Genomic DNA, 55,558 nt, shown 5'->3' with positions numbered 1-55,558 from the left:
AGCCCAAGCAGGGCAGCGAGGATGAGCAGCGGCAGGGTGTGGCCCGGGCCGAGCAGCGGGATCCAGATCAGCACCGCGGCGGCGAGGACCAGGGCGGCGCACCAGATGGCGTGCTTGCTGTAACGCAGGGCCAGCGCCGCACCCAGAGGCAGGCCGATGAGTGCCGCCAGGAGGTAGGCCGCCAAGGCGGTCGGGGCGGCGCTGGCGTCGCCGACGATGCCGGCGGCGATGGGCAGCAGCAGGGCGGCGGCGAGGGTATTGGCGGCGACGTTGGCCGTGTGGGCGCCGAGCAGCCGGCGCCACGCCCGCAGCCCGCCCAGGCGTCGGGCGATTACGCCGAACCCGCCGGGCGGGGCCGCCGGCTGCCGGTCCGGCAGGGCGAGGATGGCCAGGGCCGCCAGGGCGGTGACGCCGACGAGCAGTAGGTAGAGGGCCGCGAGCGCGTCGAGGCGCGCCGCGCCCACCTCCACGGCGAGCAGCGGGGCGCCCAGCCCGAGCCCGATGCCGAGCAGGGTGGCCAGCTGCGCCGCGGTGAACAGCCGAGTGCGGTCGTGGTAGCCGGCGGCCAGCTCGGCGCCCCAGGCCAGGTGGCTGACCCGCATGAGCACCCAGCCCAGGGTGGTCATGGTGCCGCCGAGGAGCAGCGGCAGCAGACTGGTGCCGGGCTCGAGCAGCAGCAGCGGCGCCAGTCCTGCCAGGGTGAGTCCGGCACCGGCCCACCAGCCGCCCCGGCGCCGCGCCGCCAGGGGCACGGTGTCGCTCCAGGCGCCGGCGACCAGCACCGCGACAGCGTCGAGCAGGCGCAGCGCGATGAGCACCGCGATCACCGCCACGGCGGCCACCTCCGGTGCCTCCAGTCGTTGCGGAGCGATCTGCAGGAAGAACGGCGGCACGCTCGCTGCCAGCGGCAGGGCAGCCAGGGCGTAGACGAGCGTCGTCAGGGGCGAGGGGGTGGCGCTGCTGCGGGGTGTGGGATCGCTCATGGCGATACGCTACGATGCGTGCCGCCGGCGTGCCAGCGCCTGCGCCGGAACGTCGCGACAGGCCCGCAATCGAGGATCGCACCACCGTGGAAAACCCGACCCGGGACGATCGCAGCCTCGCCGTGCTCTACCGGGACGAGCGGCTGATCGCCGTCTACAAGCCCGCCGGGCTGCTGGTCCACCGCAGCAACATCGACCGCGACCGCGATGTGCTCCTGCAGCGCGTCCGCGATCAGCTCGGCGGTCACTGGGTCTACCCGGTTCACCGGCTCGATCGGGCCACCGCCGGGGTGCTGGTCCTCGGCCTCGATCCCGACGCCGCGTCCGTGCTCGCCGCCGCCTTCCGCGAGCAGCGCATCGGCAAGCGCTACCAGGCGGTGGTGCGCGGCTGGGTCGAGACGCCCGGACGCATCGACCGCCCGCTGGGCGCCGGGCGCCGCGGCGAGGGGGGCGCACCGCAGCCGGCGGTCACCGACTACATCCCGCTGGCCTGGACGGAGCTGCCGATCCCGGTCTCGCGCTACGACACGGCGCGCTACACACGCCTGGAACTGCAGCCGCAGACCGGGCGGCAGCATCAGCTGCGCCGGCACATGAAGGCGTTCAGCCACCCGATCATCGGCGACACCACCCACGGCGACGGCGCCAACAACCGGCTCTTCCGCGAGCACTTCGGCGCCCGGCGGCTGATGCTCGTCGCCACCGAACTCACCGTCCCCCATCCCGGGGATGGCCGTACGGTGCGTCTGACCACCGAACCCGACGCCGAGCTGCAGGCGATCATCCGGCAGGCCGGGTTGGCGGCGGACCCGGACCCGGCCCCGGCTGGCGAGCGCGACTAGTCGGTCCCGAGCCGCTCGTGCAGGTAGCGCCGGCAACCCGCCGGGGTGGACAGGCGGTAGCTGTGCGCACCGGGGATCGGCACCCCGGCCGTGCGCTCCAGTGCTGCCTGGAAGCGCAGGAAGTCCACCGAGTCGATCCCCAGCTGGGCGTGCAGGCTGCGCTCGGCGTCCAGCCGACGCACGTCCGCCTCCGGCGCGATCTCCGCCAACGCCTCCTGCAGGGCCCGCTCGATGCGCGCCTCGGTCTCCTCCGCCACTGCCGATTCCTCCGCCGTCCGATACGGGCGCTGCACCCGGCGATGGCCTGCCGGCTGGCTTCCCTGTTGCCGGGACCGATAGACTGGCCCCGTGGTGCACTGCAGCGCCCGCAAAGATCCCGAGCCCGATGACCGTACGCAATCTCGAAAGCCTCTTCCAGCCCCGCTCCATCGCCCTGATCGGCGAGGCCAGCGACACCGATCGCCGCATCCTGCGCAACCTGCTCAGCGAGCCCTACCAGGGGCCGGTGATGCCGGTCATGGCGGGGATCGACTCCATGGGCGGTGTCCCGGTCTTCCCCGCGCTTGAACGCCTGCCGGCGGTGCCGGATCTGGCCGTCATCACCCGCCCGCTGGAGGTGGTGCCGGGGCTGATCACCGCCCTGGGCGAGCTGGGCACCCGTGCCGTGATCGTCACGCGCGCGGTCCCCCGGGACTACACCCAGGAGCAGCGCGAGGAACTCGAGCGCACCATTCTCGAGGCGGCGCGCCCCCATCTGGTCCGGGTGGCCGGGCCGGGGAGCAGCTGCATCAGCGTCCCCCACCGGGGCCTGCACGCCTCGTCGCTGCCCATCACACTGGCCAGCGGCAAGGCGGCGCTGGTCACCAAATCCTCGGCCATGGCCGGGGCCGCCCTGCGCTGGTGCCGCGAGAACGACTCGGGGCTGTCGCACATCATCCACATCGGCGCCGCCACCGACGTGGACCTGGGCGACAGCTTCGACTACCTGGCCACCGACCACCGCGCCCGCGCGGTGATCGTCTATATCGAGCGGGTGCGCCGGGCGCGCAAGTTCATGTCGGCCCTGCGGCGGCTGGCCCGCATGAAGCCGGTGATCATCCTCAAGCCGCCGCAGGTGGGCGAGGCGGAGATCGACGACTTCGTCTACGACGCGGCCTTCCGCCGTGCCGGCGTGGTGCGGGTGGACGATCTGGAGGAGCTGTTCAGCGCTGTCGAGATCCTCGACAGCAGCCGGGTGCCGGGCCGCGACGGGCCGCTGGCGATCCTCGGCAACAGCCGCAGCATGGGGCTGCTGGCCAGCAACGCCCTGCGCCGCTACGACAGCAGTCCGCAGCAGCTCTCCGCGGAGAGCAATGAGGCCCTGCAGGAGCTGGCCCGGCGCAACGCCAGCAGCCACAATCCCCTGGACATGGGCGTCGACGCCGACGCCGACGCCTACGATCGGGCCCTGGAGATCCTCGGCAAGGACCGGCGCATCAGCGGTATCCTGGCACTCAAGGCGCCGGGCGCCAGCGACGACGGCGAGGGCGTGGCCGAGGTGGTGGTCCGCCACGCCAAGCGGCTGCGCAAGCCGGTACTCGCCGCCTGGGACCCCTCCGCCGGAGAGGCCGGGTTGCGGCGGCTCGCGGCGGCGGTGCCGGCCTTCGCCTACCCCGAGGAGGCGGTGCGCGCCTACAGCCGGTTGCTTCAGTACCGGCGCAGCCAGACCCTGCTGATGCAGACGCCGCCCTCGTTGCCCGAGGATTTCACCCCGGACTACGAGCAGGCGCGGCTGATCCTGTCGGCGGCGCTGACCGCCGGGCGCGATCAGCTCAATGAGTACCAGACGGCGCGGCTGCTCAGCGCCTACTGCATCCCCTGCGTGGAAACCCGCCGCGCCAACGACCCGGAGGACGCCGCCGCGGTGGCCGCCGAGCTGGATCAGCCGGTGGCGCTGAAACTGATGTCGCCGGAAGTGCAGCTCAAGTCCCAGGCCGGCGGCGTCGTCCTGGATCTGGGCGGCCCCGAGGCGGTGCGCGCCGAGGCCGAGGCGATGCTGGCGCGCCTGCACGAGCTTCGCGGCGACGACGTAGCCGTGGACGGCTTTGCCGTGCAGCCGATGACCCGTCGCGACGGGGCCTTCGAGCTGACCCTCGGCGTGCGCCCCGGCGGGCCCTTCGGGCCGGTGCTCTACTTTGGCCACGGCGGTACCGAGACCGAGGCCATCGCCGACTGGGCCTGCGGGCTGCCGCCGCTGAACATGCACCTGGCCCGGGAGATCATGCAGCGCACCCGGATCTACGGGCTGCTGGTGGACAGCGGGCTGCGCAAGCCGGATTTGGATGCGGTGGCGCTGAGCCTGGTCAAGCTCTCGCAGCTGGTCATCGATTTCGGCGCCGTGCAGTCGCTGGACATCAACCCGCTCTGGGCCACCGGCCGCGGGGTGCTGGCCCTGGACGCCGGGGTGGGCATCCAGCCCCAGCGCGGGGATCCGGCCGACTCGCTGTCCATCCGCCCCTACCCCCAGGAGCTCAGCGAGCGCATCGAACTGCCCGACGGCCAGTGCCTGAACCTGCGCCCGGTGCTGCCCGAGGACGCCCCGCAGCTCAACGCCATGGTCGAGCGAACGCCGCCGGAGCAGGTGCGCATGCGCTTCTTCCAGGCGCTGAAGAGCCTGCCCCAGGAGATGGCCGCGCGGCTGACGCAGATCGATTTCGACCGCGAGATGGCGCTGGTCATCACCCGCGACGGCATCGCCGGCCGGGCGCCGCTGCTGGGGATGGTCCACATCAGCGCCGATCCCGACCTGGAGCAGGCGGAGTACGACATCATGCTCGACCCCTCGGTGGCCGGCATGGGGCTGGGCCCGATGCTCATGCACCGGATCGTCGACTACGCCCGGCGCCGTGGCATCCGCGAGATCTACGGCGAGGTGCTGCGCGAGAACGAGCCGATGCTCAAGATCAATCAGGCCATGGGCTTTCGCATCGAGCCGAGCAGCGACGACCCGGGGCTGATGCACGTGACCCTGCGCCTGGACGGCGACGGCGCGTGACAAGCATATGCCCGATCCGTAATGTATGCCGGCATGCGGTGACCACCCTGAGCTGAAGGAGCCTCGCATGAGTCAGGAAGAGAACGCCCGGGTCAGCCTGGCCCACCTGCCGCTGCCGCTGTTTGCCGCCACCATGGGCCTGGCCGGCCTGGCCATGGTCTGGAACGAGAGCCATAGCCTCTGGGGCTGGCCCGCCTGGGTAGCCGAGGCCGTGGTGGTGCTGGCGGTGATCAGCTTCCTCGCCATGGCCGCAGGCTATGCCCTCAAGGCGGCGCTACACCCATCGGCGGCGTGGGGCGAGGTCACCCACCCGGTGCGCCTCAACTTCCTGCCGGCGGTTTCCATCTCACTGATCCTGCTGGGCATCGTGACCGAGTCGGAACCGCTGTCCACCGCCCTGTGGGGCAGCGGGGCGTTGCTGCACCTGATCCTGATGCTGGCCATCGTCACCAGCTGGATGCAGCGTCAGCTGGAGCTCGGCACCCTGAATCCGGTCTGGTTCATCCCGGCGGTGGGCAACGTCCTGGTGCCCATCCCGGCGGCGCAGGCCGGCTACATGGAGGTGGCCTGGTTCTTCTTCAGCATCGGGCTGTTCTTCTGGCTGATCCTGATGACCCTGGTGTACTACCGGCTGATCTTCGCGCCCAACCTGCCGGCGTTCCTGCTGCCCACACTCTTCGTGCTCCTGGCCCCGCCGGCGGCCGGCTACCTGGCCTGGGTGTCGCTGCTTGACGGCGGCGATCCCGGGGTGGTCGGTCGGCTGCTCTACTACAAGGCGTTGTTCACCTTTCTGCTGCTGCTCATCCAGGTGCCACGGCTCGTCCGCCTGCCGTACTACCCCTCCTGGTGGGCGTACACCTTCCCCCTGGCCGCCTTCTGCCTGGCCAGCCAGCACTTCGTGCAGGCTTACCAGACCGGCGGCGGCCGCGGCGTGATGCTGCTGGTGGCGCTGACCACGCTGGTCATCGCCGTGGTCTTCGTCGCCACCGTGATCAAGCTGCTCAGCGGCAGGCTGCTGCGCCCGGAATAGGGCGGGCCGAGCCAGGGCCCGGGTGGGATACCCCGGCGGCGAGTGGCTTCATTGCGCCGCCGGCCGGGCGTACCCTGAACCCCGGAGCAGCCCGCGCAGGGGACGACCGCCTTGGTCAAGCCGCTTTCCCACCATGAGATCCTCACCCGGGTGGCGCCGTTCAGCGACGCCGGGTGGGCCGTGGATCTGGCCGCCAGCGACCGGGTCCACCGCGAGATCGCCTTTGAGCCGCGCAGCCACGAGGGGCTGGACGCCGCCGAGGGGCCGGTCACCGAGCAGCTGGTGCTCGCCGAGCGGGAGCCCGGGCTCTATCGGCTGAGCGCCACCTACACCGCCGCCGATGGCACCTGGGCCGGTCTCGCCCTTGATGGTGGGCGTCCCGCCGACCTGCTCGCCGGCCTGCAGGCCACGGAGCTGCGCCCCCGGCTGTTCGTCCGCATCGCCGGTGTCTGTATCGGCCGCAGCTACTGGGCGAAAGCCTCCGAGGCCGACCCCGGTGACCCGCGGTGGCGGGCTGTGGGCGCCGAGGCGCGGTTGGCCGGGCGGCGCGTGGTGCTCGACGCCACCCCGGGTGCCGGCCTGCCGGCGCAGATCGAGATCACGCCCCACCCCGAGGGCGAGCCTGCGCTGCCCGAGGATCTGATCGCGGTCCTCGGCTGGGGCTGGCGGCCGCTGGTCTGGCGGCAGAAGGCGTGGCGCAGCACCCGGGCGCTGCCGCGGGAGGAGCCGCGCCGGCGGGCGGCCGTCGAGGTTCGGATCGAGCAGCTCGTCGCCCACCTGGCGGCGGTCTTCGCCGAGCCGCCGAGCGCCTTCCACCGGCGCTTCCGGCGCCAGCGCTGGGCGGTGGTGGGCCGCCGGCTGCTGCCGATGACCGTCTTCTTCCTGATCCTCGCCGCGGTGCCGCTGTTCGGCGTGGTGCTGCCCGAGGGCGAGATGCCGCCGTGGCTCCACGGTGTCCCGCCGCTGCTGGCCATCGGCGCGCTGCTCTTCTCCGGGACCGAGGTGCCGCTGGTGGACCGGCCGCCGTTGCCGCGGCCGCTGACGGCGAGCACCTGGCACGGAGGGAGCGATGGCGGCTGATCCGATGAACATCCCGGCGGTCTCCGTGGCCGCCGCCCGGCAGGCGCTGATCGAGCAGTACGCCGACCCGATCCTACGCCGGCGGGCCACCATGCTGTGGGGCACCCGCGGCGTGGGCAAGTCCTCGGTGGTGGCGCAGGTGGCCGAGCACTTCGGGGTGCCTCTGGTCGACCTGCGCCTGACCACCATCGAGCCGGTGGACATCCGCGGGGCGATCTACGCCGATGAGCAGCAGCAGCGCACGGTGTGGTTCCCGCCGGAGTTCCTCCCCGGTGCCGACCAGCCGGAGGGAATCCTCTTCCTCGACGAGCTCACCGCCGCCGATCAGCGTCTGCAGATCTCTGCCTACTCGCTGATCCTCGATCGCAAGGTGGGGGCGTACCGGCTGCCCGACGGCTGGCAGGTGGTGGCGGCGGGCAATGCCCGCTTCCAGGGGGCGGTGAGCCACGACATGGGCACGGCGCTGGCCGATCGCATGTTCCACTTCAACGTGCAGACGGCCCTGGAGGCGTTCCTCGACTACGCCGCCGAGCGCGAGCTGGCCCCGGAGGTGATGGCCTTCCTGCGGGTGCGCGCCGACCGGCTCGACGACACCGCCACGCAGCTGGCCAACGACCACCTGGTCGGCGCCAGCCCGCGGGGCTGGGAGGATGTCTCTTCGGTGCTCCGGGCCGATCTGGGCGATGCCGTGCGGCGGCTGTTCGTGCAGGGGCGCATCGGGGCCGCCAACGCCGCTGAATTCTTCGGGGTGCTCGATGAGCTGCAGGCGGCTGCCGACGTCACCCGGCTGCTGGCCGCGCAGCCCGGGCCGGAGACCGCGGCGCTGCTGCCCGAGAGCCTGGATGGCCTCTACGGCATGGTCTACGGCCTGGTGGCGGCGGTCACCGACGAGCCGACCCTTACCCGCGCCCTGGAGATCATCGAGCAGTTCCCGGAGATGCGCGGGCGCACGCCGCTGCCCGCGCGCGAGGCGCAGACCCTGGCCATGGAGCTGCTCTTCCAGCGCGGCCTGGTCTGGGGCCTGGAGGGGGCGATCCTGCGCAGCGAGGCGTACCAGCGCTACATGGCCGAGCGCCAGGCCGATGGCGACTGAGCCCTACACCCACCGCGGCACGGCGGCGATCCGGGTGATGGTCGAGCAGGCCCCCGGCACCGGCGGGCTGGCCCTCTGGGCCCATCACCAGGACGTGGCGGCCGACGACCTGGGCGCGCCGGTGGTCAACGACGGCCGCACCCTCTACTACGCGCCGGCCTTCGCCGGACTGCCGCGGGCGCAGCAGGTCGGCTGGGTGGCCCACGAGGTGCTCCACGTCGCCCTGCGCCATGCGCAGCGCCGGGAGACCCTGGCCGGGGTCCTCGGCGATGTCGATCCGGCGCTGTTCAACCACTGCGCAGACGCCCTGGTGAACACCACCCTTGGCCACCTGGACTGGCTGGAACTGCCCGCCGGGGCGGTGACCCTGGAGCGGGTGCTCCGCGAGGTCCTGCCGGATGACGCCGCCACCCCCGAGCGCGCGCTGCTCGAGTGGGACGTGGAGCGCCTCTACCGCGCCGTGGACGATCGGCGCGGGGGCAGCAGCGAGGACCGGGGCCGGGCCGGGCAGCAGGGCGGGGCGGCGAGCTCGGGCCGGCGCGATGGCGCCACCGGGCGCAGCGATGGGCCGCGGGCAGCGCGGCTGCGCCAGCTGGCCGCCGGCGCCGAGGCCGATCTGTTGCCCGCCGAGGGCGAAGCGCCGGAGGTGGCCGCGGAGCGGGCCCGCGCCTGGTCCGAGCGGCTGCTGCGGGCGCACGCCGATGACGGCGCCTTCTCCATGCTGCGCGGGCTGCTGGCCGATCGGCCGACGCCGCGCACGCCCTGGGAGCACATCCTGCGCACCCGCCTGGCCCGGGGGCTGGCGCGGTTGCCGGAGCGCTCCTGGTCGCGCCCGGCGCGCTCCTGGCTGGCCAACCGCGGCCGCACCGCCGGTGGCCGGCGCATGCCCTGGGAGCCGGGGGTGGTCACGGCACGGCGCGTGCCGCGGCTGGCGCTGGTGGTGGACGCCTCCGGGTCCATCGACGACGCCCTGCTGGAGCGCTTCGCCAGCGAGCTGACGGCCATCACCCGGCGCAGCGAGGCGCAGCTGGTGGTGATCGTCGGCGACGACCGGGTGCGCCGGGTGGTGCACCTGGCCCCGGGCGACTCGCCACGGGCCGAGCTGACCTTCCACGGCGGGGGTGGGACGGATTTCACCCCGCTGCTCGAGGAGGCGGACCGCCACGCCCCGGATCAGGCGGTGGTGCTCACCGACCTCCAGGGGCCGGTGCGGTTCCGCCCGCCGTGGCCGCTGCTGTGGGTGGTGCCGCCGGCCTGGGCCGATGCCGAGCCGCCGTGGGGCGAGCGGCTGGTGCTGGCCGATGTGCCCGCGGGCAGCCCTAGCGCGGCAGCAGCCGCTCCATGAAATCGGCGTTGCGGAACCACATCAGGGTGGGGGCCTCCGCGTCCGGCACCTCCTCCTGGGTGAGGATCAGGTGCTCGTCGCGGTCCCAGACGAGCCAGGTGAAGGCGTCCTCGATCCGCCGGTCCGGCTCGCCGAGAGCTTCGCGCAGGCGCTCGTGGTTGGCGTCGTGCTCGGCCGGGTCGAGGACGACGTTCACTGCGGCCAGGGCGTTGTCGCTGTCGAAAAACAGCGCCAGGTAGTCGGCGGCGTAATCGTCGGCGCGACTGACCGGGGCGAAGCAGACCCGCTCGCCGGTCTCCAGGCCGGTCTCGTCATCGGTGCACTCGAATTCCACCTTCTCCAGCCGGTCCTCCAGCTCCTCGCGCGGCGTCTCGGCGGTGAGTTCGGTCAGGCGCAGATCCGCCTCCTGGGCCGGGCGCAGATGCTCGCGGGCGAAGGCCAGTACGACCATGATGATGACGAACATCACCAGGGCGGAGATCAGCATGCGCATGGGTCGATGATCCTCCTCGCGGGTGTGGCGACGGCCGACAGCGGAGGCGCGGCCGAGAGAGCGCGCCAGCGCTGGCGGCTCAGGGTACCTGCCCCGTCATTGGCGGCGCCAGCTTTTGAGGTTACGTTACGCGGGTGTCTCGCCGTGACCCCGGGGAGGGGGCCGATGCTCGTCAGTGCCGTGACCGGTCTGGGCGCCGTGCTGCTGCTGATGACCGCCGTGTGGGCGTATAGCCTGCGAACCGGCGACGCCAGTCTGGTGGACCGTTTCTGGGGCGCCGGTTTCGTGCTCCTGGCGCTGCTCTACCAGGCGCTGGCCGGGTTCCCGGCCCACGGCTGGTGGATCGTCGCCCTGGTGGCGCTGTGGGGCGGGCGGCTCAGCCTTTATCTGACCTGGCGTAGCTGGGGAGCGGGCGAGGACGCCCGTTACGCCGCGCTGCGCCGATCCGGCGGGCCCGGCTGGGCCCGGCGCAGCCTGGTGACGGTGTTCGGCCTCCAGGCAGTGGTGCTGTGGCTGGCGGCGGCGCCGCTGCTCCACGCCATCGCCCGGGGCGATGCCGAGGCGTGGACGGCACCGCTGGGGCTGGTCGCCGCGGCGGTCTTCCTCGTCGGCTGGCTCTACGAGACGGTGGCCGACGCCCAGCTGGCCCGCTTCCGGGCCGATCCGCGCAACGCCCGCGCCGTCTGCGACCGCGGCCTGTGGCGCTACAGCCGCCACCCCAACTACTTCGGCGAGATCCTGGTGGCCTGGGGGCTGTGGGGGCTGGCCGCCGCCGCCGGCGGCTGGTGGACGGTCTTCGCCCCGCTGCTGATGACCGGGCTGCTGCTGCGGGTCTCCGGGGTGCCGCTGCTCGAGGCGCACCTGCGCGATACCCGGCGCGACTACGCCGACTACGCCGCCGCGCGCAATGCCATCGTCCCCGGCCCGCCGCGGCCGGCCGACCGGGGGTCCGGCCATGACTGAACGGCAGCGGATCGGCTGGCGCGAGTGGGTGGCGCTGCCGGAGCTGGATATCCACCGGCTCAAGGCCAAGGTGGACACCGGGGCGCGGACCTCGGCGCTGCACACCTTCGCCATCGAGCCTTTCGAGCGCGACGGGCGGACCTGGGTGCGCTTCGGTATCCACCCCCGGCAGCGCTCCTCCGAGCCGGAGCTCTGGTGCCAGGCCCCGGTGGCGGATCGCCGGGTGGTGGCCGACTCCGGCGGCCACCGGGAGTCGCGCTGGGTAATCGCGACCCTGCTCGAACTCGGTGGAATCCGTTGGCGGGCGGAACTCACCCTGACCGATCGGGACACCATGCGCTTTCGCATGCTGCTCGGCCGAACGGCCATGGCCGGCCGTTTCGTGGTCGACCCCGAAGCCTCCTACCTGACTGGGCGGGCCGCGCTCCGCCCCCGTGTCACCGCGACCCGATGAGGAGACGCTGAAACCGTATGAAGATCGCCGTGCTCTCGCGCAACTCGCGGCTCTACTCCACGCGCCGGCTGGTGGAGGCGGCGCAGAGCCGCGGGCATCAGATCCGCGTGATCGATCCCCTGCGCTGCTACATGAACATCGCCACCAGCAACCCGGAGATCCACTACAAGGGGCAGAAGCTCGAGCCCTACGATGCGGTGATCCCGCGCATCGGGGCCTCGGTCACCTTCTACGGCACGGCGGTCCTGCGGCAGTTCGAGATGCTCGGCACCTATCCGCTCAACGAGTCCCAGGGCATCAGCCGCTCGCGGGACAAGCTGCGCTCCATGCAGCTGCTCTCCCGCGAGGGGGTGGGGATGCCGGCGACCGGGTTCGCCCACTCCCCGGACGATACCGACGACCTGATGCAGCTCGTCGGCGGCTCGCCGGTGGTGATCAAGCTCCTCGAGGGGACCCAGGGCATCGGTGTGGTGCTGGCCGAGACGCGCAAGGCCGCCTCCAGCGTCATACAGGCTCTGCGCGGGCTCAAGGCGCACTTCCTGGTCCAGGAGTTCATCGAGGAGGCCGGCGGCGCCGATATCCGCTGCCTGGTGGTTGGCGGCAAGGTGGTGGCCGCCATGAAGCGCCAGGGCAAGGAGGGCGAGTTCCGCTCCAACCTCCACCGCGGCGGCAGTGCCAGCCTGGTGCGCATCTCGCCCAAGGAGCGGGCCACGGCGGTGAAGGCCGCCAAGGTGCTGGGCCTGAACGTCTGCGGTGTGGATATACTGCGGGCCAACAGCGGTCCGGTGATCATGGAGGTCAACTCCTCGCCGGGTCTGGAGGGCATCGAGACCGCCACGGGCAAGGATGTCGCCGGAATGATCATCGAGTTTATCGAGCGCAACCGCAAGCCGGGCAAGACCGGGACCAAGGGCCGGAGGGGCTGATGGCCCGGCGGCGCTCCCCGTTCGTCATCAGCGAGCAGGCCGTGCCTCCGGGGGAGCGGCGCACGGTGCAGCTGGACGTGGCGCAGCTCTACACCCACACCCCGGTGGGCATGCCGGTGCACGTGGTCCACGGCCGCCGCGATGGCCCCACACTGTGCCTGAGTGCGGCCATCCACGGTGATGAGATCAACGGCATCGAGATCATCCGCCGGGTGCTGGCCCTGCCGCAGCTGCGCCGGATGCGCGGTACGCTGCTGGCGGTGCCCATCGTCAACGTCTTCGGCGTGCTGGCGCAGACCCGCTACCTGCCCGACCGGCGCGATCTCAACCGCTCCTTCCCCGGCAGCGCCGGCGGCTCGCTGGCCGCGCGGCTGGCCCATCTGTTCATGAGCCAGGTCCTCGAGCGGGCCTCCCACGCCATCGATCTGCACACCGGTACCGCGCACCGCACCAACCTGCCGCAGATCCGCGCCAACCTCGATGACCCGGGTACCCTCGATCTGGCCCGGGCCTTCTCGGCGCCGGTGATCATCAACTCGGACCTGCGCGACGGCTCGCTGCGCCACGCCGCCGACGAGCGCGGCATCCCGGTGCTCCTCTACGAGGCCGGCGAGGCGCTGCGCTTCGACGAGGACTGCATCCGCCTGGGCGTGCGCGGGATCACCGGGGCGATGCGCGAGCTGGGCATGCTCCCCCGAGTCAAGCGCAAGTATCCGCCGCGCCGTCCGGTGCAGGTGGAGAACACCCGCTGGGTGCGGGCCGAGAGCAGCGGTATCCTGCGCACCACGGTGCAGTTGGGCCAGCGGGTGCGCCGCGGCGAGCAGCTGGGGCTGATCTCCGACCCTTTCGGCGATGGCGAGACGCAGGCGCTGGCGGCCTTCGACGGCATCGTCATCGGCCGCACCAACCTGCCGCTGGTCCACGAAGGCGACGCGCTGTTCCACGTCGCGCGGGTGCGCCACCCGGATCGTGCCTCCGAGGTGGTCGAGGAACTGGCAGAGCTGGACGCCGAGGAGGATGAACCGTCGTGAGGCGTGCAGGCATCAGGAGGGAGACCGGATTCGATGAGTGAAGCGAAGGGGACGGCGGCCGGGGGGCACCACGCTGGCGGCTTGCCCCTGTCCGAGGCGCGGCGGCGCATCCTCGACGAGGTCGCCCCGCTGATCGGGCAGGAGCGGGTCGCCCTGGGTAATGCCCTGGGGCGCGTGCTGGCGGAGAACATCCACGCCCCGCTGGATGTGCCCGGGGCCGACAATGCCGCCATGGACGGCTATGCGGTGCGCAGCGTCGATGTGCCCGGCGAGGGGGCGGTGCCCCTGCGCGAGGTGGGCTGCGTGCTGGCCGGGCAGGCGCGCCAGCAGCCGCTGGCCGCCGGTGAGTGCGTGCGCATCATGACCGGCGCGCCGGTGCCACCCGGCGCCGACGCCGTGGTCATGCAGGAGCAGGTCGAGCGCATGGAGGGGGCGGAGGTTGTCGTGCCCGGACCGGTCGCCGCCGGCACCAACATCCGCCGTGCCGGCGAGGACCTGGCCGCCGGCAGCGTGGCGCTCGGCGCCGGACGGCGCCTGCGACCGCAGGAGGTGGGGGTGCTCGGCTCCCTGGGCTGTGTCGAGGTGGCGGTCCACCGGCGTCCGGTGGTTGCCTTCCTCTCCACCGGCGATGAGCTTTGCGCCCCGGGCCGGACCCCGGGGCCGGGGCAGATCCACGACAGCAACCGCCACCTGATCGGCGCCGCGCTGCGCCGGCTCGGTGTCGAGGCCCTGGACGCCGGCGTCATCGGCGACGACGTGGGGGCGCTCAAGGCGGCCCTGAGCGAACTCGGCTGCTACGCCGATGCGGTGATCACCACCGGCGGGGTCTCGGTGGGCGAGGCGGATACGGTCAAGGATGCCGTCGACTGCGCCGGCGACGTGGCCTTCTGGCGGGTGGCCGTGCGGCCGGGGCGGCCCCTGGCCTTCGGCCGCGTCGGCCAGTCGGTCTTCTTCGGCCTGCCGGGCAATCCGGTCTCGGCGGCGGCCACGTTCTACCAGCTGGTCCAGCCGGCCCTGCGCCGGCTGATGGGCGAGGCCGGCACCCTGCAGCCGGTCCAGCTGCCGGTGATCGCCGCCGAGCGCCTGCGCAAGCGCCCCGGGCGCACCGAATTCCAGCGCGGCATCCTCGAGCCCGGCGCCGACGGTGCCGTGCAGGTGCGCTCCACCGGGGCCCAGGGTTCGGGGATGCTGACCTCGCTGGTCCACGCCGATTGCCTGATCGTCCTCGAGGCGGAGCGGGGCGACGTGGCGGCGGGGGAGACCGTGCAGGTACAGCCCCTTGAGGGGCTGCAGCGCTAGCCGGCCTTGTTGGCGATGGCGCCGCCCGCTGCCGATGCCCGGATCACCGGCGTCGTCCTGGCCGGGGGCAGCGGCCGGCGCATGGGCGGCCGCGACAAGGGGCTGGTGCGGCTGGCCGGCCGGCCGCTGGCCGCTCATGTGCTGACCCGACTGGCCCCGCAGGTGGCGGCCATGCGCATCAACGCCAACCGCCACGCGGCGCGCTACCGGGCCCTGGGGGTACCGGTGGACGGCGACCGCCCCCCGGGCGGGCTGGGGCCGCTGGCGGGTATGGCCAGCGCCCTGGCCTGCGCGCGGACGGAGCGCGTGCTGGTGGCCCCCTGCGATGCACCGTTGTTGCCCCATGATCTGGCGGCGCGGCTCACCGATGCCCTGGAGGCCGCCGACGCCGAGCTGGCGGTGGCCCGGCTGGAGGGTCGGTTGCAGCCAGTCTTCGCGCTGCTCAAGCGCCGCCTGTGCGCCGATCTCGACGCCGCCCTGGCCGCCGGCGAGCGCCGCGTCCACGGCTGGCTGGCGCGCCACCGGGTGGCCGCGGCGGACTTCGACGATCAGGCGGCGGCACTGGTCAACATCAACACCCCGGAGGCGCTGGCGCGGGTGGCGCAGCGCCTGGACGCGGCGGCGGAGTGACCGGGCCGGCGGGCTGCGGCGCGGCGCCGCAGCGTGTACCATCGTCGGCTTCCAGCGATGCGGGATGGCTCTATGGTGAACGAATCCGACGCCTCCGGGCCGGCGCTCCGGGCCGAGGGGCTGCTCAAGCGCTACGGCGGGACGACGGTGGTCGATGGCATCGATCTGCATGTCCCCCGCGGCGAGTGCTTCGGGCTGCTCGGACCTAACGGCGCCGGCAAGACCACCACGCTGCGCATGATCCTCGGCGTCACGCCTCCGGATGGCGGCACGCTGGAGGTCCTCGGCGAGCCGGTGCCGGCTCGGGCCCGGGCGATGCGCGCGCGCATGGGGGTGGTGCCGCAGATCGACAACCTCGATCCGGACTTCACCGTCCGCGAGAACCTCTTCACCTACGCCAGCTACCACGGCCTCGGCCGCGAGGCCGCGCGGCCCCGGGTGGACGAGCTGCTCGCCTTCGCCGCCCTGGAGGGCAAGGCCGATTCGCCCATCGCCTCACTCAGCGGCGGCATGAAGCGCCGCCTGACCCTGGCCCGGGCGCTGGTCAACGACCCGGATCTGGTGGTCCTCGATGAGCCCTCCACCGGACTCGACCCCCAGGCGCGGCAGAACATCTGGCAGAAGCTGCGGGCGCTGCAGAAGCAGGGACGGACCCTGGTGATCACCACCCACTACATGGAGGAGGCCGAGCGCCTCTGTGACCGGCTGGCGATCATGGACCACGGCCGGATCATCGACTGCGACAGCCCGGCGGCGCTGGCGCGCAGCCACCTGGAGCGCTACGTGGTGGAGCTGCGCGGCGACGAGGCGCGGGCCTGGCTCGGTCGGGCGGGGCTTTCCGGTGCGGCGCGGGTGCGTGAGGTGGGCGAGACGGTGCTGCTCTACGCCGACGACCCGGCACCGGTGGCCGGCGCCCTGCACGAGCAGGGGCTGACCTACCTGCAGCGCCCGACCAACCTCGAGGACGTCTTCCTGCATCTGACCGGCCACGAGCTGAGGGAGTGACCATGAGCGAACGCGTGGAGATCGCCTCGGCGGAGGCGGATCCGCCCTCCGAGCGCGACCGCTGGCTGCCGCGCCCGAGCCTGCGCTTCATCCCGGTCTGGCGCCGCAATTTCCGCGTCTGGCGCCGGCTGATCTGGCCGTCGCTGCTGGGCCACTTCGGCGAGCCGGTGCTCTACCTGCTGGCCTTCGGCTACGGGCTCGGGGCGCTGATCGGCGATCTCGACTCCGGGATGCCGTACATCGTCTTCATCGCCTCGGGCATCGTCTGCTCCAGCGCCATGTTCACCTCCAGCTTCGAGGCGCTGTACTCCGCCTACACGCGCATGGAGACCCAGCAGACCTGGGCGGCGATGCTCGGTGCGCCGCTGTCGGTGGACGACATCGTCCTCGGCGAGGCGGTGTGGGCGGCGAGCAAGTCGCTGCTCAGCGCCGGGGCCATCGGCATCGTCGCCGTGGCCCTGGGCATCCTCAGTCTGCCCGGCATGCTGTTGGCGCTGCCGGTGGTTTTCCTCGCCGCCCTGGCCTTCGCCAGCATGGCGCTGATCATCACCGCGCTGTCGCCGAGCTACGACTTCTTCCTCTACTACTTCACGCTGGTCCTGACGCCGATGCTGCTCCTCTCCGGGGTCTTCTTCCCCATCGAGCAGCTGCCGGCGCTGATCGCCGGGCTGGCCTACCTGCTGCCGCTGGCGCACATGGTCGAATTAGTCCGGCCGCTGGCGGTGGGCGAGGGCCTGGCCCCGGGCGTGCTGCTCCACCTGCTGGTGCCGCTGGGCTACATCGCGGCCGCCTTCACGGTGGCCTCGTACCTCTTCCGCCGCCGCCTGATCCGCTGAGCCGGCCGGGCCGCCGCCGGCTCAGCCCGGCGGCGGCTCGCCGCCGGGCGGTGGCCCCACCAGCCGCTGCGCCTCGGCCAGGGCCTGGCGGACCCGCCGCAGGTCCCCGCCGGCGATGGCCTCCTCGGCCTCGGCCAGGCTGCGGGCCACGGCGGCCAGGTCGCACTGGTCGCCGGCCCGACGGGGCGGGCGCACCGCGCCGCCCGCCGGGCGGCGTGGGCGGAGCTGGGGGATCCGCCGGCCCAGGCGCTGCAGGAGGATGCGGGCGCGGGCCTCGTCGGGGTGGTCGCCGGCGAGCTCGGCGACACTGCGGCTGAGCGCCTCCAGGCGCTGCCCGGCGGCGCGGGCCGGATCCTCCTGACCCTCGATTTCGGTGAGCAGCTGCTCCAGCTGCAGGCGGGTGCGGGTGGCGTCGCCGCCGTGGTTGCGCGGCTGCTGCATCAGGGCGGCCTGGGTGGCCTGGCGGAAGCGTTCGCTGAGTGCCGGCGGCCGTGGCTCGTCCAGTTCCCGCCAGCGGGCCATCAGCGCCCGGCGGCGGGTGTGGTAGCCGGGCCACCAGCCGCCCTCGGCGAGGCCGGTCATGGCGTTGGCCAGCGAGGCGGCGGCGCCCGTGGCCGGTGCCGGATCGTCCTGGTCGGCGGCGGGGGCCGCGTCGGTCTCTGTGGTGGCGGTGTGCCCCTCGGTGGTGGGCGGTGCCGGCGGGTTCAGGCGCCGCTCCGCGGCCTCGGCCACCTCCGGCGCCAGGCTGCGGGCCCGCTCGGCCAGCGCGCGTAGGCTCTTCGGGTCGTCCAGCTGCTCGACAGCGTGCAGCCGGGTGTCGGGGTCGTCGTCGTGGAGGGCCACCTCGGCGATCACCTGCGCCTGCTCCAGCTGGGCGAGGGCGGCGCGGCGCACCGCCGGGGTGCGGCCCTGCTGGGCGATGTGTGCGGCCACCGTGGGGTCGTCGCAGTGGCGCAGCTCGGCGGTTACCGCTTCCGGGGCGGCGTCGCCTACCAGCCGCTGGCGGTAGCGGACCGTGGCGGCCGTGCGCACGCTGGCGTCGGGGTCGTCGCGGCGCAGCCGGCGCAGGGTGGCCAGGTCGCTGCAGCGCTTGGCGGCGGCCTCGCGCACCGGCGGGGCCGGGTCGTCGATCAGGGCGGCCAGGGCCTCGGCGGTCTCCGGCTGGTTGGGATCGAGGTCCATAGCGGCGCGACGACGGGTGGCCGGGTCCGGGTGACGCCAGCGCGGGCCGAAGAGTCCGGGGAGCGTTCGCCAGTGGGCCATGGGGCGGTTGCCGGGGCGTGGGTGAGACTCAGATTTTAGCACCCGGGGCGGGTGGGGTCGGAGCCACAAAAAAACCCCGATACCCGCAGGCGGGTACCGGGGGCGGTTGCGGGCGCCCGCAGGCGCCGGTTCTAGACCTGCTGGCTGAGCTTGATCAGGCGGCGCTCGTGGCGCAGCCCGATGAGCAGGCTCAGGCAGATGAGCAGCAGGATCACGGTGAACGGCAGTCCGGCCGAAACGGCCCCTGCCTGCAGGGCGCTGAGGGCGGCGTCACCGCCGACGAACAGCAGCACACCGGCGATCAGGCCCTCGAGCACCACCCAGTAGACGCGCTGCGCGTCCGGGGCGTCGGTCTTGCCGCCGGCGGTGATGCTGTCGATGACCAGCGAACCGGAGTCCGACGAGGTCACGAAGAAGACCAGCACCAGGAAGACCGCCACCGAGGCGGTGAGCAGGGTCCAGGGCAGCTGCTCGAGCATGTGGAACAGCGCCATGGACTCGTCGGCGCCGATGCCGTCGGCCAGCGCGCCGATGCCCTCGATGGCCTGCTGCAGGCCCACACCGCCGAAGGCGCTCATCCAGAAGACGGTCACCACCGTGGGCACGATCAGCACCGCGGTCATGAACTCGCGCACGGTGCGCCCGCGGGAGACCCGGGCGATAAACATGCCGACGAACGGCGACCAGCTGATCCACCACGCCCAGTAGAACGCCGTCCAGCCCTGGAGGAAGGTCTCGTCCTCGCGGCCGACCGGGTTGGAGAGGGCGAAGAAGTCGCCGGCGTAGGCGGCGGTGGTGTGCCAGAGCTGGGTGACGAAGGCGATGGCGCCACCGGCGATGATCACGAAGAGCATCAGCAGCCCGGCCAGGCTGATGTTCAGGTTGCTGAGCAGCTTGATGCCGCCGTCGATGCCGCGCAGCACCGAGATCAGCGCCGCCACCGTAACGCCGATGATGATGGCGACCTGGGTGGCCAGGGTATCGGGGACGGCCTCGAAGACGTAGCTCAGGCCGCTGGCCGCCTGCTGGGCGCCGAAGCCCAGGGAGGTGGCCAGGCCGAAGATGGTGGCCAGCACCGCCACGGTGTCGATGATGTGGCCCAGCGGACCCCACACCCGCTCACCCAGCAGGGGGTAGAAGACCGAGCGCACGGTCAGCGGCAGCCCCTTGTTGTAGGTGAAGAACGCCAGGGCCAGCGCCATGACACCGTAGATGGCCCACGGGTGCAGGCCCCAGTGGTACATGGTGGCACCCATGGCCGCCTTCGCCGCGTCATCGGTACCGCCCTCGATGTTGAACGGCGAGCCGAACCACTCGGTGTAGTAGCCCACCGGCTCGGCCACCGCCCAGAACATCAGGCCGATGCCCATGCCGGCGGCGAAGAGCATGGCGAACCAGGACAATCGGGAGAAGTCCGGCTTGGCGTCCTGTCCGCCGATGCGGATGCTGCCCAGCGGCAGGATGATCAGCAGCAGGCAGAAGAGGACGAAGATGTTGCCGGCGGTGAGGAAGAACCAGTCGAAGTTGCTGGTGGCCCAGCCGCGGACGCCCTCCAGGGCCTCCTGGGCGGGGGCGGTGAAGATCAGGGTGCCGATGAGGAAGACGAAGATGAGCGCGGAGCTGACGATGAAGACCGGGTTGTGCAGATCCAGAGCCAGCCCGATGGGCCGGATCTCTGGGGTGATGTTCTGCTCGCCGATCTCGTGCTCGGTGTCGTACGCCTGTTCGAGCTCCTCGATCTCCTTCTTCACCTCTTTGGGGTTGGTGTTCTCGGGATCGGTCACGGGTGAAGCTCCCTGTGGCTGACGAGGACCCGCACGCAGGACTGTCGCAGTGCGGGTTACGGCAAAAGCTTCCCAAAGGGTTGCGGGAGAGTCAATTCAGACCGCGGGGGATCTTTGGGCAGCCAAAGCAGTAGCCCACAAACAGCAAGGGCGCGACCGAGGCCGCGCCCTTGCAGGTGGCTACATGCTTCTCAGACCCGGATGGGTTTAGAAGTAGTAGTCCATGGTCAGATTCACCGTCTGGGTGAACTCATACTCATCGTCGTCGTACTCGTGACCGCTAACGCCTTCCTCTTGATCGGTGATGTTCTCCAGCTGGAGCTCGGCGTAGATGAAACCGGGGCCGTAGTTGTAGCGGCTGCCCAGGACCAAGTCGTAAGTGGTGTCATCACGCTCACGGTCGCTGTCCGGGGCGCGGCCGGTGAGGTCGCCGTAGTGGTACCAGTCACCCGCGTTGAACCCGGCGCTGAGCATCCCGACCTGGCCGGAGCCTTGCGTTGTGATATCTAGATCATCATCGAACTCATCGGTATCGCCCTGGTCATAGTGGACCAGCTGGCCGGCCAGATCCCAAGCGCCGACGGTGCCCTCGGTGTAGAGGCCAGCCGCCCAGTGCGTCTCGGTTTCCTCACCCGCAGTGAAATCATCATGCTCCTGGTTCGCCAGCTGACCGGCCTGGAGGGAGGCGCCGTAGCGGAAATCGCCTTGGGTGAAGCCAAGATCAGCAACCAGGGTGTTGATCTTGTGATAGGTGTCGTTGCTGCCCCAATGGCCCAGGGTGCCGTCGTCCAGCGAGGTGGTGTCGGTGCCCCAGTTCTGGCTCTTGATGTACATGAAGCTCATGTCCATCGGGTTGTTCACCGGGTCGAAGTCGAAGCGGATGCCCGGGTTGTACTGGTCACCGAAGCCGGAGGCCAGGCGCTCGCCGGGCCAGAAGTTGAAGCGGCTGTAGGTGAACGGGACCTCGGTCTTGCCGACGGTCATCGTCCACTCCTCGCCGTAATGGCGGCCGATGGCCAGCTCCTTGATGCCGATCACGCTGCGGTTCGCTGCAGCATCAGACTCGTCTTCACTAATGCCGGTCCCCTGGAAGCTGCCCCAGCCGAGGCGGACCTCACCGTCGAAGAACCAGTCACCGTGCTGATGATTGGCGTAGATGTTGAACGACTCGAAGTCGAGATCGCCGTAGCGATCCTCGCTGGCGTCATCGTCAACGTCGTACTGGTAGTTGATCCACGCCCCGAAACCGAGGACGTCGTCCAGCGCCAGGGCCGAGGACATCGGCGTGGCCAGGGCCACGGCCGCACCGGAGAGGACCAGGCTCTTGGTCTTGTTGTTCATGGGTGCTCCCTCTTTTTGGCTCTCTATTGAATCGTGGTGCCCGAATACTTTCGCCGAAACGGCGGGGGCCCGGCAAGGGCCGGGCCCCGCGTCAGGCCGAGCGGATCAGTCGCGGGCGCAACGGATCCATTCGTCGACCAGATCGGCCTCCTCGTCGAGGAACTGCTCGACGGCCGCCTCGGTGCCTTCCTCGCGGCCGAGGAACATGTACTCGTTGAGCAGATCGATGTCGATGTTGATGCAGCTGGCGAACTCCGCCACCTCGGGGTGGTCCTCGGGGAAGCCCTCACGCGACATGGCGTTGATGTGCTCCGCGCCGCCGAGGCTGCCCTCCGGATCCTCCAGGTAGGCGAGGTTCCAGGCGCCGAACTTCCAGTGCGGGCTCCAGCCGGTGACCACGATGGCCTCGTCACGGCGGGCCGAACGGGCCAGCGAGGCGGTCATGGCGGAGTCGGAGGCCTCGACCAGGTTGTAGTCCAGGTCGTAGTCCTCGATCACGTCATGGGAGAGGCGGGTGAGACCGGCGCCCGGGTCGATGCCCTGGATCTGCCCGTCGAGGCGATCCTGCCACTCCGGATCCTTGAGGTCCTCGATGGAGGTCAGGCCCTCGTCGTAGAGGTACTGCGGGACGATCCAGCCCAGGGCGGCGTCGTCGTAGAGAACGCCCAGGTCGACGATGTCGTCGCCGAACTCCTCGATGTAGTCCTCGTGGGTGATCGGCTGCCAGGACATGAGCATCAGGTCGATGTCGCCCTGGGCGAGGCCGGTGTACTGCGGCGCGATGTCGGTCTGCACCAGCTCAACGTCGGTGTTGAACTCGCTGGTGATGACATCCTCGGCCATCCGCGTGATGAACTCGGCGTCGGCCCAGGCCGTCCAGCCGATGCGGATCTCGTCGGCGTTGGCCGCGGAGGCCATGCCGGCGGTGATGGCGGCGGTGGCCGCCGCGGTGGTCAGCTTGCGTCGCATGGTACCACTCCTCTGCTGCTTTCCCTCAGTCCGCCCCGCGCCGGCCCCGGAGGGCCGGCCACGGGGCCGGGTTCGTGTTCAGCCCTGGGCGGCCGGGCCCTGCTGGCGGTTGCCGAAGAACCAGCGCAGCAGCGCCCCGTAATCGCGCCCCTGGCCGTGCCGGCGCTCGCCGAAGCTCTGCGAGATGCGATCCAGCAGGATGGCCAGGAAGACCACGGCGAGGCCGCCCTCGAAGCCGAGCCCTACCTGCAGGCGCTGGATGCCGGTGAGCACCGTGCCACCCAAGCCACCGGCGCCGATCATGGAGGCGATGACCACCATGGACAAGGCCAGCATGATCGTCTGGTTGATGCCCTGCATGATCGACGGCATGGCCAGCGGCAGCTGGATCTTGACCAGCAGCTGTCGCGGTGTGCAGCCGAAGGCCTGGCCGGCTTCCACGTGCTCCTGGCTGACCTGGCGGATGCCGAGGTTGGTCAGGCGCACCGCCGGCGGCATGGCGAAGATCAGCGTGGCGATGGCCCCCGGCACCGTGCCCAGACCGAAGAAGATCGCCGCCGGGATCAGGTAGACGAAGGGCGGCATGGTCTGCATCAGGTCCAGGATGGGGCGGACCACCATCTCCACCCGGTCGCTGCGCGACATGGCCACACCGATGGGCAGGCCGATGATCAGCGCGGCAATGGAGGAGGCCACCACCAGCGACAGGGTGCGGATGGTCTCGGGCCAGAGCTCCATGCTGAAGATCAGCGCCAGGGCGATGACGGCAAAGATGCCGAAGCGCCAGCCCACGCGCCAGAAGCTGACCAGGATCACCAACAGCGCCAGCACCCAGGGTGGCGGGTACCAGAGCAGCGCCTGGATGGCCTCGGAGAACAGCCCCATGCCGAACAGCGCCACGGCCACGCCGAGGGCGATCAGGCCGGCCTTGCGGCCCCACGTCCGCCAGGCGCCGACCACCAGGAAGAAGGCGGCGACCCACAGCGGGTAGAGGAGGAGGAACTCGGTGGCGTCGACCAGGGCGCGGATGGCCCCCTCGATGCCGTCGAGCAGGGGCTCGAGGTTGTCGCTGATCCAGTCGACACCGTTTTCGATCCAGTCGCCGATGGTGATCCGGTCCAGCACGTTGTCGCTGAACCACTCGGCGGCCTGATCGATCGGGCCGATGGTTTCGTGTTCCTCGATATCCGGTTGATCTTGCATGTCTGTCCCTTACGCCTGTTGGGTGCGATCCAGGGTGAGCAGCAGCTGGCTGCGCGAGAGGGTGCCGACGTAGTGCCCGTCGTCATCCACCACCACCAGCGGGTACTCGCTCTCGGCCGACGGCCCGAGCACGTCGGAGATCGCCGTGTCGGCCGCGATGGTCTGCACGCCACTGAGAAAGGCGTCGCCGTATTCGGTGCTGCCGCCGCTGCGGATGGCGTCGGTAAGGCTGTCGACGGAGACCAGCCCCTGGAAGCGGCGGTTGCGGTCGATGACCACGCCGATGTCGCTGGCGTAGTGCTTGAGCCGCTCGAGCGCGGCGCGCACGTCCACGCCGGGGCGCTGGATCACGGTGACCCGGCGGCGCTCGGCGATGTCGCCGGCGTTGTAGACCTGGCTGACGTCCACGCCGTAGAAGAAGGAGCGCACGTACTCGTTGGCCGGGTTGGAGACGATCTCCTCCGGCGTGCCGATCTGGACCACCTGACCGCCCTCCATGATGGCGATGCGGTCGCCGATGCGCATGGCCTCGTCCAGATCGTGGGAGATGAAGATGACCGTGCGGCTCTGCTCCTGCTGCAGACGGATCAGCTCATCCTGCATCTCGGTTCGGATCAGCGGGTCGAGGGCCGAGAAGGCCTCGTCCATGAGCAGGATGGAGGGGTCGGTGGCCAGGGCGCGGGCAAGGCCGACGCGCTGCTTCATGCCGCCGGAGAGTTCGTCGGGGTAGCTGTCGGCGTTGGCCGCCAGGCCGACGGCCTCGAGGGCCTGCAGGGCCTTCTCGCGTCGCTCCGCGGTGCCGTGCCCGGAGACGTCCAGGCCGAAGGCGGCATTCTCGGCGACGGTCTTGTGCGGGAGCAGGGCGAAGGACTGGAACACCATGGACATGTCGCGTCGGCGCATGTTGATGAGCTCCTGCTGGCTCATCGCCATGATGTCGTGGCCATCGACATAGATGTGGCCGTAGGTCGGGTCGATCAGGCGGTTGAACATCCGCACCATGGTCGACTTGCCGGAGCCCGACAGCCCCATGATGACGAAGACTTCACCCTCGTGGATGGTGAAGCTCGCTTCGCGCACGCCGACGGTGTTGCCGGTGCGCTGGAAGATGTCGTCCTTGTTGTAGCCCTGTTTGAGCAGCTCCATGGCCCGCTCGGGTTTCGGGCCGAAAATCTTGTAGAGGTCTTCTACGACGAGTTTTTCAGTCATGCTGATCCGTCGGTTTGAATGGAGCGTGGTGCAATCAATGCTAGGGGTGCGCGTGCCGCGGCCACTGGGGGATCAGTAGCTTGAACAAGGCCCGGGCCGGGCGACGGCTGGTGTGAAGCGAGCGCGTGTGCGCTGCCTTTTTGCTTGGTCATGCTTTTCAACTAGAACATGCCCAATGCACCCGTTGCAAGATCAGCATGTTAAAAAGCCCTCTTTCGGGTCCGGGAGCGGGGGGCGGCCGCGGCGCGGCGTTTGCGTCCACCCGCCGTATGCCTTATGCTTTCGCGTTCCAATCGTAACGGCGATTGGCGACTCAGGAGAGGTGTCCGAGCGGTCGAAGGAGCGCGCCTGGAAAGCGCGTGTACCGAAAGGTACCGAGGGTTCGAATCCCTCCCTCTCCGCCAGGCGATGGTGGCTGCACCGGTCCCCCCGCGACGAGTCGCTGTGAACCCCGTCAGGCCCGGAAGGGAGCAGCGGCAGCAGCGATCCTCGGGCGCCGGGGTGTGGCTGGTGTGGCTGCCTCCACCCAACCGGAGCCGCCGTCGGCATGACCTACCAAGCCCTTGCGCGCAAGTGGCGGCCACGCCGCTTCGAAGAGGTGGCCGGCCAGGAGCACGTCCTGCGCGCGTTGGCCAACGCCCTGGCCGATGGCCGTCTCCACCACGCCTACCTGTTCAGCGGCACCCGCGGGGTCGGCAAGACCACCGTGGCGCGCATCCTCGCCAAGTGCCTGAACTGCGAGCAGGGCATCACCGCCGAGCCCTGCGGCACCTGTGACAGCTGCCGCGAGCTGGACGCCGGGCGCTTCGTCGACCTGATCGAAGTCGACGCCGCCTCGCGGACCAAGGTCGAAGATACCCGCGAGCTGCTGGACAACGTCCAGTACGCGCCCACCCGCGGGCGGTTCAAGATCTACCTCATCGACGAGGTCCACATGCTCTCCAGCCACAGCTTCAACGCGCTGTTGAAGACGCTGGAGGAGCCCCCGGACCACGTGAAGTTCCTGCTGGCCACCACGGATCCGCAGAAGCTGCCGGTCACCGTCCTTTCGCGCTGCCTGCAGTTCCACCTGCGCCGTCTCTCCAGCACCCTGATCCGCGATCGGCTGCTGGGGCTGGCTGAAGAAGAGGGCGTGACGGTGGAGTCCGGCGCCGCCGCTCGCCTGGCCCGCGCCGCCGACGGCAGCCTGCGCGACGCCCTGAGCCTGCTCGACCAGGCGCTGGCCTTTGGCGAGGGGGCGGCCCGGGACGACGAGGTCGCGGCGATGCTCGGCGCCATCGAGCGCGACCACGTGCTGGCGGTGCTCACTGCCCTGGCCGATGACGATGGCGCGGCACTGATCGGTGCTGCCCGGCAGATGGCCGAGGCGGCGGCGGACTTCGACGAGGCCCTGGCCGAGCTGGTGGCCACGGTGCACAGCCTGGCCCTGGCGCAGCAGGTGCCCTCGGCCATCGGCGAGGACGAGCCCGAACGCGATCGGCTGCTGGCGCTGGCCGAGCGCATCGATGCCGAGGATCTGCAGCTCTACTACCAGATCGGCGTCAATGCCCGCCGCGATCTGCCCTACGCACCGGACCCGGCCACCGGCTTCGAGATGGCCCTGCTGCGCATGCACGCCTTCCGACCCGCCGAGACGGCGCCGCGGATCAGCGCACCAGCGGGCAGTGGTGGGGCGGCGGCCGGCGGTGGGGCCGGCCCGTCTGTGGCGAACGCGCCGCCCTCGGGAGCGGGGTTGGGTGCGGCCGCGCCCCGGGATGGGGCTCCGGCGTCGGCGCCGCCCCCGGCTGAAGGCGCGGAGGCGGGTCCGCAGCCGGCCAGCGACGACGAGGAGGGCGCGGCGCGCTGGACGCGGATCGTCGGCGAGCTCGACGGGCCGCTGCGCATGCTTGCCGGACAGTGCGAGTGGGTCGGCCGCGAGGGGGAGCGTGTTATCCTGCGGCTGGACGAAAGCCACGAATACCTGAACAATGCCGAGCGGCGCGAGCGGCTGCAGACGGCGCTGGGGCGGGTCTTCGGGGAGGCGATCACCCTGCGCATCGACATCGGCCCGACCCGGTGGACGCCGGCGATGGCCGAACGGCAGCAGACCCGCGAGCGCCAGGCCGACGCGGAGCGGGCCCTGGCCGCGGACCCCGGGCTGCAGGGGCTGTGCGAGGCCTTCGACGGCCAGCTCCACGGCGTGCGGCCGGCCGATGGCGAGAGCAATCATCCGTAAAGACGAGCATCGAGGTAGAAGGCGATGAAGGGCGGACTCGGCAATATCATGAAGCAGGCCCAGCAGTTGCAGGAGGACATGCAGAAGGCCCAGGAGGAGATCGCTGCCATGGAGGTCAGCGGCGAGGCCGGGGCGGGCATGGTTAAGGTGACCATGACCGGGCGCAACGAGGTGCGCAAGGTCGAGATCGACCCCTCGCTGTTCGAGGACGACCGGGAGATGGTCGAGGACCTGGTGGCGGCGGCGGTCAACGACGCCGTGCAGAAGGTCCAGCGCGAGAGCCAGGAGCGCATGTCCGGCATGGCCGAGGGCATGGGCCTGCCCCCGGGGATGAAGCTGCCGTTCTGATCGGCAGCCGATGAGCGTCTACTCGCCGCGGCTGCGCGAGCTGGTCGAGGGGCTGCGCCGTCTGCCCGGAGTGGGCGCCAAGACGGCGCAGCGCATGGCGCTGCATCTGCTCCAGCGCGACCGTGACGGTGCCCGGCAGCTTACCGCTGCGCTGCAGGGGGCGGTGGAGGGCGTTGGCCACTGCCCCGATTGCGGGCTGCTGACCGAGGAAGAGCGCTGCGGGCTCTGTGCCAGCCCGCAGCGCCGTCGTACGCTGCTGTGCGTGGTCGAGAGCAGCGCCGACGTCTTTGCCCTCGAGCAGGCCACGGATTTCCAGGGGCTCTACTTCGTCCTCGGTGGGGCGCTGTCGCCGCTCGACGGCATCGGCCCGGAAGAGCTCGGGCTGGATCGGCTGCAGCAGCGGCTGGATGCCGGCGAGGTCGAAGAGATCATCCTCGCCACCAATCCCACCATCGAGGGCGAGGCCACCGCCCACTACGTCCAGAGCCTGGCCGCCGAGCGCGGGGTGCGCACCACGCGCATCGCCCACGGGGTGCCCATGGGCGGCGCGCTGGAGCAGGTGGACCAGGGGACCCTCTCTCACGCTTTCATGGGGCGGCGGGATTACGAGGGCTGAGCATCGGCCGGAAAAGGAGGCACCGATGACCGACTGTATCTTCTGCAAGATCGTCGCCGGGGAACTCCCCGCGGATATCGTCCACAGCGGCGAGCAGGTGATCGCCTTTCGGGATCTCCATCCCCAGGCGCCGACCCACATCCTGATCATCCCGCGGCGCCACGTGCCGACGCTGCACGATCTGACCGCCGACGACGGCGAACTGCTCAACGAGATGTTCACCGCCGCCCGCACCCTGGCCGAGCAGGAGGGCCTCAGCGAGCGCGGCTACCGCACCGTCTTCAACTGCAAGGACGAGGGCGGGCAGGAGATCCACCACCTGCACCTGCACCTGCTCGGTGGCCGGCAGATGACCTGGCCGCCGGGCTGAGCGCCGTGGCCGCCGCCGCGGGTCGTGGGCTACAGCTCGCCGAGGCGCTGGCCGCCGAGGGCGCAGAGCCGCCGGAACGCCTGGAAGCTCGGCTCGTCGAGGGCGTTGTCGATGCGGTGGCGGTCGGCGTAGACCATCCCCTGCGGGCGGCCGTTGGCGAACACCGCGGCGAGGAAGGCCGAACGGCCGTCGGCGAGGGCGTGCAGGGGCTGCGGCACGCGGTGCCGGATCCGCTCGTAGCGCTGCGGCGTCAGCCACACCGCCGACGGCTTCGCCATCAGCTCCTGTAGGAGCGAGGGGCGGGCGAGGTCCACCCGAAAGCGGTGGAAGTTCGGGTCGCCGGCGGCGCCGAGGACGTACTGTCCGGCCAGGGTCTCGCCGTCCGGGAGCATCTGGGCGTAGAGCACGCGGCTCAGCCCCAGGCCGTCGTAGAGCCCGGTGAGGACCAGGTTGAGGATGCAGTCGCGGGGCGAGACGCGGCCCTGGCGGCGGCGCATCTGCGCCTCGGAGCGCGCGTAGTCGCGGTTCTCCAGTTCATGGCGCACCCGTTGGAAGACCTCGCGACGCGGCGCCAGGCAGACGCCGCCCTTGGCGGTGCCGTCGGAGAGGTAGGGGTTGTCGGAGGTCTCGCTGATCGGCGCGCGAGCCGGTTGTTCCGGCTCGTCCTCGTCCGTCTCGCCCAGCAGCGGGGCGAAGGTCACCGGTTTCCAGGGCAGCAGCTCGGCGGCCTCGGCGGCGCCGGCGGAGATCTCCGCCCGGGTGGCCTCGTCGTCGAGTTCGAGTAGCTCGGCGAGGGCGTCGAGCAGCGGCGGCATCTCCGGGTGGTGCCAGCCCTGGCGGGCCAGGGCGGCCAGCCGGGTGGCCAGGCCCACCGCCCAGCTGCGCGGCGAGCGCGTGTCGGCGGCCAGCGCCTCGCTGGATTCGGCCACCAGGGCGGGCAACTGCCACTGCTGGGCCAGGGCCAGGTTGAGTTCCCCCAGGGAGAAGCCGAGGGCCACGTACTCCGCCTCGGAGGCGTAGGCGGGCTCCGGGGCCATCTCGTGGATGGTGCGCATCACCCGGCCCTCGTCGTGGCTCCACATGACCAACTCGGCGCTGTGGCGCAGCATCGCGGCGGTGTAGACCTCGTTGGGCAGCAGATCGGCGAGCTGCCACGCCCAGCGCCGGGCCTGGCAGGCGGCGTGGATGGCCCGCTCGCAGGTGAACAGGTAACCGCGGTAGTTGACCCGGGTCAGGGCCGATTCGGCGCGGGGCAGCCCGTCGGCCACAGCACGGACGTTGCGCACCCCGCGCAGGAGCACGGCCTCTTCCATGCTGTGCACGCCGGAGTCCAGGTGGCGCGAGGCGTGGGTATTGACGTCGCGGATCAGCCCGAGGACCAGGGCCGGGTCCACGTAGATCTGCGCGGCCAGATCGCGCGGCGGCAGCTCATAGTCCAGCGTGTGCCGGGGCAGGCGCGGCAGCCGCGGCTCGCCGATGGCCGCAACCCAGTCCTCCAGACGCCGCTGCGGGGATTCGGGATCCTTGTTCATGGCGTCATTGTAGGGCCCCCGAACGGCTCCGGGAATGGAAAGGGCGCTGCCCCGACAGGGTTGATCGGTTAGACTGGCGGCCACGGATCCTCCAGCCAGCAGCCACAGGGGGGCAGGCAGGCACACATGCTGGTTATCATTGGCGCTGCCATCGCATTCTTCTCGGTGATCGTCGGCTACGCCGCCCACGGCGGCCCGCTGGCCATCCTCTGGCAGCCGTACGAATTCCTGATCATCTTCGGCGCGGCCATCGGCGGCTTCCTGATCGCCAATCCGCTGAAGGTCATCAAGCGGGTGTTGAGCACCATCCCCAAGATCCCCGGCGGAGCGCCCTACGGGCGCGAGCACTACATGGATCTGCTCGCGCTGCTCTACGAGATCTTCCAGCGCGCCCAGCGCGACGGGCTGCTCTCCATCGAGGACGATGTGGACAACCCCCACGAGAGCGAGTTGTTCAAGTCCTACCCGCGCATCCTCAACGACCACGTGGCCCTGGAGTTCCTCTGCGACTACCTCCGTCTCATGGTGGGGGGCAACATGAACCCCTTCGAGATGGAGAACCTCATGGACGTGGAGATCGAGTCCCACCACAAGGAGGCGTCGCACCCGGCGGCCGCGGTGAACAAGGTGGCCGACGCCATGCCCGGGTTCGGCATCATCGCCGCGCTGCTCGGCGTGGTCATCGCCCTCGGTTCTTTGGACGAGGACGTGATGACCATCGGCGGGTTGGTGGCCTCGGCGCTGGTCGGCACCTTCACCGGCATCTTCGCCGGTTACGCCTTCGTCGGCCCGCTGGGCCAGGCCATGGAGCACCGGGCGCAGGAGCAGACCAAGTTCCTGGAGACCATCAAGCTGACCCTTTTGGCCGTGCTCAACGGCTACAAGCCGGTGGTGGCGGTGGAGTTCGGCCGCAAGGCGATGTTCGAGGCGGAGCGACCGACCTTCTTCGAGCTCGAGGAGCACGTGAAGATGCAGGCCGCCCGCAGTCAGGACGCTTAAGGGCAGCCCCGGGGCATGGTCGAGGAGAACAAGACCCGCCCGGTCGTCATCAAGAAGGTGGCGAAGCACGGCGAGGAGCACCACGGCGGCTCGTGGAAGATTGCCTTCGCCGACTTCATGACGGCGATGTTCGCCATCTTCCTGGTCCTTTGGCTGCTGCTCGCCCTGGACGATGATCAGCGCAAGGGCATCGGCCAGTACTTCCGGGATCCGCAGGCGGCCCATCCGCCGGCGGCCCGCGACGTGATCGACTTCGAGGGCGAGCGCCGCGCGCCCATCGACCTGGAGGGCATGCCCCTGGGCGAGGGCGGGTTCATTCGGGCCGAGGAGATGCAGGATCTGGCCGAGCGCTTCCAGGATGCGGTGATGGACGACCCGGACCTGGCCGAGTACGCCGATCAGATCATGCTCGATATCACCGACGACGGTCTGCGCATCCAGCTGGTCGACCACGACGGTCGGCCGATGTTCGAACTCGGCAGCGCCGACCCCAAGGACCACACCGAGGAGATCCTCCGTGCCCTGGCCGGTGTGCTCGAGGAGGTGCCCAATCCGGTCTCGCTCTCCGGTCACACCGACGCCCGGCCGTTTGCCCGGGACGACTACGACAACTGGTCGCTGTCCACCGACCGGGCCCATTCCGCTCGGCAGACGCTGGTCGACGGGGGGCTGCCCGCGGGGCGCATCGGCCAGGTGGTCGGCTACGCCGATACCATCCCCGCCGACCCGGACGACCCCCGGGCCGACATCAACCGCCGCATCTCCGTCGTCCTGCTCAGCCGCGCGGCGGTGGCGAGCATCGCCGAGCGCGAGCGGCGCATGGACCCCGATGAGCACGCCCTGGATGCCTTGCCGCGCCGGCCGCGGGAGCTGCTGACCCCGGAGGAGCGGCGGATCGAGCAGGGGCTCGACGACGTCGACGAGACGGTCCCGGAGGTCGATGAGGATGAGGCGGCGGAGGCCGACGGCGAGGCCGAGGAGGCGCCGGACGACGACGGGGAGGAGGCGGGCCCCGAGGTGGAGATGCCCGACCTGGAGCCCCCGGCCGAGCCGGAGACCTGGTGACGCCCGGGCTCGGCGCCGATGCTAGACTGAACCACTCACGCGCAGGCGAGAGCACACGTATGGGTTTCTCTGAATGGAATCTGATCTGGATCGATCTTGAGATGACCGGTCTGGATCCGAGTCGCGACCGGATCATCGAGATCGCGGTGGTGGTCACCGACAGCAACCTCGACACGCTGGCCGAGGGGCCGGTGCTGGCCATCCACCAGGATCGATCCCTGCTCGATGGCATGGACGAGTGGAACACCCGACAGCACGGCCGCTCGGGGCTGACCGAGCGGGTGCGGGCCAGCACGGTGACCGAGGCGGAGGCCGAGGCGCAGGTGCTGGCATTCCTCAAGCAGCACGTGCCGCCGCGCACCTCGCCGATGTGCGGTAACAGCATCTGCCAGGACCGCCGTTTCCTGGCGCGCTGGATGCCGGATCTGGAGGCCTACTTCCACTACCGCCACATCGATGTCAGCACCCTCAAGGAACTGGCCCGGCGCTGGGCGCCGGAGGTGGCCGACGGGGTGCGCAAGTCCGGCAACCACCTGGCCCTGGACGATATACGCGACTCCATCAACGAGCTGCGCCACTACCGGCGCGAGTTCCTGCGCATGCCGGCCTGACGCCGGCGGGAGGGGAGGATGCTGCTGCTCGATCCGGGCGATCTGCAGACCCTGCGCGAGCGCGAACCGGTGCTCGTGGTGGATGTCGGGGACGACGACGGCCGCTACCGGCAGACGCACATCCCGGGGGCGGTGCACCTGCCCTACGGCCACCTGACGCGCGCCGAGCCGCCGGCGATGGGGCTGGTCCCCGACGCCGCGGTCCTGGGCAAACGCCTGGGCGCGGTGGGGATCGACGACTCGGTCACGGTCATTGCCTATGACTCCGACGGCGGGGGGCGGGCGAGCCGCCTGCTATGGACGCTGGATCTACTCGGTCATCCCCGCCATGGGTTGCTCAACGGTGGTCTTCAGGGGTGGCTCGCCGAGGAGGGGCCGGTGGAAGGCGGCGCGGTGGCACCGCAGCCGTGCAGCTACCCGGCGCAGATCCGCCATCCCGAGTGCCTGGTCGACCGCGACTGGGTGCTGGCGCACCTGGACGACCCATCGGTGACGCTCATCGACGCCCGGTCCCGGGGGGAATACACCGGTACCGACGTCCGCGCCCGCCGGGGTGGTCACATCCCGGGGGCGGTGCACCTGGACTGGCAGGCGCTGATGGATCCCGAGGATCCGCCGCTACTGCGCCCGGCGCCGCAGGTGCAGCAGCTGCTGCACGAGCGCGGCATCGACGACCCGCAGCAGGAGCTGGTGGTGCACTGCCAGACCCACCACCGCTCATCCCTGACCTACGTGGTGCTGCGCGCGCTGGGCTACCAGCGGGTGCGCGCCTACGCCGGCTCCTGGTCGGAGTGGGGCAACGATCCGGAGCTGCCGGTCCGCGAAGGCGGCCCGTAGCAGTGCATCGCAGCGGGTAACCGTGGGGAAGGGCGGACCGGGGAGGGGCGCCGCCGCCCCCCCGGTCCGTGGGAGCAGCGCCTTACTGCTCCTTGCCCGCCAGATACAGCCAGGTCTCGACGACCGTATCCGGGTTCAGGGAGACGCTCTCGATGCCCTCGTCCATCAGCCACTGGGCCAGGTCGGGGTAGTCCGACGGGCCCTGGCCGCAAATGCCGACGTACTTGCCGTGGCGGCGGCAGGCCTGGATGGCCATGGAGAGCATGCGCTTGACCGCCTCGTTGCGCTCGTCGAACTGATCGGCGATGACACCCGAGTCACGATCCAGTCCAAGGGTCAACTGAGTCAGGTCGTTGGAGCCGATCGAGAAGCCGTCGAAGTGCTCCAGGAACTCGTCGGCGAGCACGGCGTTGGAGGGCAGCTCGCACATCATCATGACCTTCAGGCCGTCCTTGCCGCGCTCCAGGCCGTTCTCGGCAAGCAGGCGGATGACCTGCTCGGCCTCGGCGGTGGTGCGCACGAAGGGCACCATCAGCCAGACGTTGTCCAGGCCCATCTCGTCTCGGACCCGGCGCAGGGCGCGGCACTCGAGCTTGAAGCACTCCTGGAAGTCGGGGCTGATGTAGCGCGAGGCGCCCCGGAAGCCGATCATCGGGTTCTCTTCGTGCGGCTCGTACTTCTCGCCACCGATGAGGTTGGCGTACTCGTTGGACTTGAAGTCCGACATGCGCACGATCACCGGCTTCGGGTGGAAGGCGGCGCCGAGCATGGAGACCCCCTCGGCGAGCTTGTCCACGTAGAACTCCTCGGGGTTCTCGTAGCCGGCCGTCTGCGAGCGGATGACCCGCTTGATCGACTCCTCCTGCTGATCGAACTCGAGCAGCGCCCGGGGGTGGATGCCGATCATCCGGTTGATGATGAACTCCACGCGGGCGAGGCCGACGCCCTCGTTGGGCAGGAACTGGAAGTCGAAGGCGCGGTCCGGGTTGCCGACGTTCATCATGATCTTGAACGGCAGATCCGGCATGTCGGACAGGGAGACCTCGCGGACCTCGAAGTCCTGCTTGCCCTCGTAGACGTAGCCGGTGTCGCCCTCGGCGCAGGAGACGGTGGCGTCGATGCTATCCGGGATGGTCTCGGTGGCATTGCCGCAGCCGACGATTGCCGGGATGCCGAGCTCGCGGGCGATGATCGCGGCGTGGCAGGTGCGGCCACCGCGGTTGGTGACGATCGCCGCCGCGCGCTTCATGATCGGCTCCCAGTCCGGGTCGGTCATGTCGGTGACCAGCACGTCGCCTTCCTGGACGCGGTTGATCTCACTGACATCCTGGACGACGCGGGTGGGGCCGGCGCCGATGCGCTGGCCGATGGCACGACCCTCGGTCAGCACCTGGCCGCGATCCTTGAGGTGGTAGCGCTCGAGCACCTGGCCGCCGTCCCGGCTTTTCACCGTCTCCGGGCGGGCCTGGAGGATGTAGAGCTGCCCGTCCTCGCCGTCCTTGCCCCACTCGATGTCCATGGGGCGGCCGTAATGCTTCTCGATGATCACCGCCTGGCGGGCGAGATCCTCGATGTCGGCGTCGTTGAGGCAGAAGCGCATGCGGTCGGACTCGGGGACGTCGACGGTCTCGACGGTCTTGCCGTGCTCGGTGCTGCCCGAGTAGACCATCTTGATCGCCTTGCCGCCGAGGTTGCGGCGCAGGATGGCCGGGCGGTTCTGCTCGAGGTTGGGCTTGTAGACGTAGAACTCGTCGGGGTTGACCGCGCCCTGGACCACCGTCTCGCCCAGGCCCCAGGAGGCGGTGACGAAGACGGCCTCACGGAAGCCGGACTCGGTGTCCATGGTGAACATCACGCCGGAGGCGCCGATATCGGAGCGCACCATGCGCTGGATGCCCGCCGAAAGGGCCACCTGCTCGTGGTCGAAGCCGTGGTGGACGCGATAGGCGATGGCGCGGTCGGTGAATAGAGAGGCGAAGACGTGGTGGATGGCCTCGCGGATGCCGTCCAGGCCGCGGACGTTGAGGAAGGTCTCCTGCTGACCGGCGAAGGAGGCATCCGGCAGGTCCTCGGCGGTGGCCGAGGAGCGCACGGCGAAGGAGGCCTCGCCCGGGTGCTGCGACTCGAGCTTCTCGTAGCCGGCGCGGATGGCGGCGTCGAGGCTCTCGGGCAGGGGCGCGTCGAGGATCATCTGGCGGATCTTCGCGCCGGTGGCGGCGAGCTGCTCGACGTCGTCGACATCCAGCCCCGCCAGCGCGTCACGGATCCCCGAGCGCAGGTTGTTGGCGTCGAGGAACTCCCAGTACGCCTTCGCCGTGGTGGCGAACCCGCCCGGGACACGGACGCCCGCCTTGGCGAGGTTGCTGATCATCTCGCCGAGGGAGGCGTTCTTGCCGCCTACCTGGTCAACATCGCCCATGCCAAGGGCGTCGAACTCCACTACGTAATCTTGCAAGGCTGTGCTCCCCTGAAGCGTCACAATGGCCGTGCTCGCGGTGCTGCGTGCCGCGGCCGGCGGTCTTGGTCTAAGATGGCCCGCCGACACATGGCCGCAACGGGACCGACCCACCGATGACTGATGTGCGCAGGGTTTTCTTTGTCTCCGATCGTACCGGGATCACGGCCGAGGCCCTCGGCCACTCGCTGATGACCCAGTTCTCGGTCACCACCGAGCAGGCCACGATCCCCTTCGTCGAAACGGTGGAGCGGGCACGGGCGGCGTTACGCCGGATCACGGCGGCATCCACCGAGGATGACCATCCGCCCATTGTCTTCTCCACCATCATCGACCCGGAGGTGCTCGCCGTCCTGCGCGGGAGCGAGCACATTGTCCTCTTCGATTTCTTCGACACCTTCATCGCGCCGCTCGAACGCGAGCTGGAGGTGCCGTCGAACCATGTCATCGGCCGGTCGCACGGAATCGCGGATGATAGCACGTACGATGTGCGGATCGATGCCATGAATTTCGCACTGCACCATGACGACGGCGCCACCCATCAGCACTACGGCCGCGCCGACGTCATCCTGGTGGGGGTCTCGCGCAGCGGGAAGACCCCGGCATCGCTCTATTTGGCGCTGCAGTTCGGCGTCTACGCCGCCAACTACCCGCTCACCGACGACGACCTGATCGCCACTCGGCTGCCCCGGGCGCTGGTCTCGCACCGCGAGAAGCTCTTCGGGCTGACCATCGACCCGGACCGGCTGCACCAGATCCGCAGTGAGCGTCGCCCCAACAGCCGCTACGCCGAGCTGCGCCAGTGCGAGTACGAGGTGGCGCGCGCCGAGGCGATGTTCCGCCGCGAGGGGATCCCCTATCTGGACATCACCACCATGTCCATCGAGGAGATCTCTTCGACGGTGATCCATCAGCACGCGCTGACCCGGCGCGTCTAGGCCATGGGTTTGCTGCGCGGCGGGGCATGTTATGCTCGCGCGCATGGTTCAGGAAGCCTCCGCCACGCACCGAGCCCTTGAGGCGAAACCGCGCACCTTCGCGGCGCTCATGGAGCTCTACGAGACGAACTACATCTACATGCGCCGCCTGGTGCCCGATCTGGAACGGGCGGATGCCGAGCGCGAGATTTCCTTCTCGCGGGACGGCGTGGCGCTTCGTCTCGAGGTGCTCGAACGCAGTCGCTACACCACCACCGTCCTTCTGACCCACCGCTTCGCATCCGGCTGCGGGGCCGAATCGCTGCCGGAGCTGACCGTGCGGGTCTACCACGACGCCCGGGTGGCCGAGGTGATGGCCACCGGCGGGCGTACGGTGCGCGATCCGGCCGGCAGCCTGGAACAGCGCTGGGTCAGCAATCGGTTCCTGAGTCGCTGGCTGCGGTTCAGCCTGGGCGAGGGGCACGGATTTCGCCTGCAGTCCGGGAGTTCGACGGATCGACCTTGACCGGACGCAATCCGGCCGCTATAACCAGAGATACCCCCCATCTTGTTAAGGAATTGGCTATGCGCTTGTCGACGAAAGGGCGTTACGCGGTCACTGCGATGATGGAGCTGGCCCTCAACAGCGAGAAGGGGCCGGTGACCCTCGCGGAAATCTCCCACACCCAGGGCATCTCGCTGTCGTACCTGGAGCAGCTGTTCGCGCGCATGCGTCGCGACGGGCTGGTCGTCGGGGTGCGCGGCCCCGGCGGCGGCTACCGCCTGGCGCGTCCGGCGGGCGAGATCTCGGTGGCGCAGATCATCACCGCAGTGGATGAAGGCACGGCCCAGGGGCAGAGCGTTGGTGAGGGAGGCGCCGACGACGACCGCTGCCTGACCCACGACCTGTGGGTCGACCTGAGCCGGCAGATCTACGACTTCCTCAACGGCATCACCCTCGAGCAAATGGCCCGCGACGCCGGCGTGCGCGAGGTGGCGGAGCGCGTCGGCTCCGGTGATCGCGACGTGGGGCGCGGCGACCGCTCCTCGTCGGTGGCCTGAGTCGTACGGGAGTCTCCATGGGTCCGGTCCTGGTGGTTCGGCATGCCATTGCCGAACCCCGCGACCAGGCCCCCGACGGCAGGGATCGGACCCGCCGCGTCTCGGATCAGGGGCAGCGGGTCATGCGTCGGGCGGCGCTGGGGCTGCGGCGGGTGGTCGAACACCTGCCGCTGGTGGCGCACAGCCCCCTGACCCGTGCCGTGCAGACCGCAGCCATCCTGGATGCCGCCTTCCCCGAGTCTACTGCCCGGCGCGAGCTGGCAGCGCTGGCCCCCGGCGGGGATCCCGCGGCCATCTTCCAGTGGCTGGCCGGGATCGATGAGACGCCGGTGGCCCTGGTGGGCCACGAGCCCGATCTCGGCTGCTGGGTCGGGCACGCCCTGATCGGCTCGCCGGTCTCCTTCCTCGCCTTCCCCAAGGCGTCCGTCTGTCTGCTTGACTTCCCCGAGGGGGCGGCCCCCGGTGCGGCGCGGTTGATCGGTCACTATCCTCCCCGGGTACTCAGCGACCTGTCGGAGGTGGCGCAGTGATGCACGATGAGCAGGTGATCGCGGCGGTTGATCTGGGTTCGAACAGCTTCCACATGGTGGTCGCGCGCATCGATCCGGCCACCCGTACCCTGCGCGTCATCGACCGGCTGCGCGAGACGGTTCGCCTGGGCTCCGGGCTGGAGCAGGGGCAGAAGCGTCTGAGCGAGGCCGCCCGGGAGCGTGCCCTGGCGTGTCTGGCCCGCTTCGGAGACCGGCTGCGCCGCCTGCAGGCGCAGCAGGTGCGGGCGGTGGGTACCAACACCCTGCGCCGCGCGCGCGATGCCGCCGATTTCATGCAGGAGGCCGAGCACGCCCTGGGCCACCCCATCGAGGTGGTCTCGGGCTACGAGGAGGCGCGCCTGATCTACCTCGGGGTGGCCCACAGCCTCGGTTTCGATGAGCACCGCCGATTGGTGGTGGACATCGGCGGGGGCAGCACCGAGCTGATCCTGGGCCGCGGTCCCCGGGCCGAGCAGATGGAGAGCGTCCATCTCGGCTGTGTGTCACTGACCGGGCGCTGTTTCGCCGACGGTCGCATCACCGAGCGGCGGTTCCGGGAGGCGGGGGTTCTGGCCCGCCTCGAACTCGGGCCGGTGGAGGGGGCCTTTCGGGCGCCGGCCTGGCAGGGTGCGGTAGGCGCCTCCGGGACCGTGCGCGCCGCGGCGGACGCCTGCGCCAGCCGGGACTGGTCGCCGCCGGGGTGGATCACCGCCGAGGCGCTGGGCCGACTGCGCCGGCTGGCGGTGGAGGCCGGCGATGCGGAAGTCCTGGGCGAGTGGCTGGGCCTGTCCGGCGACCGCCGGCAGGTCTTCCCGGCTGGGCTGGCGGCGCTGTGCGCCGTCTTCGAGGCGCTGGGCATCGAGCGCATGGAGGTTGCCGACGGCGCCATGCGCGAGGGGGTGATGCACGACCTGGCGGGCCGGCTGGGCATGCTTCAGCACAGCGAAGACGCCCGGGCCAACACGGTGGCGGCGCTGCGCCGGCGCTACTCGGTGGAGTCGGGACAGGCCGACCGGGTGGCGGCGACGGCGGCCACGCTGCTGGAGCAGGTGGCGCCTAGCTGGGGGCTGCTCGATCGCTTCTACCATGACATCCTGGACTGGGCCGCGCAGCTCCACGAGATCGGCCTGGACATCTCCCACGCCCAGTACCACAAGCACGGCGCCTACATCCTGCGCAATGCGGACATGGCCGGCTTCTCCCGCCAGGAGCAGCAGCTGCTGGCCCTGTTGGTGCGGGTCCACCGCCGCAAGCTCGCCCGCGGGCAGCTGAAGGCCCTGCCGCAGCGGTGGTTGGATACCGGCAAGCGGCTGGCGGTGGTGCTGCGCCTGGCCGTGCTGCTACACCGCGGCCGGGCCGACGGCAGCGTGCTCGAGCCACGGGTCGAGCCGCTGGGCGACGGCATGCGCCTGTGGTTCCCGGCGGGGTGGTTGGCCGACAATCCTCTGCTGCAGGCCGATCTGGCCCAGGAGCAGCGCTACCTGGAGCGCGCCGGCATGACCCTGGAGCTGGCCGAGTCGGCCGGCTAGGGCGGCGCCGGCGCGCGGGCCAGGTTTAGGCGTCCTCGGCGAGGTGGGCGAGCAAGGCCTGTTGGGCACTGAACGGGGTCTCTTCATCGCCCTCCGGCCGGGCGCGCACGTAGGAGCCGTCCGCCTGGAGCAGCCACGCCTGCTGGGTATCCGCCAGGTAGTAGGCCAGGTCCTTGCCGATGCGCTCACGCGCCTCCCGGTCGTCGATGGGGAAGGCGGTCTCCACCCGGCGGAAGAAGTTGCGATCCATCCAGTCGGCGCTGGCGCCGTACATCTCCGGGGTTCCGGCGTTCTCGAAGTAGAAGACCCGGGTGTGCTCGAGGAAGCGGCCGACGATCGAGCGCACGCGGATGTTCTCCGAGACCCCGGGCAGCCCGGGGCGCAGGACGCACATGCCGCGGACGATCAGGTCGATCTCCACCCCGGCTTGCGAGGCCCGGTAAAGGGCCTGGATGGCGCGCGGCTCGGTCAGGGCATTGAGCTTGGCGATGATCCGTCCGCCGCGACCTGCGGCGGCGTGCTCGGCTTCGCGCTCGATGCGGGCGAGCACGCCGTCGTGCAGGGTGAACGGGGCCTGGAGCAGGCGGTGCAGATCCTTGAACCGACCCAGGCTGGTCAGTTGCAGGAAGACGCTGCGCACGTCCTCGCCGATGCGCCGGTCGGCGGTCAGCAGGCCGTAGTCGGTGTAGAGCCGTGCGGTGCGCGAGTGGTAGTTGCCGGTGCCGAGGTGCACGTAGTTGCACAGGCGGCCGCCCTCGCGCCGGACGATGAGCATCATCTTGCCGTGGGTCTTGTAGCCCACTACTCCGTAGACCACGTGCGCGCCGGCCTCCTGGAGGCGGTTGGCCAGGCGGATGTTGTCCTGCTCGTCGAAACGCGCGCGCAGCTCCACCACCACCGTGACCTCCTTGCCGGCGCGGGCGGCGCGGACCAGATTGTCGACGATGGCCGAATCGGGGCCGGTGCGGTAGAGCGTCTGTTTGATGGCCAGGACGTTGGGGTCCTGGGCGGCCTGGCGGACCAGGTCGACCACCGGCAGGAAGGATTGGAAGGGGTGGTGGAGGAGGATGTCCCGCTGCCGGATGGCCTTGAACAGGTCGGTCCCGGTGCTCAGCACCGCGGGCAGCCCCGGTGTGAACGATGGGTACTTGAGGTCGGTGCGGTCGACCAGGTCGTAGACGGCCATCAAGCGGTTGAGGTTCACCGGGCCGTCCACCTGGTAGAGGTCGTCGCGGCCGAGTTCGAACTCCTCGAGGAGGAAGTCGGCCATGGCGTCCGGGCAGTTGGCTGCCACCTCCAGGCGCACGCCCTGGCCGTAACGGCGCTGCGGCAGCTCGCCCTCCAGCGCGCGCATCAGGTCGTCGACCTCCTCCTCGTCGACGAAGAGATCGCCGTTGCGGGTGACGCGGAACTGGTAGCAGCCGCGCACCGTCATGCCCGGGAACAGGTCGTTGACGAAGGCGTGGATGACCGAGGAGAGGAAAACGAAGTTATTCGGGCCGCCGCCGTCGATCTCCGCCGCCGGCAGCTGGATGATCCGGGGCAGGGCGCGGGGCGCCTGAACGATGGCGTAGCCGGTGTTGCGACCGAAGGCGTCCTTGCCCTCGAGCGAGACGATGAAGTTGAGGCTCTTGTTGAGCACCTTGGGGAACGGATGCGCCGGGTCCAGGCCGAGGGGGCTGAGGATGGGCAGCAGCTCGGTCTCGAAGTAGTGGCGCAGCCAGTCGCGCTGTGCCTCGCTCCAGTCCTGGCGGCGCACGAAGTGGATCGACTGCTCGGCTAGCGCGGGGATCAGCTGCTCGTTGAGCACCCGGTACTGCTCGTGGACGATCTCGTGGGCCACTGAGCCGGTGGCGCGCAGCACCTCCTGGGGGCTGCGGCCGTCGGCCTCGGTCTGCACCGAGCCGAGCTCCGCCCGCTGCTTGACGCCGGCCAAGCGGATCTCGAAGAACTCGTCCATGTTGGTGCTGAGGATGCACAGGAACTTGAGCCGCTCGAGAAGCGGTACGCTCGGATCCCTGGCCTGTTCCAGGACCCGGCGGTTGAACTCGAGGAGGCTGAGCAGGCGGTTGTTGTAGAGCTCGGGCTGTTTGAGGTCGGTCGGTTCTTGCATGCCTTCTACGCTAGCAGAATCCGCCTCTGGGCGGTTTTTCGATTCTATGACATCCTGCGAATGTGAAGCCCGACAACCATCGAGGAGCGACGATCATGAGCGACGAGCGCCCCGCAGCGGACCCCAGCGAGGACCCCGGCGAGCAGCGCCGCCTGCAGCGTCGGATCGACCGCGCGGTGGCGGGGCTGGTGCTCTATGAGCGGTCATGGTGCCCGTTCTGCATGCGGGTCAACATGACCCTGCGCAGCCTCGGCATCGAGCTGGAACGCCGCGATATCGGCCAGGATCCCCAGGCCGCCCGCGAGCTCGAGGAGCACGGTGGCAAGCGCATGGTGCCCTGCCTCTACATCCCCGACGGCGGCGACGGACAGTGGCTCTACGAGTCGGGGGATATCGCCGCCTACCTGCGCGCACTGGTCGAGGAGCTCGGCCCCGACGGGCGCGACGGGTGAGCGGGGGTCAATCCGCCTTTTCCAGGAGCCGGTCGCGGATCGCCTGGTCCGGGTAGCCGTCGGCCGGCAGCCCCCGATCCTGCTGATAGGCACGCAGCGCCGCGCGGGTCTGCGGGCCAAGGAGCCCGTCGACGGGGCCGGCGTCGAAGCCCAGCTCGTTGAGGACTTCCTGGATCTGGCGCAGTTCGTTGTGCCGCGGGGGCGGCTCGTCGGGGAAGTCCGCGCGCAGCGGCGGGGCGCCGTCGAGCCGGTCGGCGAGCAGGCCGACAGACAGGGCGTAGGAGACCGAGGCGTTCCAGCCCATGATGCGGCGGAAGTTCTCGTAGACCAGGAACGCCGGGCCGTTGCGCCCCATGGGCAGGAGCAGCGCGGCCGGGATGTCGCTTTCCGGCAGGTCGGACCCGTCGGCCCGACGCACGCCCAGCTGCTGCCATTCGTCCAGTGGTTGGGGGTCGTCCAGGCCCAGGTGCTCGAAGCTGAAGCCGTCGGCCAGGCTGACCTCGCGGCCCCAGCGTAGGCCGGGGCGCCAGCCCATGGACCGCAGGTAGTTGGCGCCGGAGGCGAGGGCATCGGCCACGCTGTCGCGTAGATCGATGCGCCCGGAGCCGTCGTAGTCCACGGCGTGCTCGCGCAGCGTGGTGGGCATGAACTGCGTGTGCCCCAGGGCGCCGGCCCAGGAGCCGCGCAGGCCGTCACGCGCGAGCTTGCCATCCTCCAGGAGCGCCAGCGTAGCGTCGAGCTGGTGGAAGAAGAAACGCGCCCGGCGGCCCTCGCAGGCGAGGGTGGTCATGGCGTCGATGATGGGCACCTCACCGAAGTAGCTGCCGTAGTGGGTCTCCATGCCCCACAGCGCCACGAGGTAGCGCGGCGGTACGCCGAAGTCGGCGTGGATCCGCCAGAGCAGTTCCCGGTGCTCGTCCATCATCGCCTCCCCGCGGTCGATGCGCTGATCCGTCAGCCGGGCGTCCAGGTACTCGCGGAAGGTCTGCACGAACTCCGGCTGCTCGCGGTCGAGCTCGAGGATGCGCTCGAGCTGCTCGACGTCGGCGAAGGTCTCCTCGACCACCGCGGCGTCGCGGCCCTGCTCCTTGAGATCGGCGCGCAGGTTGGTGACGCACTGCTCGAAGTCGTCGGCGAGGACGGGGGCGGTCAGGCACACCGCCATGAGCATCGGCCAGCGGGGGGGGCGCGGCATGGTCTCGATTCTTCCAGGCTGAACGGGGCCCCTCACAGGGCGTTGCGTGCAGTGTAAGATAGCGCCGCCAACCGGTCGACCGCTGCTGCGAGGAGTCCGATGTACGCCCTGATCCGCCGTCTGCTATTCCGGCTCGAACCCGAGCAAGCCCACCGCGTGAGCATGCGACTCGCCCGCCTGGGTCTGCGTATCGCCGCTGTGCCCGGGGTGCGGGGCCTGCCCGCGGTGCCCCGACGGGTGATGGGGATCGATTTCCCCAATCCGGTCGGTCTGGCCGCCGGCTTCGACAAGGACGGCGAGTACATGGACGTACTCGAGAAGCTCGGTTTTGGCTTCCTGGAGCTGGGGACGGTTACCCCGCGCGCGCAGCCGGGCAATCCGCGCCCCCGGGTCTTCCGGATCCCCGAGCACGAGGCCCTGATCAACCGCATGGGTTTCAATAATCAGGGCGCCGAGCCGCTCGCCTGCCGGCTCGAAGTCTCGCAGCACCGTGGTGTGATCGGTATCAATATCGGCAAGAACCGGGATACGCCCCCCGAGCGGGCCGTAGAGGACTACGCCCTGGCGCTGGGAATGGTCTACGGGGTGGCCGACTACGTGGCAATCAACCTCAGCTCGCCGAACACCCCGGGGCTGCGCGATCTGCAGCATGAGGGCGCGCTTCGCAACCTCCTCGATCGCCTCCAGACCGAGCGCAAGCGCCTGGCCGAATTCCACGACAAGCGGGTGCCCCTGGTGGTCAAGATCGCCCCGGATTGGGATGCCGGGGAGCTGGATGCCACCTTGGATATCCTGCTCGAGCGCCGGGTGGACGGCATCGTGGCCACCAATACCACGCTGGGGCGCCCCGGGGTGGGCCGGGATCCCCGGGGCCGCGAGAGCGGCGGGCTCAGCGGGGCGCCGTTGCGCGAGCAGGCTGAGCGCGTCCTTGAGCAGGTGGCGGCCCGGCGCGAGCGGCGTACGGCCCTGATCGCCGCCGGGGGGATCTGCTCCGGCGAGGACGTGAGCCGGCGCCTGGATCTGGGCGCCGATCTGGTCCAGCTTTATACCGGCATGATCTACCGCGGACCGGGTCTGGTGCAGGAGGCCGTACGTGCCGCCGCCCGGCACGCCGGTCAGCCCGGCTAGGGGGCGTCGTCGGGCCGACCGCTCTGCGGCTGCAGCCCGGCGATATAGATCATGACGTAGGCGTTGTGGTTGAGGTAGAGCCGGTGCTCGAGCTTCTTGATCGACTCGAGGTAGAGGCGGGTGCTCTCGGCGCCGAGGGCGTGGTTGAACAGCTCCAGGGGCAGCTCTGGCTCCATGGCGGCGCGGAACTCGTCGAGGTCGATGGCGTCGATGATGGGCGATGGCGGCTGCGCCGTATCATCGTTGCTCTGCGGGTCGAACTGCTCGAGGTAGGCCACGCTGCGCAGGATCCGCTGGCGGACGTCGCCGATAATCTCCTCCCGGAAGACGCGGTAGTCCCCGCCGCGCAGTTCGCTGACGCGTGAGAAGAGCGCCTCGAGGTGGCGCAGGTAGATCAGCACCCCGCGTTTGAGCAGCACCGAGTCGTGGACGATCCGCTGCGCCAGCGCCTCGGACGTCTCGAAGCGGCCCAGGTCGATGCGGATCTCACGTGCGTCCAGGGCGATGTAGAGCGGATAGGGCAGGGGCGTGCCGCTGGTCCGGGGCGCCCCGGCCCACTGACCGCCCTCCTCGGCGGACCAGCGTTGCCAGGCGACGTAGCCGCGGTTGAGGATGCGCTCGCCGAAACGAAAGGGGACGTGGAAGAAGATTTGGTCCCCCTCCCGAAGCCGCTCCCGGCTGGCCAGCCAGTCGGGCAGGAAGATCCCCAGCCCGCCGCTGCTGACGTCGTGCAGCAGGTACTGGAAGGGCTGCAGGGCCTCGCCGCGCGAGCCGAGGAACGGCAGGGCGATGGACTCGACCGGGCGGCGCAGTTCGCGCCGGGCGTCCATGGCCGCTCGGGCGCTTTCAGTCACCATGGGATCGTCCCTCCAACAGGGCGGCGGGCTCGCTGCGCATCCGTCGTAGCGGGTCCAGGGCCTCGGATGGCACCCCGGCATCGAGCCGCCAGTCCTCCTCCTTGTCGTTGTGGAACCAGACCAGCCCGGCCAGCTCCCAGGCTACGGCGGTGGCGGCGGCCGTCTCGATCCAGGCGGCCTTGTCGCCGCCGTCGGTGACGCTGGCGGTCTCGAAGACGTAGATCGGCTTGCCCGGGGCGAGCTCGAGCAGGGTCTGGTAAAGGGGCTCGAAGATCGTCTCGAAGGGGAGGAAGCGGCTGTCCCAGCCGTGCTCCTCGCGGGTGCGGGTGGTGCCCCAGTTGTAGCCGTCCATCCCCAGCAGATCGACGTAGTCGTCCCCGGGGTAGTACGCCTCGGGGCGGTTCCAGTCGGCGTCCGGGTCGTGTTCCGGCGACGGGACCGACTCGGCGTTGGGGTTGAAGGCGAAGCGGGCGTTGTCCGCGGCCCCCTCGTCACGGAAGACCTCCACCACATGCCGGAACATGGCCCGGTAGCGCGCCGGTGTCGACGGGCCGAAGCCCTCGGCGGAGGCGCTGCCCCAGTGGTAGCGCTCGAGGTTCATCTCGTGGGCGAAGCGGACGATCACCGGCTCGGGGAACTCCCGGATGCCCCGGGCGAAGCGGCGCAGGTAGGCGTCGTAGCCGCCGTCGGTGAGGGCCCCGGCGGGGATGACGTGCTCCTCGCCATCGCGGATGTACATCGGCTCCCAGGTCAGGACCGGGCGCGCCCCGGCCTCGCGGATGGCCTCAAGCTGCTCCGCCGGGAAGTTGTCGTATCCGGGGTCCTGCGGGAACTGGATGAAGATCACCACCAGATCGAGCCCCAGGGCCAGTTCCTGTTCGAGTTCGGCCAGCCGCTCACCGGTGGCGGCCCCGTCCAGGGCCACGCCGAAGCCTACGGGCTGTACGGCGGGCGGCGCGCTGCCCGCGGGCAGTGCCGCCGGTAGCAGGCAGTGGGCGCCGAGCAGGGTGCCGCCGGCCCAGCGGATCAGTCGGCGGTGGATCATGCCGTCAGCTCCTCAGGCTGGTGATTGAAGTAGAAGACGGCGAGCAGCAGCGCCAGGTGGTAGCCGCACCAGAGGGTGTTGATGGTCAGCGCCCACAGAGGATCCTGCTCGAAGACGGCACGCAGTACGCCCCAGGTGATGGCCGCCGTGCACAGGGTGATCAGCAGCAGATGCGGCCACAGCGAGCGCAGCGGGATGGCGCTGCTGCCGGCCTTCGGGGTGATGGTGAACGAACCGCGCACCCCCAGGATGCCCAGCAGGCTGGCCTTCATGTAGACCGGGAAGGCCGTGGCCTGGAGCACGATGCCGCCGACCAGCTCCCGCAGCCGGTACTTGCGCTGGCTCATGGCGAAGGAGAACAGGGTCACCGTGAGCACGATGTAGGGGAAGAAGAACAGTAGATAGAGGTCGGCCCGGGCGAGGAAGCTCGGCACACCGAGTAGCAGGAAGAGCACCGGGCTGAGCACCAGGATCAGGAACACCCAGCCGACGAAGTAGTGGGTGCCGGAGAGGGTGTACTCCCACCACTTGGCCGCGGAGAGCTGCCGCGGTGCGCGGATCATGGTTCCGAGGATGGTGCGGAACAGCCCCACGGTCCCCAGCGCCCAGCGGAACTGCTGTTTGAAGTAGCCGCCCAGGTCCTGGGGGCCCTGCCCGAAGGCGCTCAGCCGATTGATGTACGCCGAACGCCAGCCGCGGGCGTGGAAGCGCAGTGAGGTGGCGAAATCCTCGGTTACTGAGCTTTCGTCGAAGCCGCCGACGTCTTCGAGTGCCGCGCGGCGGAAGATGACGTTGGTGCCGCAGCAGAACATGGCGTCCTGGGTGCTTTTCCCCTCGCAGATGTACTCGTAGAAGATCGCCTGTTGCATGCCGGCGGCCCGTGCCACGCGGTTGCCCTCGAAATTCGAGTAGTACTGCGGGGTCTGGATGAAGGCCAGATCCGGTTCGCTCTCGAGCTGGGCGATCAGCGGCTCGGCGAACTCGGGCAACGGGTTCATGTCGGCGTCGAAGACGGCCACGTAGTCGACGTCGAAGGGGAGTTCGTCCAGCGGGCTGCGGGTGAACTCGAAGCCGGCCGGTGGCTGGCCGTTCAGGAAAGCGAGGAAGTCGTTGATCATCCCTGCCTTGGCACCCCGCCAGGGCCGGCGGAAGAGGTGCACACCGATGCGCTGGCACAGCGCCTCGATCTGCTGGCGATACTCGATCATCTCCGCGGTACGCTGTTCGGGCGGGGCGTACCGGGTGTCATCAAGCAGGAAGATCCGCTTGTTGGGGTAGGTCAGGTTGTAGAAGCAGGTCAGCGTCTCTTCGATCAGCCACAGGGGCTCGTTGTGGGCGGCGACGATCACCGCAAGCTCGGGCGGGTCGTCGCTGGCCAGCGCCTTCTGTGCCTGATCTGAGGTGAATCGCGGCGCCGTGGCCGCCGGGATGTGGCCCTCGGCGTCGGCAGCCGCCGGCTCCACGGCCCGGGTGCGGTTGGCGTGGTAGATGTTCAGGAAGTAGCCAAGGGCGTGGAGCATGATGAACGCCTCGGCGAAGAGCAGCAGCGCCGCGGCGATCTTCTCGTACCAGAGGTAGTCGGCGAAGAGGAACAGCGCCGTGCGGCCGATCAGATAGGTGAAGACGCTGAGGATGGCAGCGCCGGTGAGGGTGATCAGCAGGCTTCGGTTCAGGAAGCGGCGGCGTGGACCCATGGGTTATCGACTCCGGCCTGTGGCGAGCCGCCCGGGGGCGGTGGTCAATGGAAATGCCAGGTGGCGCTCAGGCGGACGCCCTCGGCATCCCACTCGCTGGAGCGCTCGATGAAGGCGTCGGTGGCCAGCTGCAGGTGCTCACCGGCGTCCCAGAGGTAGGCGCCGGCCAGGCGCGTCCCGGAATCCTGCTCGCTGTCCCGATGCCCGGAGAGGCGGATCCGGTACTCGTGATTCAGCGCCCGGCAGCCGAAGACTTCGGCCAGGTCGTGTTGCCACTCCAGGAACGGGCCGGCGGCGAGGTAGTCCTGGGGCGTCCAGTAATCCCCTTCGTTCTTCCGTGTGTCGCGGTACTGGAAGGTCGCCCCACCGGTGAGCTGGTGCGGGTGCTCGGTCAGGCGTACCCGTGGCTGGAACTGCAGCAGGACACCGCGGTTGCTGTCCGTGTAGCGGCCCGCGCGCGCGGTGGCGGTCAGATCGACATGGCGATCGGCGTAGTAGTCCAGCTCAGTCTCGATCAGGCGGCGGTCGAGGCGTTCCAGGGCGGTGGCCGGGTTGCGCAGGACCCGTTCCTGGGCGACCGCGACGCGGGTGCGGACCCGGTCACCGGGGTGGTACTCGGCCTCGGCGCGGCCTTCGGTGGCGTCGTCTACGTCGGCGTCGTCGAAGCGGGTGTGCGCCAGTTCGGCGCGCCAGCTCAGATGCGCGCTGACCACGTTGCGTAGCCTGGCGTGGACCCGGTTGCCCCGGACCTGCTCGAGTTCGGGGTTGGCATCCGGATCAAAGCGGTACCGCAGCCGGTCCACCGAGACGTAGCCGCGCCCGCGTGCGGCCACTGGCAGGCTGCCATGAACCCCGAGACCGAGGATCTCCAGTTCGGCGTCGCGCCCGGATTCATCCCGGTACTCGGCGTGGGCGCCGGCGCGCGGGCCGCGCCGGCGCTCCAGGTGCGCCAGGCGCTGCCCGGCCTGGGCGTGCCCCGGTGCCATCTCGAGCACGCGCCGGTAGGTGGCCCGTTCGGCGTCACATAGGCCGAGGGTGCACTCGATCTCGGACTGATCGAAGGCGGTCTCCAGGTTGTGGGGCTGGAAGCGTGCGGCACGCTGGAGGACGGCGAGGGCGGCCCGCGGCTGGCGGTCCTGGACCAGGGCCTTGGCGTGGGCCTCCTGGTGGACGGCCCGGTGCTCGGCGAGGGCCGGATAGTCCGGGTGGGCCGGTGCTGGCAGCGGCGCCTTTCTGGGCGCAGGCGCAACCAGCACGGGACGGTCTGAGGCCTCGTCCTCGGCGTCCGGGGTGCTACGCAGTCGGTTCAGCAAGGCGGCGTAGCGCTCCTTGGACTGCTTTCGATCCCCGGCCCAGCCCGCCACGCGCGCGGCCTCTACGGCGAAGGTCGGATCCGTCGGGTTGGCCTCGGCGAGGGTGTCGTAGAGTTCCAGGGCGCGCTCGTAGTCGCCCTGCCAGGACGCCAGCCGGGCCCGGGTCAGGCCGGCCTGGGTGGCATCGGGGAAGCGCTGCAGGATGGTGGCCAGGGGGTCCTCGGCCTCGGCCAGGGCGCCGCGGGCGATGAGCTGATCGGCGAGCAGGTAGCCCGCCCGGGTCAGTTCCGGCTCCAGCCTCAGGGCCCGGCGCGCGGCTGCCTCGGCGGCCTCGCGTTCGCCGCGGGCCGCGGCGTGTTCAGCGACCTTGAGGTAATCCCGGCCGCTGCGCGGGTCCGCCGGCGGCTCTGCAGTCAGGGGTTCCGGCTCCGGGTCGTCGGCCGGCCCGGGTGTCGCCCGGTGGGCCAGCCCTTCGAGGCGTGCCGATGCCCGGGCATTCCCGGGATCTGCCTCCAGGATGCGGGCGTAGTGGTGCTCAGCGGCGTAAGGCCGGCCCTGGGCCTGAAGGATGTCACCGAGCTGGCGCCGCAGTTCCTGGTCCCCGGGGGTCTCGTCGAGGAGCCCGCGCAGGGCGTTTTCCGCGCCGTGGAGCACCCCGGAGGCGGTCAGCGTGGCGACGTAGAGCAGGTGTTCGGGGCGGCCCCGGAGGGGACGGAGGGCCCCCAGCAGGACCCGGGCCCGGCCGCTGCGCCCGAGCGCAAGCTCCACCCGGGCCTGCAGCAGGAGGCTCGCTCGCGTGCGCTCCGCGCCCGCCGGGAGGGAGGTCAGAAGGCCCGCGGCGGTCGCGTCATCCCCCATCCAATGCAGGAGCTGCGCTGTGTCGTAGACCAGTGTTGGGTCCTGCGGGGTCTCCCGCAGCAGGCGCTGGTAGTGCGTCAGCGCCTCGGCGCGCCGTCCGGGCTGCCAGGAGAGTAGCCGTGCCAGCTGCTGACGGGCGTCGCGGTCGCTGATGTGCTCGTGGGCCGCCACCAGGCTGGTTTCGGCCAGATCCGGGGCCGGCGGTGGCTGCGCCCCGACACGCTCGCCGGAGAGCCCGGTGGCGAGGATCAGCGCGGTACCGGCCAGGCCGAGGGCGGCGATTCGCATCCTACCTGGCACGCTAATCCTCCAGGCTTCGCTGCAGCAGCTCGATGGCCCGGTCGGGCTGATCGGCCCAGGTGAGGACCTGAGCGAACTGGCGCATCAGCTGCCGGTCGTCGGGGCGGGCCGCCAGGAGCTGGTCGAAGGCCTCGATGGCCTCGTCGTAGCGGGTTGACCAGGCCAGCGCCAGAGCCTTCTTGTACCGGGTCTCGTCATCGCCGGGATGCGCGTCGAGCTGCTCCCGGTAGAGTTCGATGGCGGCCTCATAGGCGCCCCGGCTGAGCTGCAGATCGGCCAGGAAGAGCCGGTCCGGCGGTTCCAGCTCGGCGGTTTCCAGGTGACCGATCTCGGCGGCGGCCCCGTCGATGTCGCCCGCCCAGAAGAGGGTGCGGGCCAGCCCGAGCCGGGCGGCGGGATGGTCCGGTTCGTCGTCGAGGACCCGGCGATACTCGCCGATCGCCTCCTCGTGCCGGCCCCGTTCGGCGAGCAGGCGGGCGAGCTCCAGCCGGGCCTCGGTGGTCTCGGCGTCCGGGGCACGCCTTGCACGGGTGTCGACGTCCTCGGTGGGTAGGCTGTGCAGCAGATCCTGGTAGCGCCCGATGGCCGCCTCTTCCTGCCCGCTTCGGCGCAGCAGCGAGGCGTGATGCAGGATGCCGGCCGGGGAGAGGCTGCCGTTGGCCTGGTAGAGTGCCAGCGCCCGCTCCGGCTCGCCGAGGCGGTCGAAGTGCCCCGCCAGGGCGGCACGCATGTCCGGGTCCAGGACGTCGTTCTCGTGCAGACGCCAGGCCCCAACGAAGGCCGGCTCCGTGTGATCCCGCCCGAGCAGGGTCAGGGTTGCCTCCGTGAGTCGGTCGGGGTGGCTCAGCCCGGCCTCGATGCTCCGGCCCAGATGCTCGGTGGCGGTGTCGGTCCGATCCAGCTGGCCCAGCCACTCGGCGACACGGAAGTGCACCGTGTCGGGATGGGCGCGCAGGTAGAGAGCTGCGGTGATACCAACGACGGCGACCAGAAAGAGGGCGAAGAGTCCGTTCTTGCGTCTGCGCACAGCGTTATCGTCCCTGGCTTTGGCCCTGTATCGTAGCAGTAACAGTAGCCCCGAACAGCGGGGGTTCCGCGACGTTTCCTAGCCGGGGGATGGCATGGATGGCAGGGAAGCAGGCGATGGGGATCGGCCGACCGTCCTCATCGTGGACGACGAGCCGATCAATCTGGAGTTGCTCGCCCGGGTCCTGGGTGACGTCTACCGCATCCTGATCGCCCGTAGCGGGGAGCAGGCGCTGGCGATCATCGCCCGCGGGCGGCTGCCCGATGTCATCCTGCTCGATATCACCATGCCGGGGATTACCGGCTATGAGGTGCTGGAGACCCTGCAGGGTGATCCGCAAACCCGGGCGATCCCGGTCATCTTCATCACCGCCCTCAGCGACTGGGAGGAGGAGGCGGACGGGCTGGCCCGCGGGGCTGTGGACTACATCACCAAGCCGTTCAACACCGCCGTGGTGCGCGCCCGGGTCGGCACCCACGCCAAGCTCAAGGCGCGTTCAGATCAGCTCGCCGCCCAGCACCGGCAGTTGCAGGCGCAGCAGCGTCAGATCGAGGCCGAGCTGCGTGTCGCCTCGCGGGTCCAGCAGTCTCTGCTGCCGGACCCGCCCCCGGCGAATGCCGGTTATACCCTGGATTGGCATTTCCAGCCCAGTGCGGTCCTTGGTGGCGACGTCTTTGGGGCGATCCCGCTGGACGATGGGCGGGTGGTGCTCTATATGCTGGATGTCAGCGGGCACGGGGTGGCGGCGGCGCTGGTTTCGGTCTCGGTGGCGCAGTCGATCCGCCAGTGGGTTGCCGAGCGCCGCCAGGTCTCACCGGCGGCGATCCTCGACGCCCTGGATGAGGCGTTCCCGCTGGAGCGCTTCGATACGTTCTTCACGCTGATCGTGGTCATCTACGACCCGGCGGCGGGGGAGATTCGCTACTCCAACGCCGGACACCCGCCCGGGTTGTTGATCCGCGAGCGGGGCGGGAGTCTGCCCCTGCAGGCCGGTGGGCTGCCGGTGGGTGTCGGCGGCTGGGGGGGCTACGAAGAGGGCCGGCTTGCCGTGGCGGACGGGGATCTGCTCTTCCTCTACACCGACGGGCTGGTGGACGTGGAGGATGCCGCGGGTCGCCCGCTGTCGGCCGAACTCCTGGAGCGGGCGCTGCGGGACTGGCGCGGCTGCTCGGTGGACACGGTGATCCAGGGGGTGCGGCGGATGATGGAAGATCACGCGGACCAACCCCCGAGCGATGACGTAACCTTTGCCTGTCTGCGTTTCCCAGGGGCAGGCCAACAGGGCGGTAGCACAAAGGAGTGAGCGGATGGGGTACCGGCGCGCGGATCGAGACGGGGTGGCCGTCGTGGAGGTTCATGTTGAGCGGCTCGACGCCAGCGAGGCACCGGCGTTCAAGCGGGCGGCACTCGAGGCCATGGATGCCGGCATGACCCGCCTGGTGGTCGATCTCGCCCGGGTCGACTTCGTAGATTCCAGCGGCCTTTCGGCGTTGTTGTCGCTGCGCAAGAACATCGACCCCGCCGGGTCGCTGGCGCTGGCCGGCGTGCACGCGCCCAAGGTCGTCCAGCTGTTCCGGGTGACCCGGCTCGATCAGGGCGTGTTTCCCATCTATCCCGATGCCGAGCAGGCGGTCGCTGAGCTGGCCAAGGCGTGAACGCGGGCCCACTGCTGGAACTGCAGCTCGACAGCGACCTGCGCCAGGTGGCCGAAGCCTGTCGGGCGTGGCAACGGCTGGCGGAGCAGCTGGGCTTGGGCGAGGAGGCGGCTGGAGCGGTGGAGCAGGCCCTGTGCGAGGCGGTCAACAACGCCATCATCCACGCCCACGGCCAACGAGCAGGCTACACCGTGCGCATCACCGTCCGGCAAGACGACGACTGGCTGATCGTCCGGATCCACGATGAGGGCGAGGCAACAGGCCCGGACTTGCCCCCGGTGGAGGCGTCCGGCGGCACGGTGGATCTGGACGAGGGCGGCCGCGGGCTGCGGATCATCCAGGCCCTGATGTGGCAGGTCTGTTACCTGCGGCGCCCGGAGGGCAACACGCTTGAGATGCGATACCCGCTGCCGGGCGGTACAGAGGACTGACCCGGGCGGCGTTCGCCGGTATCGCGGGTGGCCCGCAGTGGCGCCTGTGCGCTACCATCCTGTTCCATAGGAGAGGTGGCTGAGCGGTCGAAAGCACCCGACTTGAAATCGGGTGAGGGCATGCGCCCTCCGGGGGTTCGAATCCCTCCCTCTCCGCCAAAAACAGCAGGTTATGGGGCCAAGCGGGGACGTGCCGAGTCACAAAAGGGGCCTGAGTCACGGAAAAGTCACAGTTGCTCAGCGGCTTATTCGTTCCCAACTCAAGCCCCGTGGCGTTGGCCGGCTTCCCTCCGTCAGCAGTCTTCTGCACCGCCCACCGTAGTCCTTGAACAACAGCACAATCCGTGCAGCAATCAAGGATCTGAAAACAATGCTTGATGAACTGGCTACGACTGAGGAGTTGGCAGGCTATCTTTGCGTGTCACAGCGAACGCTTGAGCGGTGGCGGCGGCAGCGGATTGGCCCTGCCTGGGTGAGGGTGGGTCACAAGATCCGCTATCGTCGCGAGGATGTGGATGCGTGGCTCGCGAAACATCGGCAAGAGCCGGTGCTTGAGGTCGCCCGGGAAGCTGGCGCCCGAGGCCAAGCCTTTTCCGCTAACTCGAAGAGCGCGGTCGGATAGCAGGTAGGGGCTTGTATGGCCAACGGCTCCCGGCAGGTGGGTCGCAATTGGCGTGGCCAGGCGGCTATGTCAATAATCCGACCGCCAACTTTAGGGTGTGTCGTTTCCGTGGCTGAGTGCATCGCTCGCTCGAAATCCCCGCCAGGAGGGAGAGGCCCTCTGGTGCCCGGGTCGTAAGCCCATGGGTGTAGCCGGTGATGCGCATGAAGATGCGCATGAAGGCCCCGTCGACATAGATGATCTGCGGCCCTCGGCAGCTCGGGGTCGGCGGTGATGACTATGGTCGCCTCGCCTGCCTGGCTAATCGCCGCCTCCAGTAGGCTTTGGCCATCCTGGGTCGTCAGCGCGTCCTTGAGTGCCCGGAGCCCCCCCCCGGGGGCGCCGTTCGTGTGGTTCCTGGTCATCGTAGGTCAGACTCCTTGTCAGCGCCTCAAGACGGCTGAGGGTGGATGATTCAGTCCCTTGATCACCAGTGCTGCGCAGGGGGGTGGCCCTCAGTGGCCATCTCAACTCAGCGCTTGGTCCATCAGCGCCTCAAGCGGGGCAGGGGCGAACAAAGCAGAAATCCCGCCCTGCTGGCAGCCCTCGGTGATCAGCTCCGCGCGCTCGCCCTCGGTTTGGGTGCCCTCGGCGATGATCCGGTGGGTGACCTCGCTCGCCTCGGCCATCACTGCCACATGCGCCGAGAACCGGATCGCGGCGCAGGGTGTCGGATCGCGCTGGTCGTCCCAGCCTTGGCCGATTAGCACCAGGCTGTTGGGTAGCAGCTAACTGCTCGTATGTCGGGGCCGGCGAAGATCATGCCGCACGGTGGGCATTCAATCAGTCCGCGAGTCCGGTGTGCTCAAGGGTCACGCGCTGGAGGTGGTCCCGGCAAAGAGCTCAGCCATACCGGCCGTGTCTCGGATGCGGATCGTGTCGTTGAACGTTGCCTCGGACAGCGGTAGCGTTAGCTATGGGGTGTGTAGG

At 70.1% G+C, this 55,558-nt stretch carries 52 protein-coding genes, 2 tRNA genes and 1 other RNA gene (1 of these 55 cut by a window edge); 36 read left to right on the top strand and 19 right to left on the bottom strand.

Annotation, left to right across the window (positions count from 1 at the left end; genetic code table 11):
- Nucleotides 1-983: the 5' portion of an MFS transporter gene (locus LRG07_RS06965; RefSeq protein ID WP_238635531.1), read on the bottom strand. 361 nt of this gene lie to the left of the window's left edge; only the first 983 of its 1,344 coding nucleotides appear in the window; its start codon is at nt 981-983; its stop codon lies beyond the left edge, outside the window.
- Between the two features lie 86 nt (nt 984-1,069).
- On the opposite strand from LRG07_RS06965, the gene LRG07_RS06960 reads away from it, so the two are divergent.
- Nucleotides 1,070-1,825 (top strand): pseudouridine synthase, encoded by a 756-nt coding sequence (locus tag LRG07_RS06960; RefSeq protein ID WP_238642042.1) that lies wholly within the window; start codon nt 1,070-1,072, stop codon nt 1,823-1,825.
- Here the strand turns inward: LRG07_RS06960 and LRG07_RS13995 are convergent.
- Nucleotides 1,822-2,082 carry an acyl carrier protein gene (locus LRG07_RS13995; protein ID WP_201242846.1) on the bottom strand — a complete coding sequence of 87 codons (261 nt, stop codon included), beginning with the start codon at nt 2,080-2,082 and terminating at the stop codon, nt 1,822-1,824. The two genes, LRG07_RS06960 and LRG07_RS13995, sit on opposite strands and share 4 nt — an antisense overlap.
- A gap of 128 nt (nt 2,083-2,210) precedes the next feature.
- Between LRG07_RS13995 and LRG07_RS06950 the strand changes: the two genes are divergently transcribed.
- The 5 genes from LRG07_RS06950 (at nt 2,211) to LRG07_RS06930 (ending at nt 9,407) form a co-directional block, all read left to right on the top strand.
- Complete coding sequence (locus LRG07_RS06950) at nt 2,211-4,859, top strand: GNAT family N-acetyltransferase (protein WP_201168029.1); 2,649 nt, start codon at nt 2,211-2,213, stop codon at nt 4,857-4,859.
- 67 nt (nt 4,860-4,926) lie between these two features.
- On the top strand, nt 4,927-5,889 hold the full coding sequence (locus LRG07_RS06945) for an SLAC1 anion channel family protein (RefSeq protein ID WP_238642041.1): 963 nt from the start codon (nt 4,927-4,929) through the stop codon (nt 5,887-5,889).
- Nucleotides 5,890-6,000: 111 nt separating this feature from the next.
- Complete coding sequence (locus LRG07_RS06940) at nt 6,001-6,969, top strand: hypothetical protein (RefSeq protein ID WP_238642040.1); 969 nt, start codon at nt 6,001-6,003, stop codon at nt 6,967-6,969.
- Nucleotides 6,959-8,062 carry an AAA family ATPase gene (locus LRG07_RS06935; RefSeq protein ID WP_201168022.1) on the top strand — a complete coding sequence of 368 codons (1,104 nt, stop codon included), beginning with the start codon at nt 6,959-6,961 and terminating at the stop codon, nt 8,060-8,062. Before LRG07_RS06940 ends, LRG07_RS06935 begins: the two co-directional genes overlap by 11 nt.
- Entirely contained in the window at nt 8,052-9,407 is a 1,356-nt protein-coding gene (locus LRG07_RS06930) for a VWA-like domain-containing protein (RefSeq protein WP_305038534.1), read from the top strand. Before LRG07_RS06935 ends, LRG07_RS06930 begins: the two co-directional genes overlap by 11 nt.
- On the opposite strand, the gene LRG07_RS06925 is transcribed toward LRG07_RS06930, so the two are convergent.
- Nucleotides 9,382-9,900 carry a hypothetical protein gene (locus tag LRG07_RS06925; protein ID WP_201242858.1) on the bottom strand — a complete coding sequence of 173 codons (519 nt, stop codon included), beginning with the start codon at nt 9,898-9,900 and terminating at the stop codon, nt 9,382-9,384. The genes LRG07_RS06930 and LRG07_RS06925 overlap by 26 nt on opposite strands.
- A gap of 165 nt (nt 9,901-10,065) precedes the next feature.
- Here LRG07_RS06925 and LRG07_RS06920 point away from each other — a divergent pair, with 165 nt between their 5' ends.
- From LRG07_RS06920 to LRG07_RS06885, 8 genes are all read left to right on the top strand, one after another.
- Nucleotides 10,066-10,863, top strand: a complete 798-nt coding sequence (locus LRG07_RS06920) for a DUF1295 domain-containing protein (protein WP_201168016.1) — start codon at nt 10,066-10,068, stop codon at nt 10,861-10,863.
- On the top strand, nt 10,856-11,317 hold the full coding sequence (locus tag LRG07_RS06915; protein ID WP_201168013.1) for an ATP-dependent zinc protease: 462 nt from the start codon (nt 10,856-10,858) through the stop codon (nt 11,315-11,317). The genes LRG07_RS06920 and LRG07_RS06915 overlap by 8 nt, the downstream gene beginning before the upstream one ends.
- Nucleotides 11,318-11,334: 17 nt before the next feature.
- Nucleotides 11,335-12,243 carry a 30S ribosomal protein S6--L-glutamate ligase gene (gene rimK, locus LRG07_RS06910; RefSeq protein ID WP_201168010.1) on the top strand — a complete coding sequence of 303 codons (909 nt, stop codon included), beginning with the start codon at nt 11,335-11,337 and terminating at the stop codon, nt 12,241-12,243.
- The gene (locus tag LRG07_RS06905) at nt 12,243-13,274 is read left to right on the top strand and encodes a succinylglutamate desuccinylase/aspartoacylase family protein (protein WP_238635525.1); all 1,032 of its coding nucleotides are present in this window, start codon (nt 12,243-12,245) and stop codon (nt 13,272-13,274) included. Before rimK ends, LRG07_RS06905 begins: the two co-directional genes overlap by 1 nt.
- 33 nt (nt 13,275-13,307) lie before the next feature.
- Entirely contained in the window at nt 13,308-14,573 is a 1,266-nt protein-coding gene (gene glp / locus LRG07_RS06900) for a gephyrin-like molybdotransferase Glp (protein ID WP_238642039.1), read from the top strand.
- 15 nt (nt 14,574-14,588) lie between these two features.
- Nucleotides 14,589-15,203, top strand: coding sequence for a molybdenum cofactor guanylyltransferase MobA (gene mobA, locus LRG07_RS06895; RefSeq protein WP_238642038.1), 615 nt, complete (start codon nt 14,589-14,591; stop codon nt 15,201-15,203).
- Nucleotides 15,204-15,275: 72 nt separating this feature from the next.
- The gene (locus LRG07_RS06890) at nt 15,276-16,208 is read left to right on the top strand and encodes an ATP-binding cassette domain-containing protein (protein ID WP_201168001.1); all 933 of its coding nucleotides are present in this window, start codon (nt 15,276-15,278) and stop codon (nt 16,206-16,208) included.
- 2 nt (nt 16,209-16,210) lie between these two features.
- Entirely contained in the window at nt 16,211-17,044 is an 834-nt protein-coding gene (locus LRG07_RS06885; RefSeq protein WP_238642037.1) for an ABC transporter permease, read from the top strand.
- A 21-nt stretch (nt 17,045-17,065) separates the two neighbouring features.
- On the opposite strand, the gene LRG07_RS06880 is transcribed toward LRG07_RS06885, so the two are convergent.
- The 6 genes from LRG07_RS06880 to proV form a co-directional block, all read right to left on the bottom strand.
- The gene (locus tag LRG07_RS06880; protein WP_238642036.1) at nt 17,066-18,307 is read right to left on the bottom strand and encodes a hypothetical protein; all 1,242 of its coding nucleotides are present in this window, start codon (nt 18,305-18,307) and stop codon (nt 17,066-17,068) included.
- A gap of 131 nt (nt 18,308-18,438) precedes the next feature.
- Nucleotides 18,439-20,091 carry a BCCT family transporter gene (locus LRG07_RS06875; protein WP_238642035.1) on the bottom strand — a complete coding sequence of 551 codons (1,653 nt, stop codon included), beginning with the start codon at nt 20,089-20,091 and terminating at the stop codon, nt 18,439-18,441.
- A 207-nt stretch (nt 20,092-20,298) separates the two neighbouring features.
- The gene (locus LRG07_RS06870; protein WP_238642034.1) at nt 20,299-21,432 is read right to left on the bottom strand and encodes a hypothetical protein; all 1,134 of its coding nucleotides are present in this window, start codon (nt 21,430-21,432) and stop codon (nt 20,299-20,301) included.
- Between the two features lie 105 nt (nt 21,433-21,537).
- Nucleotides 21,538-22,401 (bottom strand): glycine betaine ABC transporter substrate-binding protein, encoded by an 864-nt coding sequence (locus tag LRG07_RS06865; protein ID WP_238636766.1) that lies wholly within the window; start codon nt 22,399-22,401, stop codon nt 21,538-21,540.
- Nucleotides 22,402-22,479: 78 nt separating this feature from the next.
- Nucleotides 22,480-23,604, bottom strand: coding sequence for a proline/glycine betaine ABC transporter permease (locus LRG07_RS06860; protein ID WP_238633083.1), 1,125 nt, complete (start codon nt 23,602-23,604; stop codon nt 22,480-22,482).
- A 9-nt stretch (nt 23,605-23,613) separates the two neighbouring features.
- Nucleotides 23,614-24,813, bottom strand: a complete 1,200-nt coding sequence (gene proV, locus LRG07_RS06855) for a glycine betaine/L-proline ABC transporter ATP-binding protein ProV (protein ID WP_201167981.1) — start codon at nt 24,811-24,813, stop codon at nt 23,614-23,616.
- A 316-nt stretch (nt 24,814-25,129) separates the two neighbouring features.
- On the opposite strand from proV, the gene LRG07_RS06850 reads away from it, so the two are divergent.
- The 6 genes from LRG07_RS06850 to LRG07_RS06825 all read left to right on the top strand — a co-directional run bounded on the left by LRG07_RS06850 (nt 25,130) and on the right by LRG07_RS06825 (nt 28,362).
- Nucleotides 25,130-25,217 (top strand) — tRNA-Ser (locus LRG07_RS06850).
- 14 nt (nt 25,218-25,231) lie between these two features.
- An RNA gene (gene ffs, locus LRG07_RS06845) (signal recognition particle sRNA small type) lies at nt 25,232-25,329 on the top strand.
- Nucleotides 25,330-25,360: 31 nt separating this feature from the next.
- Complete coding sequence (gene dnaX, locus LRG07_RS06840; RefSeq protein ID WP_238642033.1) at nt 25,361-27,028, top strand: DNA polymerase III subunit gamma/tau; 1,668 nt, start codon at nt 25,361-25,363, stop codon at nt 27,026-27,028.
- Between the two features lie 24 nt (nt 27,029-27,052).
- The gene (locus tag LRG07_RS06835; RefSeq protein WP_201167975.1) at nt 27,053-27,376 is read left to right on the top strand and encodes a YbaB/EbfC family nucleoid-associated protein; all 324 of its coding nucleotides are present in this window, start codon (nt 27,053-27,055) and stop codon (nt 27,374-27,376) included.
- A 10-nt stretch (nt 27,377-27,386) separates the two neighbouring features.
- On the top strand, nt 27,387-27,992 hold the full coding sequence (gene recR, locus LRG07_RS06830; protein WP_238642032.1) for a recombination mediator RecR: 606 nt from the start codon (nt 27,387-27,389) through the stop codon (nt 27,990-27,992).
- Nucleotides 27,993-28,017: 25 nt separating this feature from the next.
- Complete coding sequence (locus LRG07_RS06825; RefSeq protein WP_238633086.1) at nt 28,018-28,362, top strand: histidine triad nucleotide-binding protein; 345 nt, start codon at nt 28,018-28,020, stop codon at nt 28,360-28,362.
- A gap of 29 nt (nt 28,363-28,391) precedes the next feature.
- On the opposite strand, the gene LRG07_RS06820 is transcribed toward LRG07_RS06825, so the two are convergent.
- On the bottom strand, nt 28,392-29,894 hold the full coding sequence (locus LRG07_RS06820; protein ID WP_201242882.1) for an HDOD domain-containing protein: 1,503 nt from the start codon (nt 29,892-29,894) through the stop codon (nt 28,392-28,394).
- A gap of 126 nt (nt 29,895-30,020) precedes the next feature.
- On the opposite strand from LRG07_RS06820, the gene motA reads away from it, so the two are divergent.
- From motA to LRG07_RS06800, 4 genes are read left to right on the top strand one after another with little or no spacing between them, the layout of a single operon-like run.
- Entirely contained in the window at nt 30,021-30,893 is an 873-nt protein-coding gene (gene motA, locus LRG07_RS06815) for a flagellar motor stator protein MotA (protein ID WP_201242883.1), read from the top strand.
- 15 nt (nt 30,894-30,908) lie between these two features.
- On the top strand, nt 30,909-31,958 hold the full coding sequence (locus LRG07_RS06810; RefSeq protein ID WP_238636763.1) for a flagellar motor protein MotB: 1,050 nt from the start codon (nt 30,909-30,911) through the stop codon (nt 31,956-31,958).
- Nucleotides 31,959-32,017: 59 nt separating this feature from the next.
- The gene (gene orn, locus LRG07_RS06805) at nt 32,018-32,569 is read left to right on the top strand and encodes an oligoribonuclease (RefSeq protein ID WP_201242885.1); all 552 of its coding nucleotides are present in this window, start codon (nt 32,018-32,020) and stop codon (nt 32,567-32,569) included.
- Between the two features lie 18 nt (nt 32,570-32,587).
- Nucleotides 32,588-33,406 (top strand): sulfurtransferase, encoded by an 819-nt coding sequence (locus LRG07_RS06800; protein WP_238633089.1) that lies wholly within the window; start codon nt 32,588-32,590, stop codon nt 33,404-33,406.
- 82 nt (nt 33,407-33,488) lie between these two features.
- Here the strand turns inward: LRG07_RS06800 and ppsA are convergent, their stop codons facing one another.
- Entirely contained in the window at nt 33,489-35,861 is a 2,373-nt protein-coding gene (gene ppsA / locus LRG07_RS06795; RefSeq protein ID WP_201167956.1) for a phosphoenolpyruvate synthase, read from the bottom strand.
- A gap of 116 nt (nt 35,862-35,977) precedes the next feature.
- On the opposite strand from ppsA, the gene LRG07_RS06790 reads away from it, so the two are divergent.
- Genes LRG07_RS06790 through LRG07_RS06770 form a run of 5 tightly spaced genes read left to right on the top strand, consistent with a single transcriptional unit; the run spans nt 35,978 to nt 39,899 of the window.
- A complete protein-coding gene (locus tag LRG07_RS06790; RefSeq protein ID WP_201167954.1) occupies nt 35,978-36,799 on the top strand; it encodes a pyruvate, water dikinase regulatory protein in 822 nt (273 codons plus the stop codon).
- Nucleotides 36,800-36,830: 31 nt separating this feature from the next.
- Nucleotides 36,831-37,304 (top strand): DUF1249 domain-containing protein, encoded by a 474-nt coding sequence (locus LRG07_RS06785; RefSeq protein WP_201167952.1) that lies wholly within the window; start codon nt 36,831-36,833, stop codon nt 37,302-37,304.
- A 59-nt stretch (nt 37,305-37,363) separates the two neighbouring features.
- Nucleotides 37,364-37,840, top strand: coding sequence for an Rrf2 family transcriptional regulator (locus LRG07_RS06780; RefSeq protein ID WP_201167950.1), 477 nt, complete (start codon nt 37,364-37,366; stop codon nt 37,838-37,840).
- A gap of 17 nt (nt 37,841-37,857) precedes the next feature.
- Nucleotides 37,858-38,370, top strand: coding sequence for a histidine phosphatase family protein (locus LRG07_RS06775; RefSeq protein ID WP_201167947.1), 513 nt, complete (start codon nt 37,858-37,860; stop codon nt 38,368-38,370).
- Nucleotides 38,370-39,899, top strand: a complete 1,530-nt coding sequence (locus tag LRG07_RS06770; protein ID WP_238642031.1) for a Ppx/GppA phosphatase family protein — start codon at nt 38,370-38,372, stop codon at nt 39,897-39,899. Before LRG07_RS06775 ends, LRG07_RS06770 begins: the two co-directional genes overlap by 1 nt.
- 25 nt (nt 39,900-39,924) lie before the next feature.
- Here LRG07_RS06770 and ppk1 read toward each other — a convergent pair whose 3' ends face one another.
- Nucleotides 39,925-42,012, bottom strand: coding sequence for a polyphosphate kinase 1 (gene ppk1, locus LRG07_RS06765; RefSeq protein ID WP_238635515.1), 2,088 nt, complete (start codon nt 42,010-42,012; stop codon nt 39,925-39,927).
- Between the two features lie 95 nt (nt 42,013-42,107).
- Here ppk1 and LRG07_RS06760 point away from each other — a divergent pair, with 95 nt between their 5' ends.
- Entirely contained in the window at nt 42,108-42,464 is a 357-nt protein-coding gene (locus tag LRG07_RS06760; protein WP_201167938.1) for a glutaredoxin, read from the top strand.
- 7 nt (nt 42,465-42,471) lie between these two features.
- Here LRG07_RS06760 and LRG07_RS06755 read toward each other — a convergent pair whose 3' ends face one another.
- Entirely contained in the window at nt 42,472-43,659 is a 1,188-nt protein-coding gene (locus tag LRG07_RS06755) for a lytic murein transglycosylase (protein ID WP_238635513.1), read from the bottom strand.
- A gap of 99 nt (nt 43,660-43,758) precedes the next feature.
- Here LRG07_RS06755 and LRG07_RS06750 point away from each other — a divergent pair, with 99 nt between their 5' ends.
- On the top strand, nt 43,759-44,787 hold the full coding sequence (locus LRG07_RS06750) for a quinone-dependent dihydroorotate dehydrogenase (RefSeq protein WP_238642030.1): 1,029 nt from the start codon (nt 43,759-43,761) through the stop codon (nt 44,785-44,787).
- Here LRG07_RS06750 and LRG07_RS06745 read toward each other — a convergent pair.
- From LRG07_RS06745 to LRG07_RS06725, 5 genes are read right to left on the bottom strand one after another with little or no spacing between them, the layout of a single operon-like run.
- The gene (locus LRG07_RS06745) at nt 44,784-45,644 is read right to left on the bottom strand and encodes a PilZ domain-containing protein (RefSeq protein WP_238642029.1); all 861 of its coding nucleotides are present in this window, start codon (nt 45,642-45,644) and stop codon (nt 44,784-44,786) included. The genes LRG07_RS06750 and LRG07_RS06745 overlap by 4 nt on opposite strands.
- Nucleotides 45,634-46,689 (bottom strand): glycoside hydrolase family 26 protein, encoded by a 1,056-nt coding sequence (locus LRG07_RS06740; protein WP_238642028.1) that lies wholly within the window; start codon nt 46,687-46,689, stop codon nt 45,634-45,636. Before LRG07_RS06740 ends, LRG07_RS06745 begins: the two co-directional genes overlap by 11 nt.
- A complete protein-coding gene (locus LRG07_RS06735) occupies nt 46,686-48,383 on the bottom strand; it encodes a glycosyltransferase family 2 protein (RefSeq protein ID WP_238642027.1) in 1,698 nt (565 codons plus the stop codon). The genes LRG07_RS06740 and LRG07_RS06735 overlap by 4 nt, the downstream gene beginning before the upstream one ends.
- 44 nt (nt 48,384-48,427) lie before the next feature.
- Nucleotides 48,428-50,854 (bottom strand): tetratricopeptide repeat protein, encoded by a 2,427-nt coding sequence (locus LRG07_RS06730; protein ID WP_238642026.1) that lies wholly within the window; start codon nt 50,852-50,854, stop codon nt 48,428-48,430.
- A gap of 1 nt (nt 50,855) precedes the next feature.
- Nucleotides 50,856-51,881: a tetratricopeptide repeat protein gene (locus LRG07_RS06725; RefSeq protein WP_238642025.1), complete on the bottom strand. Its 1,026-nt coding sequence runs from the start codon at nt 51,879-51,881 to the stop codon at nt 50,856-50,858.
- 94 nt (nt 51,882-51,975) lie between these two features.
- Between LRG07_RS06725 and LRG07_RS06720 the strand changes: the two genes are divergently transcribed.
- The 5 genes from LRG07_RS06720 to LRG07_RS06700 all read left to right on the top strand — a co-directional run bounded on the left by LRG07_RS06720 (nt 51,976) and on the right by LRG07_RS06700 (nt 54,589).
- A complete protein-coding gene (locus LRG07_RS06720; protein ID WP_238642024.1) occupies nt 51,976-53,184 on the top strand; it encodes a PP2C family protein-serine/threonine phosphatase in 1,209 nt (402 codons plus the stop codon).
- Nucleotides 53,185-53,188: 4 nt separating this feature from the next.
- On the top strand, nt 53,189-53,536 hold the full coding sequence (locus LRG07_RS06715) for an STAS domain-containing protein (RefSeq protein WP_238642023.1): 348 nt from the start codon (nt 53,189-53,191) through the stop codon (nt 53,534-53,536).
- On the top strand, nt 53,533-53,967 hold the full coding sequence (locus LRG07_RS06710) for an ATP-binding protein (RefSeq protein ID WP_238636755.1): 435 nt from the start codon (nt 53,533-53,535) through the stop codon (nt 53,965-53,967). Before LRG07_RS06715 ends, LRG07_RS06710 begins: the two co-directional genes overlap by 4 nt.
- 69 nt (nt 53,968-54,036) lie before the next feature.
- Nucleotides 54,037-54,126 (top strand) — tRNA-Ser (locus LRG07_RS06705).
- Between the two features lie 211 nt (nt 54,127-54,337).
- Nucleotides 54,338-54,589 (top strand): helix-turn-helix domain-containing protein, encoded by a 252-nt coding sequence (locus LRG07_RS06700; RefSeq protein ID WP_238642022.1) that lies wholly within the window; start codon nt 54,338-54,340, stop codon nt 54,587-54,589.
- 506 nt (nt 54,590-55,095) lie between these two features.
- Here the strand turns inward: LRG07_RS06700 and LRG07_RS06695 are convergent.
- Complete coding sequence (locus LRG07_RS06695; protein WP_238642021.1) at nt 55,096-55,338, bottom strand: hypothetical protein; 243 nt, start codon at nt 55,336-55,338, stop codon at nt 55,096-55,098.
- Between the last annotated feature and the right edge of the window lie 220 nt (nt 55,339-55,558).

Source organism: Halorhodospira sp. 9622 (assembly GCF_022228025.1).
Classification (GTDB): domain Bacteria; phylum Pseudomonadota; class Gammaproteobacteria; order Nitrococcales; family Halorhodospiraceae; genus Halorhodospira; species Halorhodospira halophila_A.
The sequence above is the reverse complement of the archived record's forward strand: the minus strand, read 5'-3'. Positions and strand labels throughout refer to the sequence as shown.

Bases quoted from the DNA above. Each gene is read 5' to 3' on its own strand.
- orn (WP_201242885.1), top strand. From the start codon at position 32,018: ATGGGTTTCTCTGAATGGAATCTGATCTGGATCGATCTTGAGATGACC.
- LRG07_RS06945 (WP_238642041.1), top strand. From the start codon at position 4,927: ATGAGTCAGGAAGAGAACGCCCGGGTCAGCCTGGCCCACCTGCCGCTG.
- LRG07_RS06755 (WP_238635513.1), bottom strand. From the start codon at position 43,659: ATGCCGCGCCCCCCCCGCTGGCCGATGCTCATGGCGGTGTGCCTGACC.
- LRG07_RS06885 (WP_238642037.1), top strand. From the start codon at position 16,211: ATGAGCGAACGCGTGGAGATCGCCTCGGCGGAGGCGGATCCGCCCTCC.
- LRG07_RS06770 (WP_238642031.1), top strand. From the start codon at position 38,370: ATGCACGATGAGCAGGTGATCGCGGCGGTTGATCTGGGTTCGAACAGC.
- LRG07_RS06715 (WP_238642023.1), top strand. From the start codon at position 53,189: ATGGGGTACCGGCGCGCGGATCGAGACGGGGTGGCCGTCGTGGAGGTT.
- rimK (WP_201168010.1), top strand. From the start codon at position 11,335: ATGAAGATCGCCGTGCTCTCGCGCAACTCGCGGCTCTACTCCACGCGC.
- LRG07_RS06890 (WP_201168001.1), top strand. From the start codon at position 15,276: ATGGTGAACGAATCCGACGCCTCCGGGCCGGCGCTCCGGGCCGAGGGG.
- LRG07_RS06785 (WP_201167952.1), top strand. From the start codon at position 36,831: ATGCTCGCGCGCATGGTTCAGGAAGCCTCCGCCACGCACCGAGCCCTT.
- LRG07_RS06790 (WP_201167954.1), top strand. From the start codon at position 35,978: ATGACTGATGTGCGCAGGGTTTTCTTTGTCTCCGATCGTACCGGGATC.
- LRG07_RS06915 (WP_201168013.1), top strand. From the start codon at position 10,856: ATGACTGAACGGCAGCGGATCGGCTGGCGCGAGTGGGTGGCGCTGCCG.
- LRG07_RS06880 (WP_238642036.1), bottom strand. From the start codon at position 18,307: ATGGCCCACTGGCGAACGCTCCCCGGACTCTTCGGCCCGCGCTGGCGT.
- LRG07_RS06700 (WP_238642022.1), top strand. From the start codon at position 54,338: ATGCTTGATGAACTGGCTACGACTGAGGAGTTGGCAGGCTATCTTTGC.
- LRG07_RS06800 (WP_238633089.1), top strand. From the start codon at position 32,588: ATGCTGCTGCTCGATCCGGGCGATCTGCAGACCCTGCGCGAGCGCGAA.
- LRG07_RS06750 (WP_238642030.1), top strand. From the start codon at position 43,759: ATGTACGCCCTGATCCGCCGTCTGCTATTCCGGCTCGAACCCGAGCAA.
- LRG07_RS06820 (WP_201242882.1), bottom strand. From the start codon at position 29,894: ATGAACAAGGATCCCGAATCCCCGCAGCGGCGTCTGGAGGACTGGGTT.
- LRG07_RS06735 (WP_238642027.1), bottom strand. From the start codon at position 48,383: ATGGGTCCACGCCGCCGCTTCCTGAACCGAAGCCTGCTGATCACCCTC.
- LRG07_RS06920 (WP_201168016.1), top strand. From the start codon at position 10,066: ATGCTCGTCAGTGCCGTGACCGGTCTGGGCGCCGTGCTGCTGCTGATG.
- LRG07_RS06935 (WP_201168022.1), top strand. From the start codon at position 6,959: ATGGCGGCTGATCCGATGAACATCCCGGCGGTCTCCGTGGCCGCCGCC.
- LRG07_RS06825 (WP_238633086.1), top strand. From the start codon at position 28,018: ATGACCGACTGTATCTTCTGCAAGATCGTCGCCGGGGAACTCCCCGCG.
- LRG07_RS06745 (WP_238642029.1), bottom strand. From the start codon at position 45,644: ATGGTGACTGAAAGCGCCCGAGCGGCCATGGACGCCCGGCGCGAACTG.
- dnaX (WP_238642033.1), top strand. From the start codon at position 25,361: ATGACCTACCAAGCCCTTGCGCGCAAGTGGCGGCCACGCCGCTTCGAA.
- ppk1 (WP_238635515.1), bottom strand. From the start codon at position 42,012: ATGCAAGAACCGACCGACCTCAAACAGCCCGAGCTCTACAACAACCGC.
- LRG07_RS06835 (WP_201167975.1), top strand. From the start codon at position 27,053: ATGAAGGGCGGACTCGGCAATATCATGAAGCAGGCCCAGCAGTTGCAG.
- LRG07_RS06865 (WP_238636766.1), bottom strand. From the start codon at position 22,401: ATGCGACGCAAGCTGACCACCGCGGCGGCCACCGCCGCCATCACCGCC.
- proV (WP_201167981.1), bottom strand. From the start codon at position 24,813: ATGACTGAAAAACTCGTCGTAGAAGACCTCTACAAGATTTTCGGCCCG.
- LRG07_RS06950 (WP_201168029.1), top strand. From the start codon at position 2,211: ATGACCGTACGCAATCTCGAAAGCCTCTTCCAGCCCCGCTCCATCGCC.
- LRG07_RS06925 (WP_201242858.1), bottom strand. From the start codon at position 9,900: ATGCGCATGCTGATCTCCGCCCTGGTGATGTTCGTCATCATCATGGTC.
- mobA (WP_238642038.1), top strand. From the start codon at position 14,589: ATGGCGCCGCCCGCTGCCGATGCCCGGATCACCGGCGTCGTCCTGGCC.
- LRG07_RS06860 (WP_238633083.1), bottom strand. From the start codon at position 23,604: ATGCAAGATCAACCGGATATCGAGGAACACGAAACCATCGGCCCGATC.
- LRG07_RS06810 (WP_238636763.1), top strand. From the start codon at position 30,909: ATGGTCGAGGAGAACAAGACCCGCCCGGTCGTCATCAAGAAGGTGGCG.
- LRG07_RS06870 (WP_238642034.1), bottom strand. From the start codon at position 21,432: ATGAACAACAAGACCAAGAGCCTGGTCCTCTCCGGTGCGGCCGTGGCC.
- LRG07_RS06775 (WP_201167947.1), top strand. From the start codon at position 37,858: ATGGGTCCGGTCCTGGTGGTTCGGCATGCCATTGCCGAACCCCGCGAC.
- LRG07_RS06930 (WP_305038534.1), top strand. From the start codon at position 8,052: ATGGCGACTGAGCCCTACACCCACCGCGGCACGGCGGCGATCCGGGTG.
- LRG07_RS06760 (WP_201167938.1), top strand. From the start codon at position 42,108: ATGAGCGACGAGCGCCCCGCAGCGGACCCCAGCGAGGACCCCGGCGAG.
- glp (WP_238642039.1), top strand. From the start codon at position 13,308: ATGAGTGAAGCGAAGGGGACGGCGGCCGGGGGGCACCACGCTGGCGGC.
- LRG07_RS06740 (WP_238642028.1), bottom strand. From the start codon at position 46,689: ATGATCCACCGCCGACTGATCCGCTGGGCCGGCGGCACCCTGCTCGGC.
- LRG07_RS06905 (WP_238635525.1), top strand. From the start codon at position 12,243: ATGGCCCGGCGGCGCTCCCCGTTCGTCATCAGCGAGCAGGCCGTGCCT.
- motA (WP_201242883.1), top strand. From the start codon at position 30,021: ATGCTGGTTATCATTGGCGCTGCCATCGCATTCTTCTCGGTGATCGTC.
- LRG07_RS06720 (WP_238642024.1), top strand. From the start codon at position 51,976: ATGGATGGCAGGGAAGCAGGCGATGGGGATCGGCCGACCGTCCTCATC.
- LRG07_RS06780 (WP_201167950.1), top strand. From the start codon at position 37,364: ATGCGCTTGTCGACGAAAGGGCGTTACGCGGTCACTGCGATGATGGAG.
- recR (WP_238642032.1), top strand. From the start codon at position 27,387: ATGAGCGTCTACTCGCCGCGGCTGCGCGAGCTGGTCGAGGGGCTGCGC.